Genomic DNA, 57,671 nt, shown 5'->3' on the forward strand with positions numbered 1-57,671 from the left:
CTTCAATTTAGAATGAAGCTTACGTAAATCCGCCGATTGAGCCACGCTGTATTCATCAGAATAAAGAATGGTGGGTTATGATGGATTCGAACCATCGACCAATTGATTAAAAGTCAACTGCTCTACCAACTGAGCTAATAACCCGCTCCAAGTGCTTACTTATTACTAAGTTAAAGCGTGCGTAAATCCGCCGATTGATGCCATGCTATATTCATCAGAATAAAGAATGGTGGGTTATGATGGATTCGAACCATCGACCAATTGATTAAAAGTCAACTGCTCTACCAACTGAGCTAATAACCCGCTCTATGCACTTATTCAATTTAGAATGAAGCTTACGTAAATCCGCCGATTGAGCCACACTGTATTCATCAGAATAAAGAATGGTGGGTTATGATGGATTCGAACCATCGACCAATTGATTAAAAGTCAACTGCTCTACCAACTGAGCTAATAACCCGCTCTTTTGCTGCGTTAACCGCAACTTGCTTTTTTGTGTAAATCCACCGATTGGACCAACTCAATTCTAAAGAAAGAAGATGGTGGGTTATGATGGATTCGAACCATCGACCAATTGATTAAAAGTCAACTGCTCTACCAACTGAGCTAATAACCCGCTCTATGCACTTATTCTATAAAGAATGAAGCTACGTAAATCCGCCGATTGAAACCATCATTTATTCAAAAAGAATAAAAATGGTGGGTCATGATGGATTCGAACCATCGACCAATTGATTAAAAGTCAACTGCTCTACCAACTGAGCTAATGACCCGCTCTGACGCTGCATTTATAGCAACTTGGTACTGTACGTAAATCCGCCGATAAAAGACCATTTAAAAAATGGTGGGTTATGATGGATTCGAACCATCGACCAATTGATTAAAAGTCAACTGCTCTACCAACTGAGCTAATAACCCGCTCTTTTTGCCGCATTTCGAGTGGGGTAACCATTCGTTTGCTGCGGGCGCTTATAATACTTATTTATAAAATGAGTGCAACCGAAATTGTCTCTTTTTTTAAGTTTTTATGCCTAGATGCACAAAATTAAAGCGTTTGTGCTCAAACTACATGCAAATACAAGATTCACCGAGAGTTTCCATGTAGTTTGCTGGCCTAAATAGGCAATTTAATCGCTAGTGAACTTTAGTTCCCTAAACGATCAGTTGCTAGCTTTGCAGCAGTTGTACTTGGGTACTGATTGATAAGATCACTCAGTATTTTTTGTGCCTCAGCCGTTAAACCTTGATCTTGTAAAAGTGAGCCTAACTTTAACATTGCATCTGGGCGTTTATTTGAATTTGGAAATTCATTTACTACCACTTTAAAATGCTCGCTTGCTTTTACACCTTCATTTTTAATTGTTAGTAATTGGCCTAACCAGTAATGCGCGTTAGACGCATAAACCGAATTTGGGTAGGTCGTTAAAAACGTTTGAAATTCAGGGATCGCTTGATCATAGCGCTTATCTTTCATTATTAACGCAACAGCACGCTCGTAAGCTTCGTTTTCAGATAAATCGTTACTGTAGGTCTGTGCATCACTTGGCTGCGTGTAGTCGGTTGTAGGCGCTGTAGTGGGCTGTGTATAAGCTTGGCTTACACGGTTTTCAATTTCTTGATACAACTCACGCTGGCGCTGCAATACTTTTTCAAGTTTATAGCTTTGCTCTTCTGTTACACCACGAATTTGACTTACTTCGTCTTGTAGCAAATTAAGCTGTTGTTGTAACTCTAACTGTAATAAGTTGCGCGACTGCATCATGTTTTCAAGCGATGCTAGGCGTTTCTCAATACTCGATTGTGAACTTGCAGCTTCTGAAACAGGAGCGGGAGCAGCCATTAACTGGGTGCTCCCGCTCAATATCATGGCTGCCAAAATAATTTTCGGCTTCATAATATCTCTTATCTTAGTAAACTAGTACCGCACGGCGGTTTTTAGCGAAAGCTGATTCAGTGCGAGACTTAACCATTGGCTTCTCTTCACCGTAGCTTACTACTGACATTTGGCTAGCTGAAACACCTAAACTTTGTAGGTATTTTTCAACTGCTTGGCCACGGTGCTCACCTAGTGCAATGTTGTACTCAGGTGTACCGCGCTCATCAGCGTGACCTTCGATTAATACTTTAACTGAAGGGTTTTGAACTAAAAACTCAGCGTGTGCGCGAAGTAATTCTGCGTACTTGCCCTCAACAGTGGCTTTATCAAAATCAAAGTAGATTACTTGCTCTTGACGTAGTGCTTCGTACTTTTGACGAAGTTGCTCTTCTGCTTGTTGCTCAGGAGAGATTGTAGCTACTTCAACAGTATCGTTGTTTGTTGATTGCTCAACAACACCTTGATTTGATTGATTTGCAGCGCCTTCGTCGATATCTGAAGATGAGCTACAAGCTGCTAGTGTCATTACTGGCACAGCAATTAGCAGGCCTTTAAGTATTTTGTTAAGTTGCATTGAGTAGATTCCTATTTTGAGTAAACCAGTAATATTACTGTAAATATGGCGACCAAGCTGGCGCCTTTACTTGTCCGTCTAGCACAGGTAAGCGTGCTTTAAAGCGGCCGTCCATCGATACCAGCGCGAGTACCTGTTTATTATTATGAAGCGTGCTATAAATAATCATCGAACCGTTTGGCGCTATGCTCGGTGATTCATCTAGGCGTGTTCTTGTTAATACTTGAAACGCACCTGTAGCCAGCTCTTTCTTAGCAAGATGGTACTGCCCGTTGGTACGGTTAACCATCACTAATTCTTTACCGTCCGGTGTTATAGAACCTGCAAGGTTCATGTCACCGTCAAAGGTCAATCGATTTGACCTACCAGTTTTTAAATTTAACTTATAAATCTGGGCATTACCACCCCTTTCAGATGTAAACACAATATCTTGACCATTTGGATACCAAGATGGTTCAGTATCTATACTACGATGACGTGTAAGGCGTGTTTCTTTACGCGTAGCCAAGTCAAGTAAATAAACTTCGGTTGCACCTGTTTTATCTTTAGAAAGTACTAATAATAATTTTTTACCATCTGGCGAAAACTGCGGCGCACCATTAATACCACGGTAACTTGCAATAATTTCGCGCTTACCTGTGTATATATCTTGAATATAAATTTGGCTTTGACGGTTTTCAAACGTTACATAAGCTAATTTAGTGCCATCTGGTGACCAAGCTGGCGACATCAACGGCTCTTTTGAACGCAGTAATACTTGTTCGTTAAAACCGTCGTAATCAGCAACCACAAGCTGATAAGGCTTAGGGTCTTCATCACGTACTATCACATAGGCAATTTTAGTTAAAAACGCACCTTTTTCGCCAGTTAGCTTTTCGTAAATCACGTCACTTATACGGTGTGAGTATCGACGAAAACCGTTTTCACCAATCACACTCTCACGCGCTTCTAATATATGGTCTTGGCTTTTAATTAATTTACCGTTACTCATCATTTGTGTATTACCGCCAGTAATTTGGCCGCGTATTACATCTACTAATTCATAACGTACTAAGTAGCGCCCATCAGTTTGCTGCTCTACTTCACCTACTAATATAGCCTCTACACCTTTATTAACCCACGAGGCGTAATCAATTTCGCCATCTTTATTTGGTTGCTGAGGCATTTGCGCCACATTAACTGGCTTAAATTTACCACTGCGCATTAAATCGGCAGCAATAACATTGCTTAACTTTTCAGGAATTGGGCCAACACCTTGGTATTTAAAAGGCACAATCGCAATGGGTCTTGCACCATCTACACCTTCTGTTATTACAATTTCAAGCGCGGCATTAGCAACACCTACAAACCCAAACAGTAAAACTAAACAGGCTATTTTTATTTTGTTGAACATATCATTCCTTTAAAATTCTGGCTTGATTGTTAAATTAATATTCTTAAGTTGTTCGAATACGTCTTTATCTTTAGATACCGGTAATGTGTCGGCCATGCGCACGGCTCTCAATGCAGCTTCACACACTAACTTATCGCCGCCTAACGATTTAACTTGCGTTACTAAACCATTAAAGCCTAAACGAATATTTACACGGCACTGTTGGTTTTTCATTTTTTCATCAATAAGTAAGTTTTGCTGTATACGCGCCATAATTAAAGCACGGTATTTATCAACTTCACTTACTACTTGCTGTTGACGTATTTTACTACGGGCCGCCTGCTCTTTGGCAAGTTGCTCTTGTAACATTTGCTCTTGCAATGCTTGCTGACGCTTACGCTCTGCTTCTTTAGCGCGTTCTTTTGCTTCGGCTTCACGTTTTTTACGCTCTGCTTCTGCTTTTTTAAGTGCCTCTTCTTCAGCTTTGCGTTTGTCGGCTGCGGCTTTAGCTGCAGTTTCAGCTTCTTGCTTTTGCTTTTCAGCTTGTTTAGCTTTAGCACGCTCTTTTTGCTCAATTGCACGTGCTTTTTTAGCTTCAGCCTCAGCTTGGGCTTTTTCTTTCTCTTTCGCCTTACGCTGTTGCTCTAATTTTTTAATATTACGCGCTTCGGTTTCACGTTGCTTTCGTGCATTAGCCGCTCGACGTTCTAAATCGCGGATACGTTTATCTTCTGCACTTTTTTTAGCATCTTCTTTCTTTTGAAGTTCAGCAATCTTTTGCTCAACTTGCTTTTGATCAACCGTTACTGCCGATACTGCTTTTTCAGGCGTTGGAATAGCCGAATTAAGTGTAACTTCCATTACTTTTGGCGCAGGTGGATGAATGTTTGCAGTTGCCCACAAAAAACCACCCAACCCCAAATGTAAAAGTACTGACTTGATTATAGAACTATTCATGTTACTACTGTGTCCCCTCAAAGGATTCCGTCATTAGACCCACAGATGGTACGCCAGCATTCTTTAAAAAGTCCATTAATAACAATACTTCTTGGTACGATACCTTACCTGAGCCTTTAATCATTACCGGCACATCAGGATTTTTCATTAGTTGTAACTTAATAACGGCAGCTACATCTAATGCTTCCATTGGCTCTTCAGGATCGGTGCCTATACTTACATAGTACTTACCCGCTGAATCAATTGACGCAATAATTGGTGGCGTGTCTTTAGTATCTACTAAATCCGACTCTTCCATTTTTGGTAAATCAACTTTCACACCATGAGTAATAAGGGGTGCTGTAGCCATAAATATTATTAGCAATACCAACATTACATCAATGTAAGGTACTACATTAATTTCTGCGACCGGACGGCGCTTTTTACGCTGATACATTCGCTTGAGCCTCTATTTGGGTAGCTGCTTGACGGTGTAAAATATTTGCAAACTCTTCCATAAAGTTAATGTAATGAGATTCTAGTTTTTCAACTTTATTAGAAAAGCGGTTGTATGCAATAACTGCCGGAATAGCCGCAAATAAACCCATTGCAGTTGCAATCAATGCTTCAGCAATACCTGGTGCTACCATTTGTAATGTTGCTTGTTTAACTTCGCCTAGTGCAATAAAGGCATTCATAATACCCCATACAGTACCAAATAAGCCTATATATGGACTAATAGAGCCAACAGTTGCTAAAAACGATAAACTTGATTCTATTTTTTCAATCTCGCGAGATAGCGCAACGCGCATTGAGCGGTGCGTACCTTCCATAACAATGCCTGCGCTTTGAAATGTATTCTTTTTATGGCGTGCAAACTCTTTAAAGCCTGCTGTAAATAGCGCTTCAATACCATGAGATTGACCACTACGCGACGAAATTTCGTTGTACAGTTTGCTTAGGTCAATACCTGACCAAAATTTTTGTTCAAACTTTTTAGCATTAGCTAACGCATCTGATATCGCTTTTTTGCGCTGAAAAATAATCGCCCACGACATAACCGACATGGCAACTAGCCCTAACATCACTAACTGAACAAGCAAACTGGCTTCTAGAATTAGATCTAAAAAATTAAGCCCTGATCCCACGTTAAACTCCTAAATAATTTCAAAATACGGCAAATTGGTTCATTTGTGTAAATACGACCGTCTACGCGGTCAAAAGTTGCATCTAGTGTATCTAGTCCATTTCAAGCTGACAACGATATTGCTATGAATAAGCAACAAAAAACGTTAAAAATCATCTTTATTATGCTTTTGTATCTTTATTAGGTTTTTATAAAACCCAGTTTATTATTTTAATGCGGTTAAAATGCTTAAATATATGCCTTAAACGTCATAAAATGCACCGTTTATTCAATTTTAGCGCATAAACACTCAAAACCACTTTCGAGCAACCTAATCGTAATAGTAAAACTAATACTGAGCTAGAATGAAAAACATTACTTAAGTTATAATTTTCATCTACTTATAAAATTAACGATTAATTAACGCACAAATTTAAAACAACGATAAAACTCATAGCATTAGTTTTTTTAATCTGAAAATGCAAATTTTCTAGTTTGAATAAAAAAGCAATCTTACGTATTATTCTCCCATACCGAGCTGACGCACTAAATGAAAGATTTTTCGTTAAGTCGAGTTCTTAGTAATAGGATATTTTATCGTATTACATTGTTTTACTCTTTTTGGATAAAACCAACATTAAGTAAAACGTAGTTCCCCTGGATTACTTCCTTCAACTTGTTGTTTGCCCGCATTATATGCGGGCTTTTTTTTGCCTAAATTTTACGACCAATTTGGCATGTACTCATTGTAAACAGCACAATTTGTAGTTACTCAATATGGATTTTCCATATCGATTAAACGTTTATACCAAAAAAATTAAGCTATCCCTTGCGAGATAAAAACGCGCTGATAACAAGCTAAAAATTTTAACACTGTTAGCCTAAGTTTAATCTCTTAAATTGATAAAGTATTAATGCTGATTGGTATTAATGGTACGCAGCATAGCCACGCCAGTCTTAACGTTAAGTGAATTACAAACTGATTTTAATTTTTTGATTACATTTGCAACAAAGTGGATGAAAGCTGAGTAAGTTTATAAAGAACTTACAAATAAGAAGGGATGCAGCCCGCTACATTTACTATAGCAGGCTACTAAATTAATTTAATCTTGTTTTGGGAGTAAACCAAAATGATGATAAGCATTGTCAGACACAATTCGCCCGCGTGGAGTACGCTGAATAAAGCCTTGCTGAATTAAAAAAGGCTCTATGACATCTTCAATGGTTTCTTTTTCTTCACCGATGGCGGCTGCTAAGTTATCAAGCCCAACGGGCCCACCCATAAACTTCTCTATAATGGCGAGTAAATATTTACGGTCCATGTAATCAAAGCCGCTTTTATCAACGTCAATCATATCAAGCGCTTGCTCAGCAACATTTGCATTTACTGTCCCGTCTGACTTTACTTGTGTGTAGTCGCGTACGCGGCGAAGTAAACGGTTGGCAATACGTGGCGTACCACGCGAGCGCTTTGCAATTTCAGTTGCGCCGTCGTCGCACATTTCTAAATCGAGGTAATGTGCTGAACGCCCTACAATATGTGATAAGTCGGCTACTGAGTAAAACTCTAGACGCTGCACAATGCCAAAGCGGTCTCTAAGCGGTGACGTTAGCGATCCTGCTCGCGTAGTCGCACCAATAAGCGTAAATGCAGGTAAATCTAATTTAATAGAACGCGCAGCTGGGCCTTCACCTATCATAATATCAAGTTGGTAATCTTCCATTGCTGGATAGAGTATTTCTTCAACTTGTGGGCTTAGCCTGTGTATTTCATCAATAAACAGTACATCACCCTCTTCAAGGTTGGTAAGCAGCGCAGCTAAGTCGCCGGCTTTTTCAAGTACAGGACCTGAGGTTGTTTTAATGCTTACGTTAAGCTCATTAGCAACAATGTTCGCAAGCGTTGTTTTACCTAAGCCTGGCGGGCCAAATATTAATAAATGATCGAGCGCTTCGCCTCGGCTACGAGCAGCTTCTATAAATATTTCCATTTGCTGCTTAACATGTGGCTGACCTCGGTAGTCGGCTAACAGTTTTGGCCTTATTGCACGATCGATGGTGTCTTCGTTAGTTTTTTCAGTCGCGTCAATTAAGCGATCCGCTTCAATCATGGGTTACTCACAACATTGATTTTAAAGATTCTTTAATAAGAACCTCAGTAGACATATCTGGTTTACTAACCGATTTTACTGCTTTTTGCGCTTGTGGCAATTTATAACCAAGTGCAACCAATGCTGATACCGCATCATCGGCAGCATTATTAGCAATTGTGGCATCACTCATAGGCTCAATAACGGCACTGTCGCTAAATGGTGTAAATAAATCATTGCCCCAATCTTTTAATCGGTCTTTCATCTCAAGTACTAGGCGCTCAGCTGTTTTTTTACCAACACCAGGTAGCTTAACTAAAGAAGTAGCATCTTCGTTATTTACACAGCTCACAAATTGCTTAGCCGACATGCCCGATAATATAGCTAACCCGAGTTTAGGCCCTACTCCGTTAGCTTTTAATAGCTCTCTGAATAGTGCACGTTCCGTTTTATTATTAAATCCAAATAATAACTGTGCATCTTCGCGCACTACAAAATGAGTATAAACAATCGCATTTTCGCCAATGTTTGGTAAGTCATAAAAGCAGGTCATTGGCATTTGAACTTCGTAACCTACACCGCTTACTTCTAATAAAATTTCGGGTGGTTGTTTTTCGACTAAAATGCCATTTAAGCGGCCAATCATAATTATTTCCTTAAACGTCCTCTAACGGTTTTGCTTGCGCTACCCGCTAGTTTAATTAAATTTTGTTCTGAGTGAGCATGGCAAATAGCAATAGCAAGTGCATCGGCTGCATCAGCCTGAGGCGTACCTGGTAATTTTAAAATATTTTTTACCATATGTTGTACTTGCGATTTATCGGCGCCGCCGTTACCCACCACGGCTTGTTTAATTTGCCTTGCTGAATATTCAAATACCGGTAAATCCGCCATAGAAGCACCTACAATAGCGGCTCCTCGGGCTTGGCCTAGTTTTAAAGCCGAATCGGGATTGTGCGCCATAAATACTTTTTCGATGGCGAAAGTTTCTGGCGAAAATTGCTCAATTAATTGCGTGATCCCTTGGTAAATCATTTTAAGCCTGATAGGAAAAGGATGATCGGCCAATTTTATGCAGCCACTGCCTAAGTAAGTAAACTTAGCGCCCTGATGCGCCACAACACCATAGCCGGTTAATCGTGAGCCAGGATCTATCCCTAAAATAATAGCCAAAAAGGGCTCCATTATTGTTATTTTTTAATTATGCTAATAATGCCAGAGCACTGTATAAATTACCAGTAACAAGTAAAAACAAAAACGCCCACAAATTAAGTGGGCGTTTAGTGTTTCAAAGTATAGCTTACGCTAATGCGCGAACTAACCCTTGAGTATTTTGTTTAAGTTTACGGGCAATCATAAAGTAGCCAAGCGCGGCCACAAATACACCACCCGATACAGGCCCTATAAGCCAAATAGCGGGGTGTAATTTACCTGCTAGGTCAAACATTTGCTGCTGCACAATTAAAAGCGCTACATCACTAAATAGTGCTGCAACAAAACCCGCTAAAGCACCCAATAATAAAAACTCATATAACGTCGCATTTTTAATTAAACGTCCTTTAGCACCCAGCGTTCGCAAAATTACAATTTCTTGCATACGCTCACCTAGACTTGCCTGTACTTGCGATATAAGCACTAGCGCACCACACAGTACAACTATGGCAAGTACAAACCCAATAGCTAACGACACTTGCTGAATAGTTGATTGAATTTGTTTAACAAAGTTATCAACATCAATTGCGGTTATTGTTGGGTAAGTACGTAATAGCTGGCTAAAGTCTCGTTTTTGCTCAGGCTCTATACGCACCGATGAAATATAAGTCGCCGGAAAGTCTTTAAGTACGTCGGGGCTTAAAATTATAAAAAAGTTAGGTTTTAGCGTCGCCCAATTTACTTTGCGGACACTGGTAATTTTAGCGTCAAACGACTGCGCACCAATTAAAAACGTTAAGGTGTCGCCTATTTCAACGTCTAAACGTTCTAACATTGACTCCTCAACCGATGCTTCACCTACTGCACCTTCGCCAAACCACTGCCCTTCTATAATTTCGTTTTGCGCTGGTACGTCTTCAAGCCAAGTTAGGTTTAGCTCACGGCCAATACCCGAGCGAGCTTCTTCGTCTTTTTTCTCGTTGTCTTGCAGCGATACTTTACGCGCAACCAACTCGCCATTTACCGCATTTACACACCCACGAATGGTTGGGTAAAAGTCTGACACCTGAATATCATTTTGCGCTAAATATTCATTTACTGGCTCAAGCTCATTTTGAGTAATATTCACTAAAAAGGCATTAGGCGCATCAGCTGGAAGCTGTGATTGCCAATCAGAAATCATGTCGTTTTTAAGTACAATTAAAAACAACAATAATTTAATCGCTAACGAAAAACTAATAAGCTGCACAGCATTTACGTTTGCACGCTTTTGAATAGACGCAATAGCCAAAGACCAGCTGTTACCCGGTTTTAAACCCAGTTTACGCCCACCGCCAAATATAAGTTTAGACAGTAAAAATAATACACCAATAAGCGCTAAAGTAGACACAAATAAAATAAGGGTAATTTTTATATTGTTACTAAAAAGCCACATTAATAAAAAAACCGTTAGCGCACTCATACCTAAATGCATTCGGCTTACTGCTAACTGATCACCTAAATTACGGCGCAGTACTCTAAGCGGCGGAATATCAAATAAATCAAATAACGGCTTAATAGAAAACATAACTGCACATATTACGCCTGTGCTTATAGCGATTAACCACGGTTTAAACCCACCTAAAGGCAGCTCCATTCCCATACTCTTTGATAAATAGCTTGTTGCGATTTCTTGTAAGCCGTAACCAATTAATAAACCGATAGACACTGCCATTGCACACACTAAAAGCAAATGCAGCATGTATATTTTACGTATAGTTGAACGGCTTCCTCCTAGCGTTTTCATCATCGCTACGGGGTCGTACTGGCGCTCACAATACCGTTTTGCTGATACTGCAATTGCTACTGCGGCTAAAATAATACCCAGTAAACCGGCTAATAATAAAAAACTCTCTGCGCGGTTTAAGCTATTTGAAATTGGCGATTGGCGGTCTTTAACACCGTACCACTGCTGGTTTTCAGCCATTTGCGGCTTTAACCATTCGTAAAAGCTATTTATATCGGCTTCATCACCAGCGTAAAGCTGGCGGTAATAAACACGGCTACCAGGCTGAATAACCTCTGTTTTTGGCACATCAGCAATGTTTATTAATACACGACGACTACTCGAAAACACATTGAATGGCGCATCAGGCTCTTCAACAATTACTTTTTCAACATTAAATAGGGCTGCCCCTAGCTCTACTTGTGCGCCTATATCAATATTTAAGCTATAAAAAACTGACTCACTTAACCACACATTGCCAGGTGCAGGCCCACCCTGGGCAATAACGGTTTCACCCATTAGGCTGTCTTTAATTTTTAGTTGCCCTTTTAACGGGTATTCGTTTGAAGCCGCTTTTACTGAGCTAAACTGCATTTCGTCGTTTGCAAAAAGCATGGTATCAAAATAAACCATTTGTGCTGTTTGCAGGTTTTGCTCTTTTGCTTTAGTAATAAAAGCAGTATCGAGTGTATGAGCACTTGCAAGTACACGGTCGGCGGCTATAAACGCACTACTTTTTTGTGCAATACTTTGTGCTATTCGCTCAGTAACCATAGAAAGCGTAAGCACTGTTAATACAGCAAGCGCAATTGCTGCGCTTATAACAGTAAGCTCGCCACGTCTAAACTCTCGCGCAAATAATTTAAGCGCTAACTTAGCCCACATTTGCAGTATCCTCAGCTTCACTTTTAACAAGTAATCCGGCTTCTATTTGAATAATATGTTCACACTTTTGTGCAAGTGCTTCATCGTGCGTTACTAAAATAAGTGTAGTGCCGTGCTGAGCGTTTAAATCAAATAAAAGTGATTCAATCATTTTGCCGTTTTTACTATCTAAATTAGCCGAAGGCTCATCAGCAAAAAGAATTTTAGGTGTGCCAATGAATGCTCGCGCAATTGCTACACGCTGCTGCTCACCACCAGATAGCTGCGACGGATAATGATCAACACGGTGGCTAAGCCCTACTTTTTCCAGTAACGCAAGCGCTTGCTCTTTTGCATCGCTTTCGCCTGCAAGCTCTGCCGGCAGCATAACGTTTTCAAGCGCGGTTAAACTTTGCACCAACATAAAAGATTGAAAAACAAAGCCCACTTTTTCCGCTCTAAGTGCTGCGCGCTGCTCTTCGTCTAAATTATGAAGCGGTGCACCGTCTAAAAATATTTCACCGCTGCTTGCTGTATCAAGCCCGGCTAATAAACTAAGCAACGTAGATTTACCAGAACCCGACGTACCAACAACCGCAACCGACTCGCCATGCTTGACATTAAAGCTGATGTCGCTGAGGATGGGCAGCTCGCCTTCAAAGGTAGAGACCACTTTAGACAAACCATTTACTTGAATTATATTTAATTGAGAAAGCGCTGACATATGACTCATTCAATCCTACGTTTTGTATTCATTTTATTTTTAGTTACCAAGCCACTGAGCGCAGCAGCCGACAACACGATTTTAATACTCGGTGACAGTTTAAGCGCAGCCTACGGACTTAAACAAGAACAAGGCTGGGTCAAATTGTTACAAGATAAATACGATGCAGAGCAAAGTAATATCGAATTAATAAATGCCAGTATTAGTGGCGAAACTTCCGGTGGAGCTCTGCGCCGCCTCGATGCTTTACTTGAGCAATACGAGCCTACTCATGTACTTATAGAGCTTGGTGCTAACGACGGCTTACGTGGTTTTCCGGTTAATAAAATGCAAGCTAACTTAACTTCGCTTATCGAAAAAAGCCAAGCTGCCAATGCGATGACCGCCTTAATGGAAATTTACATTCCCCCAAATTACGGTCCACGCTACAGTAAAATGTTCACCGACAGTTTTACACAAGTAAGTGAAAATACAAACGCTTACCTTATGGATTTTTTTGTATTAAATATTGCAGGACAAAGCGATTTAATGCAAAACGACGGATTACACCCTAACAAAAAAGCGCAGCCGTTAATACGTGATGAGATGTATGAGTCGATCAAACAATGGTTAAATAAAGACTAATAACTAACCTTGCGCAATTGCGGCTACACGCTCTTTTGCGCAATAAACACGCAAACAAACAAACACTTATTGATTTTTAAAAAAATATACGTACTATTGCAAACAACGTTCGGTATGTGGCGCAGCTTGGTAGCGCACTGTCATGGGGTGGCAGGGGTCGAGAGTTCGAATCTCTCCATACCGACCATTAGTTCCTCAGAGTAATCATTCCAATTTTTTATATTCAATGCCGTCATACCTTAAATTGCTCTTTATAAAGTTATGACTAAATTAAAAGCTATCTTATAAAGCCCAGCAATACATAAAAAAAGCGCCTTAAGTGCTTTAAAATTAATAACGAGTTTAGTGCTTACGCCCTACCCCATTTCGAACTATGTCTTTGCCATTTTCAAACACTTCTGTAGTAATACCACGCGCTAGTAATAGCTGCTGGCGGTCGTCAAATACCGCAACAAAGTGGCTGCCGTCTTTATTGTTAGTAGCCATTCCTACGCCTGCAACACCTGTTAAACCTAAGCCGCCATTTTCTACAGCGAGTAAAAAAACTTCAAGGTCTGCTAAGTTATCTATAATGTCGTTTTCGTTATTCATAAAAGCTCTTTGTTAGTCGTGCTTATTAAAGCGATAAGCATATAGTTTAATATAACCATATTTTATAGGGCACTTAAGCAAACTTAAACCCTTTACATAGAATGCAGCGCCTGTATTTTTTAAAACGTGCTAAGTGCTAAATTTAAATTACTTATTGCACAACCAAATTCTTTTGCATTCACGCGGTGATAGCTTGTATTTTCAGTGATACTAAAACCAATTAAAAACTCATCTTGTTGGGCTACAGTACTTTGCTCTTGGCTTAAACACATTGCCTGAGTGAGTGAGCGTAATTTTGAGCCATACAAAATATCGCCAAAACGCTGCACTGGCAGCGGAGGAATTTTTATACTTGGCAGTGCTTGATTTACAGTCCGCTCACTTAAGCTAAATTTGTTATTTTTAATATCTATTACGCTACCAGCTGGCCAATAAGAATAGTTGTAAAGCGTTTTAGCGCCTTGCGTTTTATCTTGGGTATTTGCTGTTAAGTGCACCACTCCACCACTGCCTAATACGGTAATTAAATTATTCCCGGGTGATTTATTACCACCAAAGCGGTATTTTCATCAATACCAAAGCCTTGCTGTAATTGCTCATCACTTTTGGTTTTTGTGCTTGTTTTGCTTAACAATGTTGCAAGTCTAAGCGTTCTGTTTTGCTCGCTAAATTGGCTATCGAGCAGGCCATAATTAAAACTACCAAGGCCACCAGCTGCTGTATATGTAAGCCGTTGCTGCTTAGTGGCTTTATCACCTCGTAGCGCCCCAATGCTTGAGCCGCCTGTAACAATTGCAGTATTTAAATTACTTTTAGCTGCACTTTGTACTAAGCTGCCAGCCCCTTCACCTACAATTACAGGGCGAGATTGTAGTGCTTGTGTCCACGGGTATGGGTTATTGTTTTGATCGAATAATACTTTACGAGTAAGGCTTACATCGCCATCGTTAAACATAACGCCTGTACTGTTTTTTATAAGGCTAGTTAATGCGTGTACACCACCTTTACACAGTGCCATTTCAGCTTTTGTTTGCTCAGGGTAAATCACCTCTCGGTTATAAACCCCCATTTTGCTTTGCCTAAGTGCGGGTAAATTATTACAGCTATTAGTTGTAATTGCTTTGGCTAAGGCAGGGGTAAGTGCTAACCACTGAGTGTTGATATTTGTTGAATCAAAAAGAGCTGTAGAACGATTAGCCATACTGTATGGGTCTTTGCTAGATGCTGTAATAACAAGCATACTTGGATTGGGGTTATTTACTTTTAAGCTGCCCGATATAAACTGCAAAATATTGTTAGTACTATTTTGAGCATTTAGTGCGGTGTTAACCTGTACTTTGTCAGCTTTAAATTCCTCTAGCATATCTATCACAAAGTTATACTCTTGCTTTGATAAGCTATTTAGCCCTTCGTTATTTATATCGCGCCACTGCCATAATAAATCACTTTTTGAGAGCGACTTAGTGCTTTTATTAAGCACTTTAGCTAATGACTGTACTGCAGCGTTTTTATTGTTTGTATTATTAGTTGGCCAATTTAAATTTATTTGTTTTATTTTGGCGTCCGTTACTTTAAACCAGCTATGTTGTTTACCTTTAATATGCTGACTATTTATGCAGTTTTTAGCGTTGCTGCTGTTACAGGCATTCAGTGTGCTGCCCGCTAAAATGAGTGTTTGGCTTAGCTCCTGGGCAGCTGTGTTTAATGATATAAAAGCAGGGAGTATGGTAAATAAAAGCCGCGTTCGCATATTTAATAAAAACAAAGTGCGCATAAAAGTCTCTAAAGTATTGCCAATAATATTTGTGCAGTTTATCAGTATGCTAATCTTGGCTAAATACCTATTTACACAGATTCGGTCATGCTTTGCAGTTATTTATTTAGCACCAAAACAAACCATTAAACAATGACTAAACAAGTTTAAACAGTGCATTTATTGACCAGGTACATTGTTTAACATACCGTAGATTTTTTATTGTAACAAAGGTGAAATATGGACTTTTCTAATGAGGAGCTAAATTTTTTATCTGAGTTATTTAAACCAAGCGAAAAATCACACCCACATAACTCCCATGTGTTAACTATGCAAAGCTCTGTACCTGCAAGCATTGCTCATTTACTAAGTAACGCCAACTTAACCTTACTTGCTGAGGTTGCTCATTATCAATTATGGTTTCCGCTAGAGTTAAAAATTAATGGCGATGGGGTAATAAACCCAATTCTAAATGCCCCTGAAGTTATAGACACAAAAGGCACGCAACGTAGCTGGCGCTGGAGTGAGCTAAATATTAAAAGCCAAGGTTTTAAAATTGAGTCAATATCAAGTACAGGTATATTTTTAAAACCCTTAAGAAAAGGAAAGCAACTTAACAAAGTTGAGCACATGGAGTTTATGCTGCCCAATAAAGAGAGTATTTCAATAGATGTAGAGCCCGTAAGGCAAAGTACATTAGGTATAGCGGCAAAAATAACGCATATTCATAACGGGCAAGAACACCTTAGAGCCTATTTATTTGAAGAGCACAAACGAAAATTTGCTAAACTTTACCAAAATGGCCAACTTATAGAGCAACTTAGTTAACCTTTACTCTGGCCTAGTTAATAATTCCTCCTCACTCTAATGCATTTAGGTATGTTGTGTTAATCTTAGTGTTCTAAAAAATCATAAGGATATGACAATGCCAGGTGCTTTTGCCCATATTACGGCGGCGAATATTGCCACTGAAACGAACTCCCTCATAAACATGAAAATCCCTAATAAAGCTAAGTTAATTTTAACTCAGCGCCAAGCCTATGTTGAGCTTGGCTGTGTAGCGCCCGACTACCCTTACTTAGCACTAGCGCAAGCCTCGCAAAATGCATGGGCCGATTTAATGCATTACGAGCGCACCGGCGATTTGATAAAAGTAATGGTTGAGTATTGTAAAACTTTAAACGGCGAGGCATTTGAAAAGTGTTTTGCATGGTTATGCGGTTATATGGCCCATGTTGCGGCCGATATTACAATTCACCCGGTTGTAGAGTTAAAGGTAGGTCCGTATGAGCAAAATAAAACCGCGCACAGAACCTGCGAAATGAATCAAGATGCCTATATTTGGCAACGCTTAAATTTAGGTGAAATTGGCTACGCCGATCGAATAAAACATAATATGGGGTCGTGTACTAACTCCTCGGGAGATTTTGACCCAGATATTATAAATATATGGCAGTATGCGCTAACAAGCATTCACCCTAATTATAACAATGAGCATGCACCAAACTTTAATGCTTGGCATACAGGTTTTCAGACTGTGGTTAATAATGTAGAAGAAAGCTACCGCTTGTTTGCATTTGCAAGGCACGTTGCTGCCGATATGGGCTTATTTTACCCCCGTCCTGATGAAATAAACCCAACTTATATTGAGCAATTAAATACGCCTAAAAACCTTATGCATTACGATGCTATTTTTGATTTTGCGGTTAAAAATATTCAGCATTACATAAGTATTATTGCTAACGCTGTATTTTTAGATGCCGATCTAAAGGCTATTAAAAATTGGAATCTAGACACAGGTTACGACGAGCAAAATAACTTAACTGCATGGAATTAATAATATGAAAGACTTACTTTTAGCCACATTATTAATGTTGGCAATGGGATGTACTACTTCATCGCAAAACAAAAGCCCAGAGCTAATGAGCGACCTAGCCTCACAATTAAAAGATATAACCACTGCAATTGATGGCACATTAAAATTTAGTGATACAAAATTTGAGTCAACAGATGCTCTGTTAATGGCCTCTATAAATAACGATTTAAGCAAGCTTGCACCTTTTAAGGGATATACACTTATTATTGATGTTCAAAAAAATAATGTAGTATTGCTTTTGTGTGATAAAAACTCAGCCTTAATTGAAGATGTAGGTTGTACCGCACAATCAGATATACAACATTGGCAGGCTAAAAAAGCGCAAAAATGCGATGTTACTGTAAATGCTCAGCAATTTTGTAACTAAGCATTTAAATAACCTGAACTCTGGTTAAGGGATTTACTAACGTATTTTATCATGATGATATTTAACATTATTTTCTCTAGCCAGAAATTTTCAGTGAAAACAAGGCGAATTTACGCGTCAATAGCTAGTCTATTGCAAGTAAATTCAACACAGTGAGCGCTTAAAATAGCTGCGAGAGATAGATTTATTATCCACAGCTCAGGTTAAATACTAAACACTATTCAATAAAGCTTTTATTAAACGGTGTTTAGCTCTTTGGATTTAACATGGCTAAACACTAACCCTTTGCGACTAATATGCGCCTCTAATCTTTTAGCAGGCATCGGTTTAGCAAAGTAAAAACCCTGAAATTCTTTACACCCCATTTGCGCCATTACGGTTACTTGCTCTGGTGTTTCTACGCCCTCAGCAACACATTTAATATCAAGCTCTTCACACATAACGTGCACCGCTTTTACTAAGCTCTTTTGCCTTGTAGACGTGGTTACTTGGCTAATTAAAGAACGGTCTAGTTTTAACTTGTTTATTGGGTACTCAGCAAGACGCGCTATATTAGAATAACCAACACCAAAATCATCCACTGAAATAATAAAACCCCACGACTGCAGCGTATGTATAAGTTCTAATGAGTGCGCCTGATTTGCCTCTAATGATGTTTCTGTCAGCTCTAACTCTATTTGATGAGGCTTAATATTAAAATCAGCTAAGTATTTTACTAGCTTAGACATAAAGTCAGCTTGGCTAAAATCAAGCAGTGAAATATTAATTGCCACTGGTACAGTTGGTAGCCCTTTTTGACTCCAATCGGCTATTTGTGAGCATACTTTTTGAATTATCAAATCAGTTAACCGGCTAACCATTGCGTACTCTTCCGCTATTGGAATAAACACGCTTGGCGATACAACACCAAGTATAGGGCTATCCCACCGAGCAAGTGCCTCTAAACCAATACACTCACCACTTGCAGTTACTTTAGGCTGATAATGTACGCTCAAGTCACCTTGCAAAAGTGCTTCGTCGAGGAGCATTGAAATTTCATACTTTTCTAAAAATGCCTGTGAAAGCTTTTCATCATAGCCACATAAAGGTTCGCTTTTAGTAGCGTGTTTAAGTGCACTACTTGCATTAGTAAGTACCTCTGCACTATTTTGCCCATGCTGTGGGTAATGCGCATAACCAAACATAAAATTTTGCTGGCAGCGCGCATTATTAAGTTTGTACGTTTCATCGAGCGCATGCTTTATGGTTGGCAAAATTTTAGTTTTTAACTCATCATGTGATTGAGTGCCAATTATAAAAGCAAGCTTACCAGCGCCAATATGTGCGCATAAAAAAGGCCCATCTGGCATTATTTTCAAGCGTTTGTATGCATTAATTAAAAGTGCTTGAGAGTCTTGCTGTGCGAGTTTTAATTTTAAATATTCACTATTAGCTGTTTGTGCAACAACAATATAAAAACCGCGTTGATATTTAGTAATTAAGCGCTCACATTGCATCTCAAACCAATGCTTATTAGGGAGTTTTGTTTGTGAGTTTCGGTATTTTAGCCGTTTGTTTTCTTGCTCTATATTGGCTAAATTTTGCTTAATTATTTGCTCTTGAGTGCAGTCGTAAAATTCATAAACCCGATAATTTTTATTCATAGCTACTAAATAATTAGCCCTTAAAAATCGTCTTTTATGCTGTATGACCTGACTCATATTATTTGTTTTAACGTTTAGCTCAGGAACTAACGACGTTATATCAATGCCCTTACTTATCTGCTTTTTATTGACAGCAAATAATTTGTTGGCGCACTTGTTGGCATCGGTAATATTAAAATGTTCATCTACAATAATTTTAGCTTTATCTGACTCTGTAAAAAATGTCTTGTATAACTCATTTTTATCTATTAATAGTGAATTAGCCACACTCATCGATTTATTTAATCGCTTTGCAGCGACGATTGTTCTAGCCACTGCCAGTGGAATACATATATTAAAAAATAAGAATATGAGCCCAGTTATATATAGATTTGCGCTTGGGAGCTGCTGAGCTATACCCGTAACGTTTGATAGGTCTATATTATTAATGATCATATAAAACGGCACTATATTTAGTACAGCGTAAAATGTGGCCGTTCGGTTACCAAGTAACATAAGTGCAATTATGGGGCAGGAATACATATACATAGAGCCCACTTTAGCGAGCTCTAAGTCAGTTAAAAATAAGTTCATACAGATACTGGCAATTACAATAGCAGCTAGCAAAGCATGCGCACTTTGTTTGTAAAAGCGCTTGCTGGCCAAGACTAAGCCAGCAGAAATTGTTAAAAAGCTAAAGGTAAGTACTACTATATAAAGTAAATCAAGCTCTACAGCCGTAGCGAATGTATGCCATGCTACGCCAAAGCATAACAACATCACTAAGGAGGAAATAATACGAAGTGCGCTAACCCGCCAGTGAGCCACCTCATTGTTATGGGTGTGGTGATCGGACAGCAAAAAGTACTTATTAAGAAAATGCATAATTAATAAAAAGTAAAAGCTCGATAGTTAATTAAACATTTTAAATTTGTTAAAATCAAACAAATGAGTTGTATTATGTTCGATTAATTAGAAATTACGTTGTTTTTTACTTTTCGGGTGTTTTTACAGTTGTGCTCTTTTAATGCGTATCCACTACACCCTAAAAACTCACCATGCTTAGACTGACGTAAACGCATTTCGCGTCCGCATTTTTCACAAATAGGTTGGCGTGCTCGGCACTCTTGGTTTGTACACTGCGAATATGTGGCTTTATCAACCGATGGACTTCTACAGCTTTTACATACCCTAAGTTTTGTTTTACACAGCTGAGTATTAGTGCAGCTAAAGTAGTCGCCGTATTTGCCCGATTTAGGTCTAATTAATCCATCACTACACGTTATGCATTGCCTTTGCTGTAATTGCGACTTTTTAAAAAGATCAGATGCTAAATGTATGGGGTAATCATCATTTATTAATTCTTTTATAAACGCTGAGCAAGCGTAAGGGTCGGCAATTAAATAACTTTTATGCTTTGCACGCGTAATACCTACATAAAGTAAACGGCGCTCTTGAGAATGGGTAAAGCTATCTTGCTTTGGTAGTAAAGTATCCACCAGCAAATTGTCTTGGCTATCACTTGGAAACCCTAATTTACCTTGCTCAAAACCAATGATAATACAGTAATCGGCTTCAAGCCCCTTTGCGCTGTGTAATGTCCAAAAATAAAGTGGGTTAGTGCGTTTTTTACCTTTTAAATGCTGTTGAACACCATTTAGCATGTATCGGTATCGGCTAAGTATGGCAATACTGGCCGAGGCATCATTTTTTTCAATGGTACTTATTGTTTGCTGTACTTTTATCTCGATTGATTTAATTCCTTGGTATAAATCGTCGAGTAAAATAACTTGTGGTGCTGTTACCTGAGTATGGGTAATGATGTGTTTTTTATATTGCTCAGGATTTTGCATTACAAAGCGCCCTGCCACATCACCTATGCTGTTGTTATACCTAAATGTTTTTTGTAGCATAGTTAGTGAGTGGCTACCTACAAGCTCGTTAAATTGTGTGGTTAGCGCCAAATTACCACCCGAGAACCTATAAATAGCCTGCCAGTCATCACCCACAGCAGTAAAGCGTATCCCATTGCCGTGTTTAATAATTGCGTTTAAAAACGCCATACGCGCGCTTGATATATCCTGGAACTCATCAACTAAAATATGGCTCCATGGAACTTTAAAATCCCCATTTTTTACAGCCCTAGTTGCTTGAATAATCATATCGTCAAAATCAATACTATTGTGAAGGCTTAGTTCATTTATATACGCATCGTGAATTTGCATCAACAAGGCTGCATATTGCTTATAGTTTTTAATAGCGCTTTGCTTTATTCGCTGCTCTATTTGCTGGTGAGATAATTGCTCTACCCTAATGGCTTGCAAACATTTTATGTATTTATCAACCCCTTGTTGTAATTGCCCAGAGTTATTTAAAGTATGAAATATTTCGTCACTACTCAAAGGCACAAGCTCAACATTATGTTGTTTTAGTTGTTTAGCTAAGGTTTGTTCAAGCTTTCCCTCAAGCCAGTTATAGTGAAAGGTTTCAAGCAACGTAGTACCGTTTTGCTTATGTAGTTTACGTTTAAACGCTATTTGCTCGTTATAGTGTTTTTTATCTATGTCGGCACGCGTATTACCACGTCTATCTATTCCAAAATGCTCTAAATATAAATTGTATTGAGGAATGTAAAAATCTGGTTGGTATTTGCTTTGCAACTGCTCAGTATAAATAGGCTGATAAGTCGCTTCATAACTATGCGGTACTGAGTGTAAATGCAACCAATTTGAAATTAACAGCTCTTGGTAACCTTTCACTTTATGACCCGCTAAGCTGCGATATTCATTGTCGCGCACGTATCGCTCATACTCTGCATTATTATTAAAGCTAAATATATCTATAGGCTCGTGCAGCAAATCTACAAATGTTTTTAAAAATTTAGGGTCTGCTTGTAGTTTTTTGCTTACCCACTGGGTAAGCCAACTATTTAATAATATTGGATCGGTGGCAAATTTTGACAGTTCAACCGGTTTTTTTGCACTTTGTAATAACTTTAGACCCAAAGCATGAAACGTTAAAATTGTCGGTGTTTTGCATGGTAATTTAGCCTGTACCGCGCGGTTAATAAAGCGCTCTTTAAGCTCGTTAGCAGCACTTTTGTTATACGCTAACACTAAAATTTGTTCAGGCTTTGCAATGTCACTGGTTATTAAATTTAATGCTTTTGCCACCATGACAGATGTTTTACCTGTACCCGCAGCGGCTAACACTAAGTTTTTATCATTATCGCGTATTACTGCTAAACGCTGCTCTATAGTGAGTGGGTTTGATTCTATTTTATTAAAAAAATCATTTTTAAGAGCTAGTTGTTTTTGCTCATATTTTTGGCGCAGTAATACCACTGCTTGAGCATTATCGGGCGTGCTACTAAGTATATTTAAAAATTTAATACTGGCGGGGGATAAATGCTCAAGCCATGTACTTTTACTTTTGTTGTAATGGCTACCTAGCAAAAATACATTATTTTTAAGTGTTTTTAGGGAACTATCACGTAAAAATTCATCTAAAGCATAACGCTTTAATACTGCTTTAGCGTTGTTAACCTTTTGCTCAAGCAGTTGCGAAAACTGGTTGTTAATTGTGTAACTTAATGCGTGAGCTTGCGCTTTATTTAAAAAGCTAATGGATGTGTTGCGATCATCGCTTAGGATTATTTTAGCACTAAACACGTGGTTATTTAGTGCGGCAAAATTATAGAAGTCTTTAATTAAAAAACGCTGTGTTTGCGCATTTTTAAAGTGCACTACAAGCTCTGTTTGCTCAATGCTTACGTGTTTAATGCGGGTAAAAAAACGGCCTAGCCAACTTGGAGTAGCAATATACTGCGCCATAATACTCAATATCAAAACATGCTTTGATTTAATTGTAACATACTCTTTTGTAATACATTTAGCGTAATAAAATAGGTTTTAGTATGTTAATTAAACGCCAAACTTATATTTAGATCTATTATTTAAACTTTTCATTACAAGCATTAACAAATTTAAACATTTACTGAGCGTTCTATGTGTAACAATGCAAACTTACAATTACATTACAGTTAATTAACCCACTGTTACGTTTACAGGCAAATACTATTAAAGGAGCTAATTATGTTTAAAAAATGCGTTATGTCGGCAGCATTAATTTTAGCTTTATGTGCCTGTAATTCAGAAACTGAATCAGACCTAGTAGAAACAAAAGATATTTGGGCTGGATTTAAATTAGTGTCTGATGGAAGTATAACGCGCGTTAACGCCGAGCTAAACGTGAATGATATCAGTGGCTCTAACGTTGTTTTAAGTGACACTGATACGCTGCAAGCTGTTGTTAATAGTAGCGTTGTAACACTTAAAAAAGATACCGATTTTTTAGATGTTGACTACCAAGCTTATATAAACGCAACTGACGATAATCAACTATTTGATATAATATTTGGGCGTAGTAATGGCATAAGTGCCAGCTCAAACGTAGAGCTACCACTAAACTTTATTATTTTAACCCCAAGCAATGAACAACCATTTAAGATTGATAGTACGTTAACTTTACAGCTTGATGGAACAGATCCTAATAGTACAAGCTATGTAGAGCTAACTAGTAGCTGTATAACGTTAAGCAACGACTCGCTTATTCAATCAGGCACCCTAGAGCTTTCCTCGTCACACATTGAAATCCCCCTTGAAAACCTTGATATGTTTAAAAACACACAGATAGACCACAGTAAGTCGTGTAATTTAACGCTTAGCGTTATACGAGAGCGCTTTGGTAATATTGCTGATGAGTTTACAGATCAAAGCTACATTAAAGCTCAGCAGTCTCGTGCTATTAAAAACATGACTTTAACGTTTTAATTTGCACGCTATTTTACTCAGCGTTAAGCTATGCCTTTATTAAGTAATTTACTAGTTGCCTCTGCCTTTTTTATAAACAGCAAGCGCATTAGTACTATATAAAGGTTAATTATGACTCATAGCACCTATCCTATTGGCACACCTGGCACTAAATGGAATAACAACGATAAAGGCCAGTGGTTTAAAAGCCAAAGCATTAAACGCAGCTACCAAAATGACGTTGTGTCTTTAATTAACGAGCTAAAAAATTCATTAACTGTTGAGCAATACGGCGAGCTTAATTACGCTGCGGGTACCTACCCTTTATATGTGCTAAAAACACCTCAGTTAGATAAAAACAAACCGACTATTTTAATCACCGGTGGTGTGCACGGCTACGAAACCAGTGGCGTACATGGCGCACTTAGATTTGCTAAAACATCGGCTCTGCAATATTCAGAGCAGTTTAATATTATTGTTGCCCCATGTATTAGCCCTTGGGGATACGAAACAATTAACCGCTGGAACCCTGCGGCGATTGACCCTAACCGCTCATTTTATGAAAATAGCCCAGCGCCAGAATCGGCTGCTATTATGGCATATGTTAAGTCTCTTGATTTAGAGCTTATAGCGCATATTGACCTTCATGAAACAACCGACAGCGATAACAGCGAATTTAGACCTGCACTTGCAGCACGAGAAGGCACCACAAACACTAATTGGAACATACCTGATGGTTTTTATTTAGTGGCCGATACCAATAAACCTGAACCTGAATTTCAAAAAGTAATTATTAAAGATGTAGCAAAGGTTACTCATATTGCGCCAAGTGATGAAAATAATCAGCTTATTGGCGTACCCCAAGAGCAATTTGGCGTTATTAACTACGCGGCACGCGATTTAGGTTTATGTATGGGCTTTACAGATGCACCCTACGTAACAACCACTGAAGTGTACCCAGATAGCCCAACAGCCACAGATGAAGAATGTATATTGGCGCAAGTGGCCGTTATTAAAAGCGCACTTAAATATATACGTGAAAACGCATAGTAAAAACTGCACATAAAAAATGCCCAAGGAGATATTGTCCTTGGGCATTTTTTAATTACATAAGATTTTTTTAATATCAGTTTTTATAAAACTGACTGTCTTTGGTTATAGTGATGCTGGCATCTTCTTGCGCTGTTACTATAAATTTAAGTTTAGTCACTTTTCGCTCAATATCGTAGCCGTCAGCGGTAACGGTAACCGGTACGCTCTTCATTACACCCGGTTGTACAAGTGTTAACTCAGGGCTTGTAAGTGTTGCACCTGCCAATCCCTCAATAGCAATGCTGTAATGCATAGGCTGCTGCGTTTTATTAATAATCGTTAGCGTATAAGGGTTTTCTACCAAGCCTTCGTAGTTCACTCTGTAAAGCGCGTTTCTGTCGCGAAGTACTGAAGCCTCGATAGGCGTGCGCTGTAACATCCATGCAAACATTGAGATAATCAATAAAGCAGTTAACGCACCATAGCCAACTAGCTTTAACCTAAATGGATTAGTTTTTTTGCCTTCCATTTGCTTTTCGCTAGCGTATTTAATTAATCCTTTTTGATAGCCAAACTTATCCATTGTGTCGTCGCAGGCATCAATACATAAACCACAGTTTATGCACTCATACTGTAAACCATTGCGTATATCTATACCTGCGGGGCACACCTCTACACATAAATTACAGTCTACACAATCACCTAAATTAAGCGCTTTAGGATCGGCTTTGCGTTTACGCGGCCCCCGGTTTTCGCCTCGTGCGCTATCGTAAGTAACCACTAAAGTGTCTTTATCGAACATAACCGATTGAAAACGAGAATACGGGCAAGCAACTGTGCACATTTTTTCACGTAAAAACCCGGCGTTTCCGTAAGTACACAATGCAAATAAAAATACCCAAAAGCTAGTAATGCCTGACCACTCAAAAGTGAACATTTCCATGTATAAACTTTTAGCGGGTATAAAATAAGCCATAAATGAGGTAGCAGTTAGCACCGATATTACAATCCATGCAGTGTGCTTAGTGATTTTTTTACGCCAAGTGCTCAATGTCCATTTTGATTTATCTAGCTTGATACGTTGATTGCGAGTGCCCTCTATACGCTGTTCAACCCAAGAAAACATCAGCATCCAAATAGTTTGCGGGCAAGTATAACCACACCAAACTCTCCCCAACCAGTTAGTTACAAAAAACAACGCAAAGGCGCCCACCATAAATAGTAGGGCTAAAATCATAAAGTCTTGAGGAAGTAAGGTTAAGCCAAAGATTGTAAATTTTTGAGTTGCTACATCAAGTAAAACAGCTTGCTGACCTTTATATTGCAACCAAGGAATAGCTACAAATGTGAGCATAAGCAACCAACCTAGATTACGGCGTATTCGCTGAAAAAAACCTTTTTGCTCGCGAATATAAATAGGCCCTTCTGTTTTATAGGGCTTGATGATCATGTCTTCTTCTTTAATATCAAACTTCATAGTACTTACTTAATAGTGACGGTATTAAGTAAGCTTTTGCAACTTTCAGACCACCCTGAAAGTTAAATTAACTTATTGATATTAAACAACTATTAAAATTTAAAAAAACACAACTTCGCGAAATAAAACGAAATTCGCGATATATCACGAACTCTTTTTAATTCCTAGCTTACGCATTTTTGATCTTAGGGTGCTCTCTGGCAAGCCCAGCTTAGCAGCAGCGCCTTTATCGCCCGATATTTGCCAGTGCGATAGCTCAAGTACACTTATAATATGTTGTTTTTGTGCCTCATCGAGGGTAAGGGCTGGATTGATTGGGTGCTGATCTTTTAGTGTTAACGGCTGAGTTAACTTAAGTACCTGGTGTTTAGATAAAATAGCTTCGCGTTCAAGTACATTTTGTAACTCGCGAATATTACCTGGCCAGTCATATGCTTGTAATTGGCTAATTGCCTTTTTGCTCAAACCACTTAATTGTTTTCCAAGACGCTTGTTAAGCTGAGTAATTAAATTTGTGCATAAATATGGAATGTCTTCTTTTCGGTCTTTAAGCGCAGGCACTGTAATAGGAAATACATTGAGCCGGTAATATAAATCGATCCTAAAACTGCCCTTTTGCACCATTTGCCATAAATCACGGTTAGTTGCCGCTATTACCCTAATGTTTACTTTAAGTGTTGTGCTGCCGCCAACGCGTTCAAACTCTTGCTCTTGTAACACTCTTAACAATTTACTTTGCGCTTCTAATGGCAGCTCTGCAATTTCGTCTAAAAATAATGTGCCTTTATTAGCTAGTTCAAAGCGGCCTTTGCGGCGTTCGCTAGCGCCTGTAAAAGCGCCCTTTTCGTGCCCAAATAGCTCCGACTCTAATAAACTAGGCGTAAACGCAGCACAATTTACTTTTATGAAGGCTTGATTATTACGCTTACTTAAACGGTGCAGGTTACGTGCGACTAATTCTTTGCCTGTGCCATTTTCGCCAAGTATTAATACGGTACTGTCGGTCTCGCTTACTAGCTTTATTTGTTCAAGCATGGTTTGAAAAATATGGCTTTGCCCAACTAACCCTGAGTCTTGCCAGTCCTCATTAAGCTCAGCAATTAAATAACTGTTTTCATCTTTAAGCTGCTCGCTTAAATGTTTAACCTGAGCAAGTGCATTATGTAACTCGTTTTGTGTACGCTGCTGCGCCGATATATCTCGAAATACCGCTACAGCACCGATTAGCTGGTCATTACGATAAACAGGCGTTGATGTGTACTCTACAGCAAATGAGCTACCGTCTTTTCGCCAAAATACTTCATTTTTGATTTCGCGACGTTTGCCATCAAACATAGTGCAATATATCTGGCACTCGTCTGCAGGATAAGGTGTGCCGTCTGCGTGGCTGTGGTGATGGTATTGGTGTATTTTTTTACCAAGCAATTCATCGGCTTTCCAACCGGTCATGCGCTCAGCTGCAGGATTTACAAATACAGCATTACCGGATAAGTCAAAACCATAAATCCCCTCACCTACCGCATTAAGTAATAGTTTAGGGTCGTTTAAAAATTGTTTTATCATTGCAGTAACCTCGCGAAATATCGCGAGCATTATGCCATAAACCAGTGTATTGTTCAGTTAAATAGTAAGCAATTAAATATAAGGCTTAAATAACGCTTTAATATTTATTTTTGCATTCAACTTGGCTGCTATTAAATAAAGCCCAGCTAATTTACGATGAATAAAAAGCGCATCGACAGGTGGGGTGTGCCATTGCTGCGATTGAGCGCTCAGCTCAAGCCCTGCATTTTTAATATTGTTAGCCAACGTGCTGTTTTTAAAGTCAAAATAACCATCGACTCTTAACGGCTCACACGCCATTAAAAATAAGTCAATTACATGATTTTTATAACTATCTACAATACCATCTTCAAAGTAACCTATTTGAGTTGCAGCAGCTAACACCCCCTCTCTGTTGTTTTCACTCCCAGCTTTAAACAAAGATAGGTAAGCTTGACTTAATTGCATGGATATTTCTCGCGTGGCGCCAAAATCAAATAGCACTATTTTTTTGCTCTCGCGTTGGTAATGAAAATTGGCAAAGTTTGGATCAGTTTGAATAAGCTTAAACTCAAACATTTCTTTAAAAAATAAATCAACAAGTGCCGCAGCCACCTGATTTTGCTCATTTTGTGCTAAATCATTGAGTGCTTCAATAGGAGAGGCTTTTACATACTGCATTGCCAAAATTTGTTTAGTATTGTGCTCGGTGTATGCTTTAGGAACGATAAAGCGTTTATCTTCAGATAAAAGATAGTGATACTTTGTAATAAAATGCGCTTCTAAAGCATAATCAGCCTCTGCGAGTAATTGTGCTTTAGCCTCACTTACCAGCGGTTTTATATCCAGCTCTTTAGGAATTAAGCGCGCTATATTTAAAAGTGAAATAACATTATCTACGTCACTTTCTACACTTTTTGCGATACCTGGGTACTGAATTTTTATAGCCAGTTTTTCACCATTTTCTTGGTACGCTAAATGCACTTGTCCAATTGAGGCTGCAGCAAAAGGCCTTAACTCAATATGTGAAAATCTCTCAAGCCAATTATTCCCCCACTGCTGCTTTAACACTGCAATTAACTGTTTATGGGGCATAGGGTTAGCATCTGATCGAAGTAGTGCTAATAGCTTTGTAAGTTCAGGGCTTAGTAGCTCACCAGCATCCATTGAGAGTAATTGCCCAAGCTTCATTGCAGCACCTCTAAGATGCGCAAGCTCAGTGGCTAGTTTTTCAATATTTTTAGGCTGTAGCAGTAAACTTTTGTTATCCCAGCCATTACCACTTAAAGCACTTTTAGTACCGTCTATTAATATATTGGCGGCAACGCCACTGGCTAAAGAGCCTAGCTTTGCAAATCGAGAGAGTCGTGAGGTAGGAATACTGCGCGGTACTGCCATAATTTAGAGCCTAATAAAGTAAGTCTAAATAATACGTAAATGGCGCCGCGCTAGATCTACTTAAAGACGAGGTACTAACTTAATTGCACCCTCAGCCACTTTCATATCAAGAGGTAATTTACTCAGTAACATTATTTTAGGGTCGTCCATATTTAACGAATAAACAGGGTTAACCGCTAAAAAGGCGTTAATTGCTTCCATAGCTTGGCTATCAAGCGCACCTAAGTTACCTTTAAAGCCACCGGCGTCTACACTTGAATCAAGTAGCTTTACATTTCGTAAAAACACCGCTTTTTTCTCACTATCGTAAAATGGGCTGCCTTCAATCTGCAGCTTTAAACGCACAGGGTATTTTAGTGCAAAAGCGTTAATTTCAGCGCTTGAGTCAGCGCCTAATACAACGACATCGCGGTTATCTGGGCCAATGTTTACACTTAAATCGTTCACATCAAACTGAACTGGCAACCCCATTAAACTCACTTTTTCGCTTAGCTTTGGTAATTGCTTACCCAATACGGTTTCAACTTCTGCGTTAGTGAACGAGTAAACAGATACACCTTGGGTTGTGTTACATGCCGCCAAAAATAGTGTTGTTGCAATCAGTAGTAATACTCTCATGAGGATCCCTTATATTAATTTTAATTATAAAAAAGCCGCTTTAACAGCGGCTTTAACAGCGGCTTTTACAATGCATTACCTGTATTTGGTACAGGTGTATTACATTATTATGCTGTAAAAATTGTTTTAATTTTAGCTAGTGTCTCAGGCTCAACTGAACCCTTACTGAGCGCTAACAACTGCTTTAAATAATAGTTTAAATCAGCATGTTCACCACGGTGTTTATCATCTAGCATTGCAACTTGTTCAGCCATTCTAAGCGATGCATTTTCTGAGCTCACGTTGGCTAAAATTTCCATTCTAGTGAGTAATTGTTCACGGCTCAGTGATGTTATTAACGATGTTTGGTATTGGCTTGGCAATACATCGTTATTTTCAATGGCGCTAAATAGTGCATCTAAATTAGCTTGTTCTGCTTGGCTATTAAGCAATGCTAACTTGTGCTCTATCGCTTCAAGTAGGCTGTTTACTTTACCTGTAAGTGATTTGTATTGAGCGTAGCCTTTTACCTTAGTTTCTAGGTCATGCAATTGCGCTTTTTGATTCACATTATCAAGTGCATCTTCAAGTTCGGTCAGTTCAACTGCAGCTTGTTTATCGCTTTCGTTTTGAGCAAGTTTTTGCTCTTCAAATTCGCTGCTTCGTTTCGTAAAGGTGTCATCATTAAATTGACGAAACTTTTGCCACAGTGCGTTTTCAGCTTTTAAGCCTGCAAAGCCTATTGTTTGCCATTGCTGTTGAAGCTGTTTTAGCTCTTGGCATGCACTTGCAAGATCATCGCTTTGTGATAGTTGCTGTGCTTTTTCAACGAGTTCATTTTTTTGAGCTGCATTTGCTTTATGAAACGCATTAAGTGTTGCAAGTACTTGCTGTTGCTCTTTTTTGTAACGATCGTTTAATACGCGGTATGTTTTAGGGTCAACTTTACCTACACTGCGCCATGCTTTGTTTAAGCGATTGTATTGGCTCTCATATTGCTTCCAGTCAAAGCCATCGTCAGTGCAAGGCTCTGAAAGTAAAGCGCTCATATCAGCAATTATAGTTTCACGTTGGGTTTTAGCGGCTTCTCTCGCTACTTCTTGCTCTGCAAAGTAGCTACGACAAGGCGCAAATAATTGTTCAATTTTGTCATCAAACTGCTCGCCTTGTTGCTTTTCTTGCTCAGTATCAAGGCGCCCTAGCTCGTTCCAACGTTTACGTAAAGTTTTAACTTGATCAGCGCGCTGTTGCGGATCGGTACACTCTTCGCCAACTAAAGCCGTTACTTCTTCAAGTAGTGCTTCACGCTTTGGCGCTGCTGCATATTTTTGCCAATCTTTAGCATCTGCAAGTTGCGCTTCAAGTTCTGCTTTAATATTTACTAATGGCTGTTGATAATGTGCAGTTAGTGTATTAAATAGCTCTTCAAAGCCTTTAAAAACACCAAATGCTACATTAAAACGGCCTTCTTCAATTAGGCGCTTTACATCGCGTGCTTTACGTTTTGCTTGGCTTTGATTTTTCTCAAGTGGCTTAGTTAACTCACTCATAGCAGCTAAAAATTGCTTTTTGTTAGCATTTAGCTGTGTTTTAAAGTTTTGTGCAAGTGACCCATCAAGTGTATTCAAATGGCTGCGAGCAGCTTTAAACGCGATATTAAAGGTATTTAAAGAGTCATCGTAATCACTTAATTGCTCAGCCGGCTGTATGTCACACAGTACCGCATAGGCTAATTTATACTCTTTAATTGCACTTGTAAGCTCTGGTAGCTTAGCAACTTGAATAAATAATTTTTCTAGCTTATTAATTACTTGTTTAGATTGCTCGTTATTAGCAAGTTGTGAATCGCTTAGCGATTGCTTAGCTTGAGCTACTTTTGCATCTAACCAATCTTGTTGAATTTGCTCAGGCGTTTCTAGTCCGAGCTGTAATGCATTTTCAATCTCTTCACTTAAAGCCTCAAGAGTAGCAAGCGCAAGTAACTGACGTTGTTGTAAAGCTAGTTTTTCTTGCTCTTTAGCATGTTGCTCTTTAAGTACTGCAATATGTGCATCAAGCTTGTCGGTAATAGTAATGTACTTAGCATCAAGTGTTTTAACATGATCGGCACTTAACCATTTAAGCTCTAGAGCTTGCCACTGCGCCATTAAATCACTCGATTGAGGATTAACGATTGCGTAGTCTGTTTTATCACGAAGTGCATTTAACTTCGCTAAAATTACACGTGTAGAAGCCTCTACTTGCGCTGGCATTTCTATTGCCAAACGTTCATTTTCTATATGTGTTTCTAAGCTCTGCTTAGCGCTGCCTTTAGCGTGTTTTAATAAAGGCTTTGTAAGTTGATGCGTAATAACAAGCTCTACTAAATGAGCTTGTAACTCTTCGCTGCCTTCTTTAAAGGCTTTTTCGATAAGTTTAGGGTTAGCCAAACGCTTTAAAAGCTTAACGCGTACTTGAAGCTCTTTTTCAGCAAATGCTAGTTTTTCAAGTGTTTTAACTGGCGCAAAACGCTCAATGTATTCAGTTTTAATATGTGAAGACAGTGCGCTTTCGTCGCTTAATACTGCATTAGAGATTTGTTGTTCAGCAACATCTTTTAGCGCTTGATCTTGTTTATATGCTTTCCACCACAGCGCTAAGTCGTTCACTTTTTGCAGTGCTTTACGACGAATTTCAGCCGAATTATCTTCAAGGGCTAGTGTATTTAAAATTGTAGCATCGCGCTGTACATCTAGGTTTTCAATTGCTTCTAGACGAACTTGCTGTTTTGGGTGTTTCCATTTTGGTGTAAAAAGGTGTTTAAAGATCATGTTCACTAAACCTAGCTATTTCGTTGTCTGATTTAAATTCTTTTTGTAGTTGTGCTTTTGTTTTTTGGATCATTTCGCCATTTGCACCAATGGTAAACTGCTCGTTTGATTGAGCCACTTTAGCTTGGTACAGCATAACTAATTGCACAGTTTGTTGCTTTTGCTCGTCTGATAACACCGTGCCATCAGGCCACTTACCTGTTGCAGCACCGTACTGTAAGCGTTCAAATAATTCGGGAGTAATGTTTTGTACAAGATTGTCGATATTCATGTCATTTTTTCTTTTTTAGAGATACTAAAATAATACGATTGATAAGGTACCAAATACACCCTACTCCAATTGCGATTGTGTAGGCGTACCACTGCAGGGATTCTTCTTGCGGTTGTAAAAAGTATAAACAGAAAAAGCCACCTAAAAATAAGATTAGCGCCAAAAAAGAGTGATTCATAAACATCTGGCGTTTTTTAATCCGCTGCTCACGTTGCAGCTGCAAAACTTGCTCGTCGTTAAGCTCTGAAATATTACTACCGCAATGCGGACACTGCTTATGTTTGTCTGAAATTGATTTTGCACATTTGGGGCAACGAGTAATCGCCATACATCTCTCCATACTACGCATAAAAAAAGCGCCTTGCGGCGCCTTTTATTGTACGTGTTTTATTTCTCGTTGTCTTTTTTGAATTTAACCCAGTAGTCATCTACTGACTGTTTCATCTCTTTGCGCAGCAACATGATGCCAAATAAGTTAGGAAGAGTCATAACGACGATGGCCACGGCCGCCAATTTCCATACTAAAGTGGTATCGGCAAACGATGCCCAAAAGAACGCTGCAACATAAAATACACGGTACGGCATTACTGAACGGTGCCCTAGCAAGTAAATCATTGCACGGTCACCATAATACGACCAAGCAATAGCGGTCGAGAATGCAAATAACAACAAGCCAATCGATACAATATATTGCCCACTTTCGCCAAAGTAGCCTCTAGTAAACGCTTTAGTTGTCAGCTCAGCTGAATGCACTAGCGATTTACCTACTAAGCTAATACTGTCGTCAGTTGGCATACCGTTTTTAACTTCAACAATACCTGTATACTTATGTTTTTCTGTTAAACCAAAACGAACATCTTCTGCAATTGACCGCGAATTAATAACGGTGTAGCCCGTAGTAATAGACTCACCATTGACCACGTCAATATTACCTGTAAATAACTCAATGTTACTGTCGTTATTATTTAAGTAATTATATAGCTCAGTGCGCTGTGCTTCGTTCGTTTCAGAGTAGTCACCTTTAATAATACTCATCGAAGAGCGTTCAAAGTGTGTTTCGAATTTCTCGTTCCATACACCCGAAGACAAAATAACTAAGCCTGTAAGTGTACAAATAATAATGGTATCAATAAACGGTTCTAATATAGAGACTATACCCTCTGATACTGGTTCATCTGCTTTTGCTGAAGCATGGGCTATTGGCGCAGAACCTTGACCCGCTTCGTTTGAGAATAAACCTCTGTTTACACCTTTGTTAAACGCGTAAGCGAACGATGCACCTAAAAAGCCGCCTGCCGCTGCTGAACCAGTAAATGCATCCATAAAGATTGACGCAAATGACGGGCCGATATTTTCAATATTGTAAAAAATAACAGCAAGCGCACCAATAATATAAACCGCGGCCATTAGCGGTACTACGCGTGATGTAATTGCAGCAATACGTTTAATGCCACCTAAAATTACCAGTGCTAGTAAAACAGATAAAACAGCACCCGTTGCCATTGGCGCAAAACCAAATGTTGCTTCCATACCTTGGGCAATATTATTTATTTGTGGCAAGCTGCCTGTACCAAATGAGCTAATTACCGTTGCAACAGCAAATAAAATGGCTAGCCATTTCATGTTTAGACGTTTATCCATGTAATACATAGGGCCGCCCGACATAGTGCCGTCTTCTGTTTTTTCGCGGTATTTATGAGAAAGAGTTACTTCTACAAATTTGGTTGTCATACCAAAAAATGCGGTCATCCACATCCAAAATAAGGCTGCGGGACCACCAATAGAGATAGCAAGTGCTACGCCACCAATGTTACCTGTACCAACCGTGCCAGAAAGCGCAGTCGCAAGGGCTTGAAAATGTGTTGTGTCGCCTTCGGTGTCTTTTTTATCAAACTTACCAGTTACAACTTTACACGCATGTTTGAAATAACGGATTTGTGGGAACTTTAAATATATAGTAAAAAATAAACCAACCCCTAGTAGCACGTATGGGAACCAAACAGCTCCTCCTAACATGCCATCGAGGCTATCTAAAAATTGTCCAAATACATCCACGCTGAATTCCTCTTATTATTTTAATTGAGACTGTTGACTGCGTATTACTCAGTTAAAGCTAAATAATACGATAACGCTGCTATTGCTAATTTTTTATTATTTGTAAATTTTGTAATAAAAAAGGGCAACATTTTATTGTTGCCCTTACCTTATACTAATTTATCTCAGTTTATCAACGACATTTACGATTGCCGCTAAAGTATCTTGTCCAAATTGATACGAACGGCGGTCAGACCAGCCGTAATCTGGGTCTGGTAGGTCGTTATTGTCTTTAAACGGCATCTCAACGGTGTACGTAAGTGCTTTAAATTCTTCTGCTGTTGCAGATGAGCCCACCGTTAAATTTGCTTTACCCGGTTCGTCTTTATCGTAGCCATGTTCGTCTTGAAACTCTGGAGTAATAGTTAAAAGCGCCGCTTTAAAACTATCTTCTAAGTCTTTTAAACGATCGTCGTAACTTGGTATACCTTCACTACCTGCAACAAAGTTATATGGGATTGCTTCATCACCATGTATATCTAGGTGCATGTCTAGGCCTGTTTCGCGCATTTTATTAAGCACTAAGTAAACCTCAGGGCTATTTTCCATGCTTGGTGTTTGCCATTCACGATTTAAGTTAACGCCTTTTGCATTGGTACGAAGGTGCCCACGTACACTCCCATCAGGGTTCATGTTTGGCACAATGTAAAAAACAGCTTTAGATAAAAGCGCCGCTGCATGCGGGTCTTCATCATCAAGTAATTTATGCAATAAACCTTCTACAAACCACTCTGCCATAGTTTCACCTGGATGTTGGCGTGCTGTGATCCAGATTGTTTTTTTATCTTCGCTTGGTTGGCCAATTTTAAGTACGCTCATATCGCGACCATCTAGTGTTTCGCCAAGAGTTTGTAATTGGCATAGCTCTTCGCATTGCGCCCACGATAATAAATCTAAATGACGCTCGTAGCTGTAAGGCGCAAAGTATGCAAAGTAAACACTGCCGCTTTCTGGCTCTAGCTCAAATGTAAGCGTGCCATTTTCGTAATTAGAAGGTACACGAAACCATGTTTGGCGATCGTACGATGCAACTGCTTGATATCCATCCCAGCCATCTGGGTATGCCGATTTTTCAAGATTATTAATATTTAACTTATGCAATTGGTAAGGTGTTGTTTCAAGACGAAAGTGAAACCACTGATAAAATTCAGACTGGTGATCGCTATTAATCTCTAATTGAATATTTAAAGGATCGGTGGCTTCGATAACATTTATGTTACCACTATCAAAATTGCTGCTGATTTTCATGAAAAAACCTTAAGGTAGAATAAGTTTATCTGCTTAACTTGCAGAACTGACACTATTTTATAAATAGTAAAATGCATAATTACGGCATAACCGCAATACACATTTCAATAATTAAAGCCTATCACACAGGGTACACTTTAAAAATATTACGCGACTAAAAAAGCCAGCAAAAAAGCTGGCTTAGTGATTTATTATTAATTTAGCGAGGTAGGCTTGGGAAGGCTACTTCGGCCATATCACGCATACAGCGAACAACTTGGCAGCTGTAGCCAAATTCATTGTCGTACCAAACGTAAAGTACTACACGATTACCTTCAACAATAGTTGCTTGTGAATCAACAACACCTGCATAACGGCTACCTACTAAATCGGTAGATACGATTTCTGTAGAAGCAGTGTAATCAATTTGATCTCGCAGCTCTGAATGAAGCGCTGTGTCACGTAAAAACGCGTTAAGCTCTTCAACCGATGTCCCTTTTTCTAAATTAAGATTTAAAATAGCAAGCGATACATTTGGTGTAGGTACACGGATTGCGTTACCCGTTAATTTACCTTCAAGTTCTGGTAATGCTTTAGAAACCGCTTTAGCTGCACCTGTTTCGGTAATTACCATGTTAAGCGCTGCAGCACGGCCGCGACGCTCTGCTTTGTGGTAATTATCAATAAGGTTTTGATCGTTTGTGTACGAGTGCACAGTTTCTACATGGCCGTTATTAATACCAAACTTATCGTTTAATGCTTTAAGTGTTGGCGTAATGGCATTAGTTGTACAACTTGCTGCACATACAATTTTATCAGCAGGCAAAATGTCTTGGTTATTCACACCATATACTATGTTTTTAATATTGCCTTTAGCCGGTGCAGTTAATAATACTTTTGCAGCACCTTTACACTCTAAATGCTGACCAAGGCCTGCTTCATCTTTCCAAATACCTGTGTTATCAACAATCAGTGCATTTTCGATGCCGTAAGCTGTGTAATCAATTTCGCTTGGAGAGTTAGCGTAAATTACTTGAATGTAGCTACCGTTAGCTTTAATTGCATTACGCTCTTTATCAATTGTAATTGAACCATTAAAAGGCCCGTGAATTGAATCTCGACGTAATAAGCTAGCGCGCTTTTCTAGGTCGCCATCTTTACCACCACGTACAACAATTGCACGTAAGCGTAAATCGGCATATGGTCCTGACTTTTCAATTAATAAACGTGCTAATAAGCGACCGATTCGGCCAAAGCCATAAAGTACTACATCGCGTGGCTCTTTCGCTGGTAAATCAGCTATTTCTGCAAGTTCAGCTTTTACAAATTCGTCTACAGTACGGCCATTAGCTGCATCAGTATACAAGTAGCTATAAGCAAGTTTACCAATATCTATACGGGCAGAGTTTAACTCCATTTTACTAATCGCTTCTAAAAACGGGAAGCTTTCACGTAAACGTAATTTTGTGCCTTCAAACTGCGCTACAGTTTTATGAGACTTGATAATATCTATTGTACTGGCATTAACGAGAGGACGGCCATATACAGCGATTTCTATGCCACGGTTACGATAAAGCTTACCAATGATAGGTTGCATGCTTTCGGCGTAATCTTGGCGCTCTTGCCAACTATTTGTATATTCTAATTCGTGAGATGAGGTCATTTTATTTACCTAAATTTAACATTTTGAACGGATAGCCTTTGAAAGTGCACTATATTTTGAGAGTAATACACCTTAGGCACGGCTATTCTAAGTTAATCTTAAGTTATTCTCTACTGTTAGAGCACAAATGATTACGTTAGAATGGTTACGTATATATTCATTTGGGGTTAAGGGATGGTTTTAAGAGCAAGCGTATTACTAACAATGCTAGCGTTAACAGGGTGTGATGAACCACTAACACTCGCCCAGGTTTGTAAAGAGACACCTGGGTTTTGTAGTGATCTAAATAAAGACAGCCATTGTAAGAATGAGCGCTCTGTAGTTATTTTAAAGCGCTACACTGAATATAAAAAACCAACAGATGAAAATAAATACCAATTGCTCAAAGGCTTTGAGTCTTATAATCAGTGTATTACGTTAGCTGCAAAAATAGAGCATAAAAAGCTAAAATCTAAGACAACATCGCGCATTGAAGGACAACTAACCAGTATCAAAGAAATGACGCGCTTATATCAAGACACTCAAAAAACTAATCACCCAGGTTTACTTTACTATCATTGGTCTCGAAACAGCGACCAAAGTGCACTTAATAAATTACTCGCCTTAGAAAACGATAAAAGCGTAACGCAAAGTGCCGAAATGCAATTTTTTTTAGCGTCTTACTATATTAAGTTTGATGATGAAAAAACAATAGATCTGCTTTATAAAACGCTTGAGTTGAATAAAAAAGGTATTGAGCCAAACCCTGAAGTTTACACATCACTTATCAGTCTGTTTTATAAACACGATAAGCTTAAGCATGCGTATATTTTTTCTAAGGTTGCGCAAATGTCTGGCATTGAAAACATCGATTTATTACCAATAGAACACCAACTTATGAGCAATGGTAAAAATTTAGATAGTTTCGATACACTTGCCCAACAAACATATGAGCAAATACAAAGTGGTGAATTTGTATCGCCTAGAGAGTTTTAGCTAGGACGTGTTGATCTTCGTGGATTGAAATTTGTTCAATCTAGGGGCGATTAAATCACGGCGCGAGGCTACTAAGTAAATAGGTTCTATAACTGCTGCTACATTATTCTAATAGCTACATTGCTCTACCTTGTGCATCTATTTAGTCGTAAATCAGAATTTTTAACGCAGATAGCGACACATTTAACCCAGCAAAAAGATTAAGTATTATTGCGGATAGGTAGTATATGCAGTAGTAAATACAACAAAAATACCCAGCATTGTGGAGCTAGGTACTTTTATGTAAATAAAAAGGCAGCTTACGCTGCCTTTTTTTATTTTGCTTTGCTTGTGCCCACTTCTACACGGGTTTTAAGCTTTTGGCCTGGTCGAAATGTAACCACACGGCGCGCCGAAATAGGAATGTCTTCTCCTGTTTTCGGGTTACGGCCTGGTCTTTCTTTTTTATCACGAAGATCAAAGTTACCAAATCCAGAGAGCTTAACTTGCTCACCTTTTTCAAGCGCTGAGCGGATTTCTTCAAAAAACGCTTCAACTAAGTCTTTGGCATCTTTTTTATTGATACCCAGTTTTTCAAATAGGTGTTCAGCTATGTCGGCTTTAGTAAGCGCCATATCTAGTCCCTCAACGATGCATTAAATTTATCAGCCAATTCGGCCACCACGTTATCAACTACTAGATTGATGTCTTTCTCTTCGAGTGTTCTATCAACCGCTTGCAGTGTTAGAGCAATCGCCAAACTCTTATAATTTGGCTCAATACCTTTGCCCTTATACACATCGAATAAGTTTAGGTCAACCAATTGATTTCCGCCAACTTTTTCTATCGCGGTTAAAATATCACCAGATTTAACGCTGTCGGCCACTAAAATAGCGATGTCGCGGCGATTTGAAGGAAATTTTGATACCCCTACAGCTTGTGGTAAATTTCTTTTTTCGATTGCCGACATTTCAATTTCAAACACAAAAGTTGCGTTGTTGATATCTAACGATTTTTGCGCTTGTGGATGTAATGCACCAAAAAAACCAACCTTTTTACCATCAACATAAATAACTGCTGATTGGCCTGGGTGAAGTCCATCTGACTGCTCTGCTTTAATTTCAAAACGGCTAACATCATTGGTGATCGCAAGTAATGCTTCTACATCACCTTTTAAGTCGTAAAAATCAACGTTACGTTTTTCTTCAACCCAATGTTCGCCGTGTGCTAAACCGGTAATTACCCCACCAAGAACTGGCACCTGATAAACACCGTTTTCAGCACTTTCATCACTGATAAATTTAAGACCGTGCTCAAATAAGCGAATACGCGGTTGCTGACGGTTTTGGTTATAGGCCACTGAAGCCAATAAACCAGGCATTAAGCTGACACGCATAGCCGACATTTCAATTGAAATTGGGTGCGGTAATACAAGCGCATTGCTATCTGGGTGTAAGATAGTTTGTGCTTTAGGATCTACAAAGCTATAAGTAATTGCTTCTTGGTAACCACGCGTAACGAGCGTATTGCGGAACTTACTAAGCGCAATTGTTGACTCGTCATGCGTTGTCATTTTGAGTTTTGCAGTAGGTGCAACATTTGGGATACTGTTGTAACCGTATACACGCGCAACTTCTTCAATTAAATCTTCTTCAATACGAATATCAAAACGGTAACTTGGTACGTCTGCACTCCAGCTATCATTTTCTACTTTAACATCAAGGCCTAAACGAGTCAGAATATCAGTTACTTTAGCATCATCAATATGATGACCTATTACGCGGTCTAAACGAGAACGGCGAAGACGTACTTCAGTCACTTTTGGTAATTTATCTGCTGCAACAGCTTCAACTACAGGACCTGCTTGACCACCAACAATTTCAAGTAATAAAGCGGTTGCACGCTGCATTGCATCATGTTGTAGTGCAAAATCTACACCACGCTCATAACGATGTGACGCATCGGTATGTAGGCCGTAACTACGTGCTTGCCCAGCAATTGCAACCGGATTAAAGAACGCACTTTCAAGCAGTATGTCTGTTGTTTTTTCAGTAACACCTGATTGCTCACCACCAAAAATACCGGCGATAGCAAGTGCTTTATTATGATCGGCTATAACAAGTGTAGAGTCATTCAATTTAGCAGTATTACCATCAAGTAGTACTAGCTCTTCACCTGCATTTGCACTACGTACTTTAATTCCACCTGCAATTGCACTTAAATCAAATGCATGCATTGGGTGGCCAAGTTCTAGTAATACATAGTTAGTTACATCAACAACCGGATCGATTGAACGAACGCCACTACGGCGTAGCTTTTCAACCATCCAAAGTGGTGTTTCTGCATCAAGGTTAATACCCTTTATAACACGACCAAGGTAGCGAGGGCATGCATCTTCGTTTACTAGTTCAATTGATACTTTATCGTCAATTGTTGGTGTAACAGATGGAATAGCTAATACATTTACATCAATGCTATTTAAAACACCTACTTCTCGTGCAAGGCCTTTAATACCTAAACAATCACCACGGTTTGGTGTTAAGTCAACATCAATAATGTTGTCATCAAGGCCTAAGTATTCGCGTAAATCAGTGCCTACTGGTGCATCAAGTGGCAATTCCATTATGCCATCGCCTTCTTCGCTAATACCTAGTTCAACAAAGGCACACAACATACCGTGAGAAGGCTGACCGCGTAGTTTTGCTTTTTTGATTTTAAAGTCGCCAGGTAATACAGCACCTACGGTTGCAACAGCTACTTTGATGCCTTCACGACAATTTGGCGCACCACAAACGATATCAAGCAGCTCATCGCCACCTACGTTAATTTTAGTAACACGAAGTTTGTCTGCATCAGGGTGCTGACCACATTCAACCACTTCGCCTACTAGCACACCATTAAATTTGGCTGCTGCTGGCTCAACTCCATCAACTTCAAGACCAGCCATAGAAAGCTGTTCCGAAAGAGCTTGCGTATCAATAGCAGGGTTTACCCACTCTCTTAACCACTTTTCACTAAATTTCATTTTATTATTTCACTCTTAACGGAACTGGTTTAGGAATTTTAAGTCATTTTCAAAAAATGCACGTAAGTCGTTTACGCCGTAGCGCAGCATAGTTAAGCGCTCTACGCCCATACCAAATGCAAAACCAGTGTATTTTTCTGGGTCAATACCCACCGACTTAAGAACGTTAGGGTGAACCATGCCACAGCCTAATACTTCTAACCATTTACCGTCTTTACCCATAACATCCACTTCAGCAGATGGTTCTGTAAATGGGAAAAATGAAGGACGGAAACGAATTTCCATATCTTCTTCAAAAAAGTTACGTAAAAAGTCATGTAAAATACCTTTAAGCTCAGTAAAGCTTACATCGGTATCAACCATTAACCCTTCTACCTGATGGAACATAGGAGTATGAGTTTGGTCGTAATCGTTACGATACACTCGCCCTGGTGAAATAATACGTAGCGGTGGCTGTTCTGTTTCCATAGTACGAATTTGCACGCCACTTGTTTGTGTACGCAGTACTAATTTAGGATTGAAATAAAAGGTATCGTGATCAGCACGCGCAGGGTGATGCTCAGGGATATTTAATGCATCAAAGTTATGAAAGTCATCTTCAATCTCAGGGCCTGATTTAACCTCAAAACCTAACTCACCAAAAAAGCTTTCAATACGTTCAATTGTTCGTGTTACCGGATGCAATCCACCTGTTGGCATTACACGCCCAGGTAAAGTAACGTCAATTGTTTCTGCGGCTAGCTTTTCTTCTAGTGCTTTACTTGCTAAAAGCTCACGCTTATCGTTAATTGCAGCTTGAACATCTTGCTTAGCTTGGTTAATTACCTGCCCTGCTTCTTTGCGTTCTTCAGGAGCAATTTTACCCAGTGTTTTAAGTAAGCTAGTGATTTCGCCTTTTTTACCAAGGTAATTAACCCTGATCTCTTCTAGTTGCGCGATTTCACTGGCACTGGCTACCGCCTCAAGTGCTTGCGCTAATATATTTTCTAAGTTCATTCGATACCTGATCTTTCACAGAAGGTGATTACAATTTAATTGACTAATGATAACTGAAAGCAGGGTCTAGATTCTAGACCTACTACAGCTTTAACGTTGATTTTATAAAGGGAATTGTTAATTTTCGCTGTGCAGCCATAGATGCATGATCTAATTTGTCTAATACATCGAGTAAAGCGCGCATATCACGGCTTAAACGCGTTAGTAAAAACCGTGCACATTCATCGCTCAATTCCAATCCACGCATATGCGCACGTTTCACAAGCGCCTGAGCTTTATCATCATCGCTCATAGAGCGAATTTGAAATGTAGTGCCCCACTTTAGCCGAGACTCTAAATCGGGAAGGCTAATATTGAGCATATCAGGAAGTAAGTCAGCGGTAACTACGAGCATTTTCCCAGGTTCGTTAAAGCGATTATAGAAATTAAATAATGCTTTTTCCCAAGGATCATTCCCAGCGACTAAGTGAACATCGTCTATACACAATACATCGAGAGCCTCTAAGCCATCGAGCACCATCGGGCCAAAATCAATAACTTCACGCATTGATAATAGCATGTTGGATAACCCGCGCTCTTGTGCTTTTACACAAGTGGCGTATAGCAGGTGAGACTTGCCTGAATCACCTAAACCACATAAATAGGTGTACTGAAACGTTTTAGATAACTTTGAAAAGCTGTCCTTTAAATGGTTAACCTCTAACGAGTCCTCACCACCAAAATATGATGCAAAGGTTTCATCATCCGGTAAGGTGACCGGTAAAGCCATTTGCATAGGCTCAGCGTTTTGCATTACTCGCCAACCCACTGATATTCTAAACTACTTTTATCAACCACATGATAAAAAGCACGTGGGTCAACGTAGTCTCTAAAAGCAGAATCAAGGCCAAGTGCTTTTTTAAGATCGTTTACACTGCCCGTATGGTTTAACTTAAATTCAACAAGCTCTGGAGTTTTTCGTAAAATAGTTACGTCGGTTACTACACTTAAACTAAGTAATCTACGTTTTGCTAATTCGATATCAACAAAGCTATTAGTTTCTTTTAAAGTAAGTGTTGCAGAAGCTTGCTGATAATAGGCATTAGGATCAATTGCATATTCGCTTGCAAGGCCTTGCGCGAGAGTATCAATCATTTGCCCTACAATTTGCTGCTTGTCGCCCGTTAATCTATTTGATTCAAACAAATCGTCGTTAGTAAAGCGCCAATCTAGTATCCAGTTTTCACTGTCTTGTTCTTGAAACATTCTTGCAGTAATACTTCGCTCTGCACTGTAACGCTTAGATGCTTCTTCAACGGGCTCAGAAAAATTCCCCCAAACTTCGGGGACACCTACTAAGCGCCTGTCTTGTAAATCAAGCAAAGGCACAACAACTGGTAAGCCACGGCGTCCTGCTTTATCATAAATTAACTGCTCCAACTGCGGGTAACTTTCTTGTGTTACTAATTCTCTGCGCCAATTGTCTTCAATACCTAGCCAAATAGCAACGAGTGGTCGCTGAACACCCCACAGTGGTAAATTGAGCTCTTTAACAAGCGCATTTATTTTACGCGCTTCAAATTTAACAACTAATTTAAGTTTTCCGTTTGCTCGCTCGTCATACTCAAATTTGAGCATATAATCTGAGATATCTTTAGTGCGTTGCTGCGCAAGTTTATTTTGATCTGCTGTTTCATCACCACTCACTTTAACTAAAACATTAAGCAATGCCTTGCGGCTCGCATTTAAACGCGTATCTCTGGTTTTATCATCGACGTTTAATATATCTTGATACAGATCAGTTACTTCAACCGCCGATACAGAAAAACAAAATATAAATGATATGGCACTAATTAATAATCTATACACAGGCTATTAGTTCTTGGTTTTAAACTGTTTTGATCCTAAATCAAAGCCAGTAACAAAGCAAAATTATATTTGTTATCCAGCACTATCAGATTAGTAAATATATAAATAATAACTATACCTCTGTGCTTAACTATAAAAGCTCTTTGATTTGATCTCGACATATTCACAAGATTGAGGAATTGGTTGATGTGATGTACGCAGATTGTGGATAATATAGCAAATGCGACACTTCCAGGCAGAGAAATTTTTGATGTTGTCGTCGGGAGTCGCTACGCTCGCCTGACCTATGTAATAGAGGCTTGATGAGTGTCTATCAATTGTGCGCATTTTACTTTTCTGCAGACAGCAAAAAACCCGTTACATTGCTGTAACGGGTTGCTTTAATTTGAAGCCTGGTAATGTCGTGGTGCCCACAGCGGTGGTGAGTCACAGTGAAATGCTACACTACCGTTGGCCGGGGCTCGCCTTCGAGCTGTTTTGTTTCACTACTGAGCTCGGCATGGGCTCTTGGCTATTTATTAAACCCCAGACAGCAAAAAACCCGTTACATTGCTGTAACGGGTTTCTCTTATTTGAAGCCTGGTAATGTCCTACTTTCACATAGCAAATGCTACACTATCGTTGGCCGGGGCTCGCCTTCGAGCTGTTTTGTTTGACTACTGAGTTTGGCATGGGCTCTTGGCTATTTACTAAACCCCAGATAGCAAAAAACCCGTCACATTGCTGTAACGGGTTTCTTTAATTTGAAGCCTGGTAATGTCCTACTTTCACATAGCAAATGCTACACTATCATCGGCGCTGTTTCGTTTCACTACTGAGTTCGGCATGGAGTCAGGTGGGTCCAAAACGCTATTGTCACCAAGCAAATTTGGTGCAAAGGATTAATGATAAGCACGTAGTGCTACTATTTCCTTTGCGCAAGGTGCCTCTACTTTAACGCTACGCGCTAAGAGTCACCTCATAAATTTGGAAAATATCTGATAATATTTTTTAAGTTTCTAAGTAATATCTACTTTAGTCATTAACTTCTGTCGCTTTACTGTCACAAAACGCGTTTGGCGTTGTATGGTTAAGCCTCACGGGTAATTAGTACAAGTTAGCTTAATGGCTCACACCACTTCCACATCTTGCCTATCAACGTTGTAGTCTTCAACGGCCCTTCAGAGACTTTAAAAGTCTAGTGAGAAATCATCTCGAGGCCTGCTTCGCGCTTAGATGCTTTCAGCGCTTATCAGTTCCGAACGTAGCTACCGGGCAATGCCATTGGCATGACAACCCGAACACCAGCGGTTCGTTCACTCCGGTCCTCTCGTACTAGGAGCAACCCCTCTCAATTCTCAAACGCCCACGGCAGATAGGGACCGAACTGTCTCACGACGTTCTAAACCCAGCTCGCGTACCACTTTAAATGGCGAACAGCCATACCCTTGGGACCGACTTCAGCCCCAGGATGTGATGAGCCGACATCGAGGTGCCAAACACCGCCGTCGATATGAACTCTTGGGCGGTATCAGCCTGTTATCCCCGGAGTACCTTTTATCCGTTGAGCGATGGCCCTTCCATTCAGAACCACCGGATCACTATGACCTACTTTCGTACCTGCTCGACGTGTCTGTCTCGCAGTTAAGCTGGCTTCTACCATTACACTAACCGTACGATGTCCGACCGTACTTAGCCAACCTTCGTGCTCCTCCGTTACTCTTTGGGAGGAGACCGCCCCAGTCAAACTACCCACCAGGCACTGTCCGTAACCCCGATTCAGGGGCCAACGTTAGAACATCAAAACTACAAGGGTGGTATTTCAAGGACGACTCCAACAAAACTAGCGTCTCATCTTCAAAGTCTCCCACCTATCCTACACATGTAGGTTCAATGTTCAGTGCCAAGCTGTAGTAAAGGTTCACGGGGTCTTTCCGTCTAGCCGCGGGTACACAGCATCTTCACTGCGATTTCAATTTCACTGAGTCTCGGGTGGAGACAGCGTGGCCATGGTTACACCATTCGTGCAGGTCGGAACTTACCCGACAAGGAATTTCGCTACCTTAGGACCGTTATAGTTACGGCCGCCGTTTACCGGGGCTTCGATCAAGAGCTTCTCCCTAAGGATAACCCCATCAATTAACCTTCCGGCACCGGGCAGGTGTCACACCGTATACGTCATCTTGCGATTTTGCACAGTGCTGTGTTTTTAATAAACAGTCCCAGCCACCTGGTCACTGCGGCTCCCGTCCGCTTAGAGAGCAAGTCTCATCACAGATAGGAGCGTACCTTCTCCCGAAGTTACGGTACGATTTTGCCCAGTTCCTTCACCCGAGTTCTCTCAAGCGCCTTAGTATTCTCTACCTGACCACCTGTGTCGGTTTGGGGTACGATTCGGTATAATCTGAAGCTTAGAGGCTTTTCCTGGAAGTATGGCATCAACAACTTCATCACCTTGGTGACTCGTCTCGTGTCTCAGGTTTAATGTTCGTCCGGATTTACCTAAACAAACGCCCTACTCACTTTCACATGGACAACCATCGCCATGCTTGCTTAGCCTTCTCCGTCCCCCCATCGCAATTATACCAAGTACGGAAATATTAATCCGTTTCCCATCGACTACGCCTTTCGGCCTCGCCTTAGGGGTCGACTTACCCTACCCTGATTAACATGGGATAGGAACCCTTGGTCTTCCGGCGTGCGGGTTTTTCACCCGCATTATCGTTACTCATGTCAGCATTCGCACTTCTGATACCTCCAGCATGCCTCCCGGCACACCTTCAACGGCTTACAGAACGCTCCCCTACCACTCAACGTAAACGTTGAATCCGCAGCTTCGGTGCATAGTTTAGCCCCGTTACATCTTCCGCGCAGACCGACTCGACCAGTGAGCTATTACGCTTTCTTTAAAGGATGGCTGCTTCTAAGCCAACCTCCTGGCTGTCTGGGCCTTTCCACATCGTTTCCCACTTAACTATGACTTTGGGACCTTAGCTGGCGGTCTGGGTTGTTTCCCTCTTCACGACGGACGTTAGCACCCGCCGTGTGTCTCCCGGATATTACTTTACGGTATTCGGAGTTTGCAAAGGGTTGGTAAGTCGGGATGACCCCCTAGCCTTAACAGTGCTCTACCCCCGTAAGTATTCGTCCGAGGCTCTACCTAAATAGATTTCGGGGAGAACCAGCTATCTCCCGGTTTGATTAGCCTTTCACTCCTAGCCACAAGTCATCCCCTAACTTTTCAACGTTAGTGGGTTCGGTCCTCCAGTTGATGTTACTCAACCTTCAACCTGCTCATGGCTAGATCACCGGGTTTCGGGTCTATACCTTGCAACTAATCGCCCAGTTAAGACTCGGTTTCCCTACGGCTACCCTATACGGTTAACCTCGCTACAAAATATAAGTCGCTGACCCATTATACAAAAGGTACGCAGTCACCTAACAAGTAGGCTCCTACTGCTTGTACGTACACGGTTTCAGGTTCTATTTCACTCCCCTCACAGGGGTTCTTTTCGCCTTTCCCTCACGGTACTGGTTCACTATCGGTCAGTTGGGAGTATTTAGCCTTAGATGATGGTCCACCTATATTCAGTCAAAGTTTCACGTGCTCCGACCTACTCGATTTCACTTAAAATGTCTTTTCATGTACGGGACTATCACCCTGTATCGTGGCACTTTCCAGAGCCTTCCATTAACACATAATAAGCTTAAGGGCTGTTCCGATTTCGCTCGCCGCTACTTTCGGAATCTCGGTTGATTTCTTTTCCTACGGGTACTTAGATGTTTCAGTTCTCCGCGTTCGCCTCGTTAACCTATGTATTCAGTTAACGATACCTGCAAGCAGGTGGGTTTCCCCATTCGGAAATCCTAGTCTCAAGCGCTTTTTACTAGCTTGACTAGGCTTATCGCAAGTTAATACGTCCTTCATCGCCTCCAACTGCCAAGGCATCCACCGTGTACGCTTAGTCACTTAACCATACAACCCAAACGGGTCTTTGTTCGTGACAGTTTAACTTCGCCAGAAGTTAATATTGAATACTAAAGTAGATACCAATCAATCAACTCAAAGAGTGATTAAATGGCACTGAATGATACTGCTATCATTCTTTTTTACTTTTGAAAACTCTTGATAAATACGAATATTTATCAGAATTTTATTATCAGCTTTTCCAAATTTTTAAAGAGCATATTAATTAGTAAACCCAAAGGGCACTACTAACTAACAATCATCTGTGTGGACACTACGAACAAATAAGTTCTAAATCGTATAAGGAGGTGATCCAGCCCCAGGTTCCCCTAGGGCTACCTTGTTACGACTTCACCCCAGTCATGAATCACTCCGTGGTAAACGTCCTCCCGAGGGTTAGACTATCTACTTCTGGAGCAACCCACTCCCATGGTGTGACGGGCGGTGTGTACAAGGCCCGGGAACGTATTCACCGCGTCATTCTGATACGCGATTACTAGCGATTCCGACTTCATGGAGTCGAGTTGCAGACTCCAATCCGGACTACGACGCACTTTAAGTGATTCGCTTACTCTCGCGAGTTCGCAGCACTCTGTATGCGCCATTGTAGCACGTGTGTAGCCCTACACGTAAGGGCCATGATGACTTGACGTCGTCCCCACCTTCCTCCGGTTTATCACCGGCAGTCTCCTTAGAGTTCTCAGCATTACCTGCTAGCAACTAAGGATAGGGGTTGCGCTCGTTGCGGGACTTAACCCAACATCTCACAACACGAGCTGACGACAGCCATGCAGCACCTGTATCAGAGTTCCCGAAGGCACCAAACCATCTCTGGTAAGTTCTCTGTATGTCAAGTGTAGGTAAGGTTCTTCGCGTTGCATCGAATTAAACCACATGCTCCACCGCTTGTGCGGGCCCCCGTCAATTCATTTGAGTTTTAACCTTGCGGCCGTACTCCCCAGGCGGTCTACTTAATGCGTTAGCTTTGAAAAACAGAACCGAGGTTCCGAGCTTCTAGTAGACATCGTTTACGGCGTGGACTACCAGGGTATCTAATCCTGTTTGCTCCCCACGCTTTCGTACATGAGCGTCAGTGTTGACCCAGGTGGCTGCCTTCGCCATCGGTATTCCTTCAGATCTCTACGCATTTCACCGCTACACCTGAAATTCTACCACCCTCTATCACACTCTAGTTTGCCAGTTCGAAATGCAGTTCCCAGGTTGAGCCCGGGGCTTTCACATCTCGCTTAACAAACCGCCTGCGTACGCTTTACGCCCAGTAATTCCGATTAACGCTCGCACCCTCCGTATTACCGCGGCTGCTGGCACGGAGTTAGCCGGTGCTTCTTCTGTCAGTAACGTCACAGCTAGCAGGTATTAACTACTAACCTTTCCTCCTGACTGAAAGTGCTTTACAACCCGAAGGCCTTCTTCACACACGCGGCATGGCTGCATCAGGCTTGCGCCCATTGTGCAATATTCCCCACTGCTGCCTCCCGTAGGAGTCTGGACCGTGTCTCAGTTCCAGTGTGGCTGATCATCCTCTCAAACCAGCTAGGGATCGTTGCCTTGGTGAGCCATTACCTCACCAACTAGCTAATCCCACTTGGGCCAATCTAAAGGCGAGAGCCGAAGCCCCCTTTGGTCCGTAGACATTATGCGGTATTAGCAGTCGTTTCCAACTGTTGTCCCCCACCTCAAGGCATGTTCCCAAGCATTACTCACCCGTCCGCCGCTCGTCAGCAAAGTAGCAAGCTACTTTCTGTTACCGCTCGACTTGCATGTGTTAGGCCTGCCGCCAGCGTTCAATCTGAGCCATGATCAAACTCTTCAATTAAAAAGTTTTATGTCTTTCGACAGCTCAATGAATTCTGAATTTTTGTTTTTGTTGCCAAAAACGAATTGACTGTGCGTTATTCTTTTTACTTTTAAAAAAGTAAAATCAAAACAGCTCAAGGCTGAATCTTTTAATAACATATGGTCACTCAGTTTCAATTGAGACTCTAATTTGTTTGCCTCGCTACCGAAGTAGGTTGGCTGTTAGAACTCAATCTGTACGAGTGCCCACACAGATGATTGCTTTATATTGTTAAAGAACGTTTTGAGTCGCTTTAGCGTCTCAAGGGATGCGAATAATACACCCTTTATTTTTCGAGTCAACACTTTGTTTTAAACTTTCTTTTTAGAAGATTCAAAACCGAAGTTTTATTTAACTCTCTGAGCCGCTGCTGCCTTGCTATGCATCGGCGTTTCCCGTCTCAGTGGGGTCGCATTATAGGGAGATTCGATTCTTACGCAAGCGTTTTATTAAGTAAAATTAGATTTATTTTATACACAGATGAAGCTCACAACTAGATCACAAGTTACTCACAAAAGCCTGTTGATAACTGTGCTTTTTGCACTTTAAAACTAAACTCTTTTTGTTTGTTGTGGTAAGTTGCCAGCACTTTTTCAACTCATGTATTTAGGTAGTATCCATGACAGACATAATAAATAGTATAAGTGCCCTTTTGTGGGGCCAAGTTCTCGTCTACTTATTAATAGCGGCAGGCCTGTTTTTTACCGTTCGGTTAGGCTTCATTCAAATTGTCCAATTTCCACATATGTTTAAAGTAATGTTTGGTTCGCGTAAGTGCGGCGATAATGAGATATCGTCATTCCAAGCTTTTTGTACATCATTAGCCGCCCGTGTTGGTACAGGTAATATGGCAGGTGTAGCTGTTGCTTTATATTTAGGTGGCCCAGGTGCAATTTTTTGGATGTGGCTTATTGCCTTAATAGGAATGGCAACTAGCTTCGCCGAAAGTACACTGGCACAAGCTTATAAAACAAAAGATGCTGAAGGCAATTTTAGAGGTGGCCCTGCTTATTATATGGAAGTAGGTTTAGGCAAGCGTTGGATGGGCGTTTTATTCTCGTTATGTTTAATTTTAGCTTTTGGCCTAGTATTTAATGCCGTACAGTCAAACTCTATTGCTGCAGCATTTGAAGTAGCGTTTGATGTACCAAAATATATTGTAGGAATAGTGCTTGTTGTTGGTTCTGGTATTATTATCTTTGGTGGCTTAAAAACAATCTCTCGATTTGCAGAAATGGTTGTGCCTTTTATGGCATTAGCTTATTTATTAGTTGCGTTGTATGTATGTGCAATGAACTTTACGGCTTTACCTGATGTACTAGTACTTATTATAAAAAGTGCTTTTGGACTTGAACAAGCAGGTGCAGGTGCTATTGGTTACGGTGTAACACAGGCAATGATCCAAGGGATCAAGCGTGGATTATTCTCGAACGAAGCTGGTATGGGCAGCGCAGCAAATGCTGCCGCAACTGCAACACCTTATCCACCTCATCCGGCATCACAAGGCTATGTACAAATGCTTGGTGTATTTATTGATACTATTGTTATTTGTACCGCGACCGCGTCGTTAATTTTACTATCTCAACAATTAGTACCTGAGTCTGGGGTGATGGGTATTGAACTTACGCAAGCAGCTTTACAAGAGCATGTTGGTAGCTGGGGTTCTTACTTTGTTGCTATCGCTATCTTGTTCTTTGCTTTTACTTCTATTGTTGCTAATTATTCATACGCTGAGACTAATTTAATGTTTTTAGAACATAACTCTAATAAAGGCATGTTTATTTTTAGATTGCTTGTATTAGCAATGGTGATGTTTGGTGCTATTGGTGAACTTGGCTTAATTTGGACATTAGCTGACATATCAATGGGGTTAATGGCCATTGTAAACGTAATAGCGCTGTTTATGCTTTCAGGAGTTGTTGTATGGTTATCGAAAGATTATAACGAGCAACGCAAGAAAGGTCTAATACCTACCTTTGATAAAAGTAAACACCCAAAACTCGATAAAGAGGTCGACCCCGAGGCCTGGAAATAAAAATCAAATAGCGAGCTACGGCTCGCTTTTTTAGCTCTATAGTTTATTTACATATTTTAAAAAGATTTATTACTACCTTTAATAAGAAAAGCTTATATTAATTTTTGAAACTATTTTATATTTAATAACGTATAGGAACATATAAAAGTTATCTATAAAAAAGGAGATCCGATGGATGACATGACAAAAAAGTACAGTATCGATACCACTGATTATCAAGTTGGGCAAGATAATGTACAAAAATGGGGGTTTGATATCCATAACCCTGTATTTGGAATAAGCGCATTTCTAGTCGTTTTATTTGTAATACTTACCTTAGTTTTTGACCCTACCGTTACCCGTGATGCTCTAACCTCCACTAAAGACGCCATTATTAATCAATTCGATAGTTATTTTATGCTATTAGCCAATGCCTTTGTGATTTTTTGCGTTATTTTAGCATTCTCTCCTTTAGGTAAAATTCGTTTAGGGGGTGCTAAAGCTCGTCCAGAACATGGCTATATGTCGTGGCTTGCTATGCTTTTTGCAGCAGGAATGGGTATTGGCTTACTATTTTGGGGAGTTGCAGAGCCAACAGCCTATTATACAGGTTGGTATCATATGCCTATGGGGGTAGAGCCAAATTCAGCACAAGCACATTCATTAGCTTTAGGTGCAACTATGTACCACTGGGGTTTACATGGCTGGGCGATTTACGCAGTGGTTGGATTAAGCTTGGCTTTTTTTGCATTTAACAAAGGCTTGCCTTTATCTATACGCTCTGTTTTCTATCCCTTATTTGGTGATCGCGCATGGGGTTGGCTTGGACATATCATAGATATACTTGCGGTACTGTCTACCTTATTTGGGTTAGCTACATCACTAGGGCTTGGCGCACAACAAGCGACCAGTGGAATAAATTACCTATTAGGCACTGATTACGGCACTGCTTTTCAAATATCTGTTATTGGATTAGTGACGTGTATTGCTATTTTTTCTGTTATAAGAGGTATTGAGGGCGGCGTAAAAGTACTAAGCAATGTTAATTTAATTTGTGCGTTTATTTTACTGTTAGCTGTTATCGCCCTTACATTTTCTGATTCAATTCCTGCTGTGTGGTTTACCCTTGGAGCTTACGTAGAACACTTTGTACCATTGAGTAATCCTTTTAATAGACCCGATGAAGATTGGATGCACTCTTGGACTGTATTTTATTGGGCGTGGTGGATCTCTTGGTCACCGTTTGTAGGTATGTTTATAGCTCGAGTTTCTAAAGGGCGCACTGTACGAGAATTCTTACTTGTTGTTATAGGCCTACCAACTCTACTTAGCTTGGTGTGGATGGGTGTATTTGGTAATATGGCAATAACACAAGTTATAGAGCAAGTTGGGCCACTTGGACAAAACGGCTTAACTGATATCTCAGTTACTTTATTTCAAGTATACGAACAGCTTCCGTTCTCTAGCTTTATCTCAATTATTTCTATTGCTTTAGTTTTAGTCTTCTTTATTACTTCATCTGATTCAGGTTCGCTTGTAATAGACGGTATAACTGCTGGCGGTAAAATAGATGCACCAGTGCCACAACGTATATTTTGGGCTACTGTTGAAGGTGTGATTGCAGCTGTATTACTTTGGGTTGGAGGCTCGCAAGCATTACAAGCGCTTCAATCAGGAGTGGTGACTACTGCCCTACCATTTTCAATAATACTTATTTTAATGTGTGTTGCGCTTATTCAAGGCTTACTAAGTGAATACCCTACTTACAAAGCTCAAAGTAAATTTCAATAACAGTTCATCTTGTATAAGCGGCCCTCGTGGGTCGCTTATACACCCACTTTAAAATTCATTTTTGACAGCCCGTGTACATCATCATGTTCATTGTTACCAACCCGCTATAATGCTTAATCATTTTGCAGGGCTAAACGTATCGCTATCTGCGTTAAAACACTCCTCATTTACGATTGCATGGATGCAGAAGGTAGAGCAATGCAGGAGTAATTGCCGAGAACAATTAAATAACGAATTTTTTGCCTAGCTATCAAGACGTTTTTCCACCCTCAAAATAGATCAATTAATTAAGCGAATTAGTATAAATGTACAATGATGAAACTTTAAATATTAAAGGTAAGTAGGTATAAAAATAAAATTAGAGAACTTGAATAAGGTGTTTTAGGTGTTTTAGGTGTTTTAGGTGTTTTAGGTGTTTTAGGTGTTTTAGGTGTTTTAGGTGTTTTAGGTGTTTTAGGTGTTTTAGGTGTTTTAGGTGTTTTAGGCGTTTTAAATTTAGGAAATCATTAATTTGAGGATTTTGGTAAAGATGGTGCCCGAGGCCGGACTTGAACCGGCACGACTTGTTAGTCGAGGGATTTTAAATCCCTTGTGTCTACCAATTCCACCACTCGGGCATCGAGTTTGCTAATTAAAGCGTGTGGAGTAAATTATATGGAGGCGGAACCCGGAGTCGAACCGAGGTAAACGGATTTGCAATCCGGTGCATGGCCACTCTGCCATTCCGCCTAAATGTATCCAAATAATTTGGAGCGGTACACGAGGCTCGAACTCGTGACCTCGACCTTGGCAAGGTCGCGCTCTACCAACTGAGCTAGTACCGCAAAATTCTGTTTTATCAACTTTAAATTATCTTGGTAAAATGATTTAAAGTGGTGCCCGAGGCCGGACTTGAACCGGCACGACTTGTTAGTCGAGGGATTTTAAATCCCTTGTGTCTACCAATTCCACCACTCGGGCATCGAGTTTGCTATTTAAAGCAAGTGGATAAAACTAATATGGAGCGGTACACGAGGCTCGAACTCGTGACCTCGACCTTGGCAAGGTCGCGCTCTACCAACTGAGCTAGTACCGCATCATATTAATTCTAATATTAACTGTTTTATAAATTGCACTTGGTAATGCAGTTAAACCACAAAGTGGTGCCCGAGGCCGGACTTGAACCGGCACGACTTGTTAGTCGAGGGATTTTAAATCCCTTGTGTCTACCAATTCCACCACTCGGGCATCGAGTTTGCTAATTAAAGCGTGTGGAGTGTTGAAATGGAGGCGGAACCCGGAGTCGAACCGAGGTAGACGGATTTGCAATCCGGTGCATGGCCACTCTGCCATTCCGCCCCAGTACGGGGTATTAACCTTAAGATAAACTTGGAGCGGTACACGAGGCTCGAACTCGTGACCTCGACCTTGGCAAGGTCGCGCTCTACCAACTGAGCTAGTACCGCATTTAATTTATTAGCTTTTGAATTTCAACACGATGTTTTGAGTCAACATTCAGGCAACTAATTAATTACCGTTTCGTTTATCTAGGGGGCTATGCCCTCTCAACACGGACGCATTCTACAGAGATTATTAAACGCGTCAATACAAAAAATGCTAGTTTTGAACTGTTTGATTACTTTTTATCTAAAACGGTGCGTTATTAGACATTTAGAGCTAATTTTTAGTCAATTCACCCCATGCTGCACGTAAATATTGCATCATTGAACTTAAGGTTAAAAAGGTTGCTACATAAAGTAATGCAAAACTTAAATAGTTCATCCATGGTGCATATTGCCAAATCAAACCTATAATGGCTAACATTTGCGCAGCGGTTTTGATTTTACCCATATTTGATACAGCCACATTGCCGCGCTTGCCCTGTTCAGCCATCCACTCACGCAGAGCTGAAATAACAATTTCACGACATATAATAATTAATGCAGGTATTGTCATATACATAGACTGATAATGATCAGATAGTGCAACAAGCGCTGCACATACCATTACTTTATCTGCTACAGGGTCTAAAAAGGCACCAAAAGGCGTTGATTGCTCAAGCTTACGTGCTAAATAGCCATCAAGAATATCGGTAATCGATGCAAGCCAAAATATAAAAGCGGCAGCAAAAAAAGCCCAGCTATAAGGCAAGTAAAATATCACCAAAAAAATGGGGATAAGAAAAAGTCTAAAGGTTGTGAGTGTGTTTGGAATATTCCACATAACTACTTGGATATGTCTTTTTTCTATATTCGCACGAAGGGCTAGCCCTTGTCATGCAAATGGTTAAATATCTTCTCAGCCATGTCAGGGCTGATCCCAGGAACTTTCTTTAACTGTTCTATATTAGCAGCTTTTACTCCCTGCATGCCCCCTAAATATTTTAATAATGTTTGGCGGCGTTTAGAACCTACTCCGTTTATTTCTTCTAATAATGATTGAGTACGCTGTTTTTGGCGCTTATTACGATGCCCAGCAATTGCAAAACGGTGTGATTCATCGCGAATATGTTGAATTAAATGAAGCGCTGGCGCATCCGAATCCATAGGGATTGTTTTACGCCCGCCGTCAATTAATAAGGTTTCAAGGCCAGGCCTGCGGCTGGTACCTTTAGCAACACCTACTAACAATGGCATTTTAGCATGAGGCCAATTTGCAAAATATTGTTCTGCTCGACCTAATTGCCCTTTACCACCGTCAATAAAAATAACATCAGGTATTTTTTCTTCGTCTACCACTTTGTTATAACGCTTGTTAAGTGCAAATTCCATCGCCGCATAATCATCGCCCCCCGTAATACCAGTTACGTTGTAGCGTCTGTACTCTTTGGTATTTGGCCCTTGGGAGTCAAAAACCACACAACTTGCAACCGTGTTTTCACCCATAGTATGGCTTATATCAAAACATTCCATTCTAGTGATATCGTCTAGACGTAAAGTCGCCTTTAACTGAGCATAACGTTTATTTATAGAGTCTTGAGTGCTTTGCTTAACCGTAATGCTATTTAATGCATTTTTATTCGCAAG

Annotated in this window: 40 protein-coding genes, 15 tRNA genes, 3 rRNA genes and 1 pseudogene (1 of these 59 cut by a window edge); 10 read left to right on the plus strand and 49 right to left on the minus strand. The window is 40.1% G+C overall.

Annotation, left to right across the window (positions count from 1 at the left end):
• Positions 1-68: 68 nt before the first annotated feature.
• The 17 genes from ALFOR1_RS09960 to ALFOR1_RS10040 all read right to left on the minus strand — a co-directional run bounded on the left by ALFOR1_RS09960 (position 69) and on the right by ALFOR1_RS10040 (position 12,479).
• Positions 69-144, minus strand: a tRNA-Lys gene (locus tag ALFOR1_RS09960).
• Between the two features lie 83 nt (positions 145-227).
• Positions 228-303 (minus strand) — tRNA-Lys (locus tag ALFOR1_RS09965).
• Positions 304-384: 81 nt separating this feature from the next.
• Positions 385-460, minus strand: a tRNA-Lys gene (locus tag ALFOR1_RS09970).
• A gap of 80 nt (positions 461-540) precedes the next feature.
• A tRNA-Lys gene (locus tag ALFOR1_RS09975) sits at positions 541-616 on the minus strand.
• Positions 617-697: 81 nt separating this feature from the next.
• Positions 698-773: transfer RNA gene (locus tag ALFOR1_RS09980), tRNA-Lys, on the minus strand.
• Positions 774-842: 69 nt separating this feature from the next.
• Positions 843-918 (minus strand) — tRNA-Lys (locus ALFOR1_RS09985).
• A gap of 226 nt (positions 919-1,144) precedes the next feature.
• Positions 1,145-1,894 (minus strand): tol-pal system protein YbgF, encoded by a 750-nt coding sequence (gene ybgF, locus ALFOR1_RS09990; RefSeq protein ID WP_104642875.1) that lies wholly within the window; start codon positions 1,892-1,894, stop codon positions 1,145-1,147.
• Positions 1,895-1,907: 13 nt separating this feature from the next.
• Positions 1,908-2,450: a peptidoglycan-associated lipoprotein Pal gene (gene pal, locus ALFOR1_RS09995; protein ID WP_058549656.1), complete on the minus strand. Its 543-nt coding sequence runs from the start codon at positions 2,448-2,450 to the stop codon at positions 1,908-1,910.
• Between the two features lie 34 nt (positions 2,451-2,484).
• Positions 2,485-3,843, minus strand: a complete 1,359-nt coding sequence (gene tolB, locus ALFOR1_RS10000) for a Tol-Pal system beta propeller repeat protein TolB (RefSeq protein WP_104642876.1) — start codon at positions 3,841-3,843, stop codon at positions 2,485-2,487.
• Positions 3,844-3,852: 9 nt separating this feature from the next.
• Positions 3,853-4,779: a cell envelope integrity protein TolA gene (gene tolA / locus ALFOR1_RS10005; protein WP_058549654.1), complete on the minus strand. Its 927-nt coding sequence runs from the start codon at positions 4,777-4,779 to the stop codon at positions 3,853-3,855.
• A gap of 4 nt (positions 4,780-4,783) precedes the next feature.
• Entirely contained in the window at positions 4,784-5,215 is a 432-nt protein-coding gene (gene tolR / locus ALFOR1_RS10010) for a protein TolR (protein WP_004587274.1), read from the minus strand.
• Positions 5,202-5,906, minus strand: coding sequence for a protein TolQ (tolQ, locus tag ALFOR1_RS10015; RefSeq protein ID WP_058549653.1), 705 nt, complete (start codon positions 5,904-5,906; stop codon positions 5,202-5,204). Before tolQ ends, tolR begins: the two co-directional genes overlap by 14 nt.
• Positions 5,907-6,987: 1,081 nt before the next feature.
• Positions 6,988-7,995 carry a Holliday junction branch migration DNA helicase RuvB gene (gene ruvB, locus ALFOR1_RS10020; protein WP_104642877.1) on the minus strand — a complete coding sequence of 336 codons (1,008 nt, stop codon included), beginning with the start codon at positions 7,993-7,995 and terminating at the stop codon, positions 6,988-6,990.
• A 7-nt stretch (positions 7,996-8,002) separates the two neighbouring features.
• Positions 8,003-8,620, minus strand: a complete 618-nt coding sequence (gene ruvA / locus ALFOR1_RS10025) for a Holliday junction branch migration protein RuvA (protein WP_058549651.1) — start codon at positions 8,618-8,620, stop codon at positions 8,003-8,005.
• Positions 8,621-8,622: 2 nt separating this feature from the next.
• On the minus strand, positions 8,623-9,147 hold the full coding sequence (gene ruvC / locus ALFOR1_RS10030; RefSeq protein ID WP_058549799.1) for a crossover junction endodeoxyribonuclease RuvC: 525 nt from the start codon (positions 9,145-9,147) through the stop codon (positions 8,623-8,625).
• Positions 9,148-9,274: 127 nt separating this feature from the next.
• Entirely contained in the window at positions 9,275-11,776 is a 2,502-nt protein-coding gene (locus ALFOR1_RS10035; protein ID WP_104642878.1) for an ABC transporter permease, read from the minus strand.
• Positions 11,766-12,479, minus strand: coding sequence for an ABC transporter ATP-binding protein (locus tag ALFOR1_RS10040; protein ID WP_104642879.1), 714 nt, complete (start codon positions 12,477-12,479; stop codon positions 11,766-11,768). The genes ALFOR1_RS10035 and ALFOR1_RS10040 overlap by 11 nt, the downstream gene beginning before the upstream one ends.
• Here ALFOR1_RS10040 and ALFOR1_RS10045 point away from each other — a divergent pair, their 5' ends adjacent.
• Positions 12,480-13,103 (plus strand): arylesterase, encoded by a 624-nt coding sequence (locus tag ALFOR1_RS10045; protein ID WP_058549648.1) that lies wholly within the window; start codon positions 12,480-12,482, stop codon positions 13,101-13,103.
• Between the two features lie 110 nt (positions 13,104-13,213).
• Positions 13,214-13,290, plus strand: a tRNA-Pro gene (locus tag ALFOR1_RS10050).
• A 155-nt stretch (positions 13,291-13,445) separates the two neighbouring features.
• Here ALFOR1_RS10050 and ALFOR1_RS10055 read toward each other — a convergent pair.
• Together ALFOR1_RS10055 and ALFOR1_RS10060 are read right to left on the minus strand one after the other, a co-directional pair.
• A complete protein-coding gene (locus ALFOR1_RS10055) occupies positions 13,446-13,694 on the minus strand; it encodes a hypothetical protein (RefSeq protein ID WP_104642880.1) in 249 nt (82 codons plus the stop codon).
• A 119-nt stretch (positions 13,695-13,813) separates the two neighbouring features.
• A pseudogene (locus ALFOR1_RS10060) lies at positions 13,814-15,468 on the minus strand (cyanophycinase).
• Between the two features lie 219 nt (positions 15,469-15,687).
• Between ALFOR1_RS10060 and ALFOR1_RS10065 the strand changes: the two are divergent.
• The 3 genes from ALFOR1_RS10065 to ALFOR1_RS10075 all read left to right on the plus strand — a co-directional run bounded on the left by ALFOR1_RS10065 (position 15,688) and on the right by ALFOR1_RS10075 (position 17,690).
• Positions 15,688-16,275, plus strand: coding sequence for a hypothetical protein (locus tag ALFOR1_RS10065; RefSeq protein WP_058549583.1), 588 nt, complete (start codon positions 15,688-15,690; stop codon positions 16,273-16,275).
• A 97-nt stretch (positions 16,276-16,372) separates the two neighbouring features.
• Positions 16,373-17,284 carry a zinc dependent phospholipase C family protein gene (locus ALFOR1_RS10070; protein ID WP_104642881.1) on the plus strand — a complete coding sequence of 304 codons (912 nt, stop codon included), beginning with the start codon at positions 16,373-16,375 and terminating at the stop codon, positions 17,282-17,284.
• A gap of 4 nt (positions 17,285-17,288) precedes the next feature.
• Positions 17,289-17,690, plus strand: coding sequence for a hypothetical protein (locus tag ALFOR1_RS10075; RefSeq protein WP_104642882.1), 402 nt, complete (start codon positions 17,289-17,291; stop codon positions 17,688-17,690).
• 236 nt (positions 17,691-17,926) lie between these two features.
• On the opposite strand, the gene ALFOR1_RS10080 is transcribed toward ALFOR1_RS10075, so the two are convergent.
• Both ALFOR1_RS10080 and ALFOR1_RS10085 read right to left on the minus strand, forming a co-directional pair.
• Entirely contained in the window at positions 17,927-20,197 is a 2,271-nt protein-coding gene (locus ALFOR1_RS10080) for a putative bifunctional diguanylate cyclase/phosphodiesterase (protein ID WP_104642883.1), read from the minus strand.
• Positions 20,198-20,280: 83 nt separating this feature from the next.
• Complete coding sequence (locus tag ALFOR1_RS10085; RefSeq protein ID WP_104642884.1) at positions 20,281-23,145, minus strand: UvrD-helicase domain-containing protein; 2,865 nt, start codon at positions 23,143-23,145, stop codon at positions 20,281-20,283.
• Between the two features lie 261 nt (positions 23,146-23,406).
• Here ALFOR1_RS10085 and ALFOR1_RS10090 point away from each other — a divergent pair, with 261 nt between their 5' ends.
• A complete protein-coding gene (locus ALFOR1_RS10090) occupies positions 23,407-24,144 on the plus strand; it encodes a hypothetical protein (RefSeq protein WP_104642885.1) in 738 nt (245 codons plus the stop codon).
• A 111-nt stretch (positions 24,145-24,255) separates the two neighbouring features.
• Complete coding sequence (locus ALFOR1_RS10095; RefSeq protein ID WP_104642886.1) at positions 24,256-25,173, plus strand: M14 family metallopeptidase; 918 nt, start codon at positions 24,256-24,258, stop codon at positions 25,171-25,173.
• Positions 25,174-25,249: 76 nt separating this feature from the next.
• On the opposite strand, the gene ccoG is transcribed toward ALFOR1_RS10095, so the two are convergent.
• The 10 genes from ccoG to ALFOR1_RS10145 form a co-directional block, all read right to left on the minus strand.
• Positions 25,250-26,632, minus strand: coding sequence for a cytochrome c oxidase accessory protein CcoG (ccoG, locus tag ALFOR1_RS10100; RefSeq protein WP_104642887.1), 1,383 nt, complete (start codon positions 26,630-26,632; stop codon positions 25,250-25,252).
• A 144-nt stretch (positions 26,633-26,776) separates the two neighbouring features.
• The gene (locus tag ALFOR1_RS10105; protein WP_104642888.1) at positions 26,777-28,195 is read right to left on the minus strand and encodes a sigma-54 interaction domain-containing protein; all 1,419 of its coding nucleotides are present in this window, start codon (positions 28,193-28,195) and stop codon (positions 26,777-26,779) included.
• Between the two features lie 72 nt (positions 28,196-28,267).
• Positions 28,268-29,572: an ABC1 kinase family protein gene (locus ALFOR1_RS10110; RefSeq protein WP_104642889.1), complete on the minus strand. Its 1,305-nt coding sequence runs from the start codon at positions 29,570-29,572 to the stop codon at positions 28,268-28,270.
• A gap of 60 nt (positions 29,573-29,632) precedes the next feature.
• Positions 29,633-30,190: a DUF1439 domain-containing protein gene (locus ALFOR1_RS10115; RefSeq protein ID WP_104642890.1), complete on the minus strand. Its 558-nt coding sequence runs from the start codon at positions 30,188-30,190 to the stop codon at positions 29,633-29,635.
• Positions 30,191-30,297: 107 nt separating this feature from the next.
• Complete coding sequence (locus ALFOR1_RS10120) at positions 30,298-32,979, minus strand: DUF349 domain-containing protein (protein WP_104642891.1); 2,682 nt, start codon at positions 32,977-32,979, stop codon at positions 30,298-30,300.
• The gene (locus ALFOR1_RS10125) at positions 32,969-33,250 is read right to left on the minus strand and encodes a YeaC family protein (RefSeq protein WP_058549572.1); all 282 of its coding nucleotides are present in this window, start codon (positions 33,248-33,250) and stop codon (positions 32,969-32,971) included. Before ALFOR1_RS10125 ends, ALFOR1_RS10120 begins: the two co-directional genes overlap by 11 nt.
• 1 nt (position 33,251) lies before the next feature.
• Positions 33,252-33,578 carry a zinc-ribbon domain-containing protein gene (locus ALFOR1_RS10130; protein WP_058549571.1) on the minus strand — a complete coding sequence of 109 codons (327 nt, stop codon included), beginning with the start codon at positions 33,576-33,578 and terminating at the stop codon, positions 33,252-33,254.
• A 59-nt stretch (positions 33,579-33,637) separates the two neighbouring features.
• Positions 33,638-35,305, minus strand: a complete 1,668-nt coding sequence (locus ALFOR1_RS10135) for an alanine/glycine:cation symporter family protein (RefSeq protein ID WP_373864952.1) — start codon at positions 35,303-35,305, stop codon at positions 33,638-33,640.
• Positions 35,306-35,464: 159 nt separating this feature from the next.
• Positions 35,465-36,592 (minus strand): M14 family metallopeptidase, encoded by a 1,128-nt coding sequence (locus ALFOR1_RS10140; protein WP_104642892.1) that lies wholly within the window; start codon positions 36,590-36,592, stop codon positions 35,465-35,467.
• 199 nt (positions 36,593-36,791) lie between these two features.
• Positions 36,792-38,234 (minus strand): glyceraldehyde-3-phosphate dehydrogenase, encoded by a 1,443-nt coding sequence (locus tag ALFOR1_RS10145; RefSeq protein WP_104642893.1) that lies wholly within the window; start codon positions 38,232-38,234, stop codon positions 36,792-36,794.
• Positions 38,235-38,408: 174 nt separating this feature from the next.
• On the opposite strand from ALFOR1_RS10145, the gene ALFOR1_RS10150 reads away from it, so the two are divergent.
• Positions 38,409-39,209 carry a DUF2989 domain-containing protein gene (locus ALFOR1_RS10150; RefSeq protein WP_104642894.1) on the plus strand — a complete coding sequence of 267 codons (801 nt, stop codon included), beginning with the start codon at positions 38,409-38,411 and terminating at the stop codon, positions 39,207-39,209.
• A gap of 314 nt (positions 39,210-39,523) precedes the next feature.
• Here the strand turns inward: ALFOR1_RS10150 and ihfA are convergent, their stop codons facing one another.
• The 8 genes from ihfA to ALFOR1_RS10190 all read right to left on the minus strand — a co-directional run bounded on the left by ihfA (position 39,524) and on the right by ALFOR1_RS10190 (position 50,840).
• Positions 39,524-39,823 (minus strand): integration host factor subunit alpha, encoded by a 300-nt coding sequence (ihfA, locus tag ALFOR1_RS10155; protein ID WP_002960690.1) that lies wholly within the window; start codon positions 39,821-39,823, stop codon positions 39,524-39,526.
• 2 nt (positions 39,824-39,825) lie between these two features.
• Complete coding sequence (pheT, locus tag ALFOR1_RS10160; RefSeq protein ID WP_104642895.1) at positions 39,826-42,213, minus strand: phenylalanine--tRNA ligase subunit beta; 2,388 nt, start codon at positions 42,211-42,213, stop codon at positions 39,826-39,828.
• Positions 42,214-42,228: 15 nt separating this feature from the next.
• On the minus strand, positions 42,229-43,209 hold the full coding sequence (pheS, locus tag ALFOR1_RS10165) for a phenylalanine--tRNA ligase subunit alpha (RefSeq protein ID WP_006794499.1): 981 nt from the start codon (positions 43,207-43,209) through the stop codon (positions 42,229-42,231).
• A gap of 82 nt (positions 43,210-43,291) precedes the next feature.
• Positions 43,292-44,002, minus strand: a complete 711-nt coding sequence (gene hda / locus ALFOR1_RS10170; protein ID WP_131692440.1) for a DnaA inactivator Hda — start codon at positions 44,000-44,002, stop codon at positions 43,292-43,294.
• Positions 44,002-45,057, minus strand: coding sequence for a DUF2066 domain-containing protein (locus tag ALFOR1_RS10175; RefSeq protein ID WP_104642896.1), 1,056 nt, complete (start codon positions 45,055-45,057; stop codon positions 44,002-44,004). Before ALFOR1_RS10175 ends, hda begins: the two co-directional genes overlap by 1 nt.
• Positions 45,058-45,805: 748 nt before the next feature.
• Positions 45,806-45,920: ribosomal RNA gene (gene rrf / locus ALFOR1_RS10180) — 5S ribosomal RNA — on the minus strand.
• A gap of 202 nt (positions 45,921-46,122) precedes the next feature.
• Positions 46,123-49,012: ribosomal RNA gene (locus ALFOR1_RS10185) — 23S ribosomal RNA — on the minus strand.
• Between the two features lie 292 nt (positions 49,013-49,304).
• Positions 49,305-50,840: ribosomal RNA gene (locus ALFOR1_RS10190) — 16S ribosomal RNA — on the minus strand.
• Together the 16S, 23S and 5S rRNA genes form the textbook arrangement of a ribosomal RNA operon.
• A gap of 640 nt (positions 50,841-51,480) precedes the next feature.
• Here ALFOR1_RS10190 and ALFOR1_RS10195 point away from each other — a divergent pair.
• Together ALFOR1_RS10195 and ALFOR1_RS10200 are read left to right on the plus strand one after the other, a co-directional pair.
• Positions 51,481-52,896 (plus strand): alanine/glycine:cation symporter family protein, encoded by a 1,416-nt coding sequence (locus ALFOR1_RS10195; RefSeq protein WP_104642897.1) that lies wholly within the window; start codon positions 51,481-51,483, stop codon positions 52,894-52,896.
• 171 nt (positions 52,897-53,067) lie between these two features.
• Positions 53,068-54,666 (plus strand): BCCT family transporter, encoded by a 1,599-nt coding sequence (locus tag ALFOR1_RS10200; protein WP_104642898.1) that lies wholly within the window; start codon positions 53,068-53,070, stop codon positions 54,664-54,666.
• Between the two features lie 530 nt (positions 54,667-55,196).
• Here the strand turns inward: ALFOR1_RS10200 and ALFOR1_RS10205 are convergent.
• From ALFOR1_RS10205 to uvrC, 10 genes are all read right to left on the minus strand, one after another.
• Positions 55,197-55,283: transfer RNA gene (locus tag ALFOR1_RS10205), tRNA-Leu, on the minus strand.
• Positions 55,284-55,321: 38 nt separating this feature from the next.
• A tRNA-Cys gene (locus ALFOR1_RS10210) sits at positions 55,322-55,395 on the minus strand.
• A gap of 19 nt (positions 55,396-55,414) precedes the next feature.
• A tRNA-Gly gene (locus ALFOR1_RS10215) sits at positions 55,415-55,490 on the minus strand.
• 49 nt (positions 55,491-55,539) lie between these two features.
• A tRNA-Leu gene (locus ALFOR1_RS10220) sits at positions 55,540-55,626 on the minus strand.
• Positions 55,627-55,665: 39 nt separating this feature from the next.
• Positions 55,666-55,741 (minus strand) — tRNA-Gly (locus ALFOR1_RS10225).
• Positions 55,742-55,806: 65 nt separating this feature from the next.
• Positions 55,807-55,893 (minus strand) — tRNA-Leu (locus ALFOR1_RS10230).
• A gap of 37 nt (positions 55,894-55,930) precedes the next feature.
• Positions 55,931-56,004 (minus strand) — tRNA-Cys (locus tag ALFOR1_RS10235).
• Between the two features lie 31 nt (positions 56,005-56,035).
• A tRNA-Gly gene (locus ALFOR1_RS10240) sits at positions 56,036-56,111 on the minus strand.
• Between the two features lie 211 nt (positions 56,112-56,322).
• Positions 56,323-56,868, minus strand: a complete 546-nt coding sequence (gene pgsA, locus ALFOR1_RS10245; protein ID WP_058548269.1) for a CDP-diacylglycerol--glycerol-3-phosphate 3-phosphatidyltransferase — start codon at positions 56,866-56,868, stop codon at positions 56,323-56,325.
• Positions 56,869-56,909: 41 nt separating this feature from the next.
• Positions 56,910-57,671: the end of an excinuclease ABC subunit UvrC gene (uvrC, locus tag ALFOR1_RS10250; protein ID WP_104642899.1), read on the minus strand. 1,062 nt of this gene lie beyond the right edge of the window; 762 of the gene's 1,824 nt are visible here — the last part of the coding sequence; its start codon lies off the right edge, out of view — the gene reads right to left on this strand; its stop codon occupies positions 56,910-56,912.

It is taken from the genome of Pseudoalteromonas carrageenovora IAM 12662, assembly GCF_900239935.1.
In the GTDB taxonomy this organism is placed as follows: Bacteria; Pseudomonadota; Gammaproteobacteria; order Enterobacterales; family Alteromonadaceae; genus Pseudoalteromonas; species Pseudoalteromonas carrageenovora.

Bases quoted from the DNA above. Each gene is read 5' to 3' on its own strand.
- ALFOR1_RS10040 (WP_104642879.1), bottom strand. From the start codon at position 12,479: ATGTCAGCGCTTTCTCAATTAAATATAATTCAAGTAAATGGTTTGTCT.
- ALFOR1_RS10120 (WP_104642891.1), bottom strand. From the start codon at position 32,979: ATGATCTTTAAACACCTTTTTACACCAAAATGGAAACACCCAAAACAG.
- ALFOR1_RS10200 (WP_104642898.1), top strand. From the start codon at position 53,068: ATGGATGACATGACAAAAAAGTACAGTATCGATACCACTGATTATCAA.
- hda (WP_131692440.1), bottom strand. From the start codon at position 44,002: ATGCAAAACGCTGAGCCTATGCAAATGGCTTTACCGGTCACCTTACCG.
- ALFOR1_RS10095 (WP_104642886.1), top strand. From the start codon at position 24,256: ATGACTCATAGCACCTATCCTATTGGCACACCTGGCACTAAATGGAAT.
- pgsA (WP_058548269.1), bottom strand. From the start codon at position 56,868: ATGTGGAATATTCCAAACACACTCACAACCTTTAGACTTTTTCTTATC.
- ihfA (WP_002960690.1), bottom strand. From the start codon at position 39,823: ATGGCGCTTACTAAAGCCGACATAGCTGAACACCTATTTGAAAAACTG.
- tolA (WP_058549654.1), bottom strand. From the start codon at position 4,779: ATGAATAGTTCTATAATCAAGTCAGTACTTTTACATTTGGGGTTGGGT.
- tolR (WP_004587274.1), bottom strand. From the start codon at position 5,215: ATGTATCAGCGTAAAAAGCGCCGTCCGGTCGCAGAAATTAATGTAGTA.
- ALFOR1_RS10105 (WP_104642888.1), bottom strand. From the start codon at position 28,195: ATGATAAAACAATTTTTAAACGACCCTAAACTATTACTTAATGCGGTA.
- ALFOR1_RS10125 (WP_058549572.1), bottom strand. From the start codon at position 33,250: ATGAATATCGACAATCTTGTACAAAACATTACTCCCGAATTATTTGAA.
- ALFOR1_RS10115 (WP_104642890.1), bottom strand. From the start codon at position 30,190: ATGAGAGTATTACTACTGATTGCAACAACACTATTTTTGGCGGCATGT.
- ALFOR1_RS10065 (WP_058549583.1), top strand. From the start codon at position 15,688: ATGGACTTTTCTAATGAGGAGCTAAATTTTTTATCTGAGTTATTTAAA.
- ccoG (WP_104642887.1), bottom strand. From the start codon at position 26,632: ATGAAGTTTGATATTAAAGAAGAAGACATGATCATCAAGCCCTATAAA.
- ALFOR1_RS10110 (WP_104642889.1), bottom strand. From the start codon at position 29,572: ATGGCAGTACCGCGCAGTATTCCTACCTCACGACTCTCTCGATTTGCA.
- ALFOR1_RS10075 (WP_104642882.1), top strand. From the start codon at position 17,289: ATGAAAGACTTACTTTTAGCCACATTATTAATGTTGGCAATGGGATGT.
- ALFOR1_RS10085 (WP_104642884.1), bottom strand. From the start codon at position 23,145: ATGGCGCAGTATATTGCTACTCCAAGTTGGCTAGGCCGTTTTTTTACC.
- ALFOR1_RS10145 (WP_104642893.1), bottom strand. From the start codon at position 38,234: ATGACCTCATCTCACGAATTAGAATATACAAATAGTTGGCAAGAGCGC.
- ALFOR1_RS10130 (WP_058549571.1), bottom strand. From the start codon at position 33,578: ATGGCGATTACTCGTTGCCCCAAATGTGCAAAATCAATTTCAGACAAA.
- ALFOR1_RS10150 (WP_104642894.1), top strand. From the start codon at position 38,409: ATGGTTTTAAGAGCAAGCGTATTACTAACAATGCTAGCGTTAACAGGG.
- ALFOR1_RS10140 (WP_104642892.1), bottom strand. From the start codon at position 36,592: ATGAAAATCAGCAGCAATTTTGATAGTGGTAACATAAATGTTATCGAA.
- ALFOR1_RS10080 (WP_104642883.1), bottom strand. From the start codon at position 20,197: ATGCATTTTCTTAATAAGTACTTTTTGCTGTCCGATCACCACACCCAT.
- pheT (WP_104642895.1), bottom strand. From the start codon at position 42,213: ATGAAATTTAGTGAAAAGTGGTTAAGAGAGTGGGTAAACCCTGCTATT.
- ALFOR1_RS10070 (WP_104642881.1), top strand. From the start codon at position 16,373: ATGCCAGGTGCTTTTGCCCATATTACGGCGGCGAATATTGCCACTGAA.
- ALFOR1_RS10045 (WP_058549648.1), top strand. From the start codon at position 12,480: ATGACTCATTCAATCCTACGTTTTGTATTCATTTTATTTTTAGTTACC.
- ruvB (WP_104642877.1), bottom strand. From the start codon at position 7,995: ATGATTGAAGCGGATCGCTTAATTGACGCGACTGAAAAAACTAACGAA.
- ALFOR1_RS10090 (WP_104642885.1), top strand. From the start codon at position 23,407: ATGTTTAAAAAATGCGTTATGTCGGCAGCATTAATTTTAGCTTTATGT.
- ruvA (WP_058549651.1), bottom strand. From the start codon at position 8,620: ATGATTGGCCGCTTAAATGGCATTTTAGTCGAAAAACAACCACCCGAA.
- pheS (WP_006794499.1), bottom strand. From the start codon at position 43,209: ATGAACTTAGAAAATATATTAGCGCAAGCACTTGAGGCGGTAGCCAGT.
- ALFOR1_RS10195 (WP_104642897.1), top strand. From the start codon at position 51,481: ATGACAGACATAATAAATAGTATAAGTGCCCTTTTGTGGGGCCAAGTT.
- tolB (WP_104642876.1), bottom strand. From the start codon at position 3,843: ATGTTCAACAAAATAAAAATAGCCTGTTTAGTTTTACTGTTTGGGTTT.
- ybgF (WP_104642875.1), bottom strand. From the start codon at position 1,894: ATGAAGCCGAAAATTATTTTGGCAGCCATGATATTGAGCGGGAGCACC.
- ALFOR1_RS10055 (WP_104642880.1), bottom strand. From the start codon at position 13,694: ATGAATAACGAAAACGACATTATAGATAACTTAGCAGACCTTGAAGTT.
- pal (WP_058549656.1), bottom strand. From the start codon at position 2,450: ATGCAACTTAACAAAATACTTAAAGGCCTGCTAATTGCTGTGCCAGTA.
- ALFOR1_RS10035 (WP_104642878.1), bottom strand. From the start codon at position 11,776: ATGTGGGCTAAGTTAGCGCTTAAATTATTTGCGCGAGAGTTTAGACGT.